This is a genomic window from Lysobacter sp. TAB13 (genome assembly GCF_052113885.1).
Classification (GTDB): domain Bacteria; phylum Pseudomonadota; class Gammaproteobacteria; order Xanthomonadales; family Xanthomonadaceae; genus Lysobacter; species Lysobacter gummosus.
Map to the genome: position 1 here is coordinate 1 of NZ_JBFRDR010000014.1, position 57,671 is coordinate 57,671.

45 protein-coding genes are annotated in these 57,671 nt (G+C 67.1%); 20 read left to right on the forward strand and 25 right to left on the reverse strand.

Annotation, left to right across the window (positions count from 1 at the left end; all coding sequences use genetic code 11):
- Positions 1–272, forward strand: a 272-nt coding sequence (locus AB4Y92_RS16790; protein ID WP_441820689.1) for a hypothetical protein, incomplete at its 5' end; no start/stop codon positions are given.
- Positions 273–410: 138 nt separating this feature from the next.
- Here AB4Y92_RS16790 and AB4Y92_RS16795 read toward each other — a convergent pair.
- Positions 411–3,851 carry a GH92 family glycosyl hydrolase gene (locus tag AB4Y92_RS16795; protein WP_441820690.1) on the reverse strand — a complete coding sequence of 1,147 codons (3,441 nt, stop codon included), beginning with the start codon at positions 3,849–3,851 and terminating at the stop codon, positions 411–413.
- Positions 3,852–4,166: 315 nt separating this feature from the next.
- Here AB4Y92_RS16795 and pgaA point away from each other — a divergent pair, with 315 nt between their 5' ends.
- The 4 genes from pgaA to pgaD all read left to right on the forward strand — a co-directional run bounded on the left by pgaA (position 4,167) and on the right by pgaD (position 10,809).
- Positions 4,167–6,257, forward strand: coding sequence for a poly-beta-1,6 N-acetyl-D-glucosamine export porin PgaA (pgaA, locus tag AB4Y92_RS16800; RefSeq protein ID WP_441820691.1), 2,091 nt, complete (start codon positions 4,167–4,169; stop codon positions 6,255–6,257).
- 32 nt (positions 6,258–6,289) lie between these two features.
- Positions 6,290–8,218, forward strand: a complete 1,929-nt coding sequence (gene pgaB / locus AB4Y92_RS16805) for a poly-beta-1,6-N-acetyl-D-glucosamine N-deacetylase PgaB (protein WP_441820776.1) — start codon at positions 6,290–6,292, stop codon at positions 8,216–8,218.
- 63 nt (positions 8,219–8,281) lie between these two features.
- Positions 8,282–9,541, forward strand: coding sequence for a poly-beta-1,6-N-acetyl-D-glucosamine synthase (pgaC, locus tag AB4Y92_RS16810; RefSeq protein ID WP_441820692.1), 1,260 nt, complete (start codon positions 8,282–8,284; stop codon positions 9,539–9,541).
- Positions 9,538–10,809: a poly-beta-1,6-N-acetyl-D-glucosamine biosynthesis protein PgaD gene (gene pgaD / locus AB4Y92_RS16815; protein WP_441820693.1), complete on the forward strand. Its 1,272-nt coding sequence runs from the start codon at positions 9,538–9,540 to the stop codon at positions 10,807–10,809. Before pgaC ends, pgaD begins: the two co-directional genes overlap by 4 nt.
- Positions 10,810–10,889: 80 nt before the next feature.
- Here pgaD and AB4Y92_RS16820 read toward each other — a convergent pair whose 3' ends face one another.
- Positions 10,890–13,166, reverse strand: coding sequence for a CocE/NonD family hydrolase (locus AB4Y92_RS16820; RefSeq protein WP_441820694.1), 2,277 nt, complete (start codon positions 13,164–13,166; stop codon positions 10,890–10,892).
- A 216-nt stretch (positions 13,167–13,382) separates the two neighbouring features.
- On the opposite strand from AB4Y92_RS16820, the gene AB4Y92_RS16825 reads away from it, so the two are divergent.
- From AB4Y92_RS16825 to AB4Y92_RS16835, 3 genes are all read left to right on the forward strand, one after another.
- Positions 13,383–14,867, forward strand: a complete 1,485-nt coding sequence (locus AB4Y92_RS16825) for an amidase (protein ID WP_441820695.1) — start codon at positions 13,383–13,385, stop codon at positions 14,865–14,867.
- 93 nt (positions 14,868–14,960) lie between these two features.
- The gene (locus tag AB4Y92_RS16830) at positions 14,961–15,350 is read left to right on the forward strand and encodes a hypothetical protein (protein WP_441820696.1); all 390 of its coding nucleotides are present in this window, start codon (positions 14,961–14,963) and stop codon (positions 15,348–15,350) included.
- The gene (locus AB4Y92_RS16835) at positions 15,325–16,869 is read left to right on the forward strand and encodes a YbjQ family protein (RefSeq protein WP_441820697.1); all 1,545 of its coding nucleotides are present in this window, start codon (positions 15,325–15,327) and stop codon (positions 16,867–16,869) included. The genes AB4Y92_RS16830 and AB4Y92_RS16835 overlap by 26 nt, the downstream gene beginning before the upstream one ends.
- Before the next feature lie 48 nt (positions 16,870–16,917).
- Here AB4Y92_RS16835 and AB4Y92_RS16840 read toward each other — a convergent pair whose 3' ends face one another.
- The 11 genes from AB4Y92_RS16840 to AB4Y92_RS16890 all read right to left on the reverse strand — a co-directional run bounded on the left by AB4Y92_RS16840 (position 16,918) and on the right by AB4Y92_RS16890 (position 29,662).
- Positions 16,918–18,204: a glutamate-5-semialdehyde dehydrogenase gene (locus tag AB4Y92_RS16840; protein WP_441820698.1), complete on the reverse strand. Its 1,287-nt coding sequence runs from the start codon at positions 18,202–18,204 to the stop codon at positions 16,918–16,920.
- Positions 18,201–19,442, reverse strand: a complete 1,242-nt coding sequence (gene proB / locus AB4Y92_RS16845) for a glutamate 5-kinase (protein WP_441820699.1) — start codon at positions 19,440–19,442, stop codon at positions 18,201–18,203. The genes AB4Y92_RS16840 and proB overlap by 4 nt, the downstream gene beginning before the upstream one ends.
- Entirely contained in the window at positions 19,439–20,728 is a 1,290-nt protein-coding gene (gene argH / locus AB4Y92_RS16850; protein ID WP_441820700.1) for an argininosuccinate lyase, read from the reverse strand. The genes proB and argH overlap by 4 nt, the downstream gene beginning before the upstream one ends.
- A gap of 18 nt (positions 20,729–20,746) precedes the next feature.
- Positions 20,747–22,099: a proline--tRNA ligase gene (proS, locus tag AB4Y92_RS16855; protein ID WP_441820701.1), complete on the reverse strand. Its 1,353-nt coding sequence runs from the start codon at positions 22,097–22,099 to the stop codon at positions 20,747–20,749.
- A gap of 234 nt (positions 22,100–22,333) precedes the next feature.
- Positions 22,334–23,299 (reverse strand): N-acetyl-gamma-glutamyl-phosphate reductase, encoded by a 966-nt coding sequence (argC, locus tag AB4Y92_RS16860; protein WP_441820702.1) that lies wholly within the window; start codon positions 23,297–23,299, stop codon positions 22,334–22,336.
- Positions 23,292–23,921 (reverse strand): GNAT family N-acetyltransferase, encoded by a 630-nt coding sequence (locus AB4Y92_RS16865; RefSeq protein ID WP_441820703.1) that lies wholly within the window; start codon positions 23,919–23,921, stop codon positions 23,292–23,294. The genes argC and AB4Y92_RS16865 overlap by 8 nt, the downstream gene beginning before the upstream one ends.
- Positions 23,922–23,924: 3 nt before the next feature.
- A complete protein-coding gene (locus AB4Y92_RS16870) occupies positions 23,925–25,253 on the reverse strand; it encodes an acetylglutamate kinase (protein WP_441820704.1) in 1,329 nt (442 codons plus the stop codon).
- Positions 25,253–26,344 carry an acetylornithine deacetylase gene (locus AB4Y92_RS16875; protein WP_441820705.1) on the reverse strand — a complete coding sequence of 364 codons (1,092 nt, stop codon included), beginning with the start codon at positions 26,342–26,344 and terminating at the stop codon, positions 25,253–25,255. The genes AB4Y92_RS16870 and AB4Y92_RS16875 overlap by 1 nt, the downstream gene beginning before the upstream one ends.
- A gap of 130 nt (positions 26,345–26,474) precedes the next feature.
- A complete protein-coding gene (locus AB4Y92_RS16880) occupies positions 26,475–27,674 on the reverse strand; it encodes an argininosuccinate synthase (protein ID WP_441820706.1) in 1,200 nt (399 codons plus the stop codon).
- Positions 27,675–27,791: 117 nt separating this feature from the next.
- Positions 27,792–28,790 carry an N-acetylornithine carbamoyltransferase gene (locus AB4Y92_RS16885; RefSeq protein WP_441820707.1) on the reverse strand — a complete coding sequence of 333 codons (999 nt, stop codon included), beginning with the start codon at positions 28,788–28,790 and terminating at the stop codon, positions 27,792–27,794.
- A gap of 401 nt (positions 28,791–29,191) precedes the next feature.
- Entirely contained in the window at positions 29,192–29,662 is a 471-nt protein-coding gene (locus AB4Y92_RS16890) for a hypothetical protein (protein WP_235109875.1), read from the reverse strand.
- A 300-nt stretch (positions 29,663–29,962) separates the two neighbouring features.
- On the opposite strand from AB4Y92_RS16890, the gene cysS reads away from it, so the two are divergent.
- The 3 genes from cysS to AB4Y92_RS16905 are packed head-to-tail and all read left to right on the forward strand — an operon-like array spanning position 29,963 to position 33,068.
- A complete protein-coding gene (cysS, locus tag AB4Y92_RS16895; protein ID WP_441820708.1) occupies positions 29,963–31,336 on the forward strand; it encodes a cysteine--tRNA ligase in 1,374 nt (457 codons plus the stop codon).
- Positions 31,333–31,782 (forward strand): SufE family protein, encoded by a 450-nt coding sequence (locus AB4Y92_RS16900; RefSeq protein ID WP_441820709.1) that lies wholly within the window; start codon positions 31,333–31,335, stop codon positions 31,780–31,782. The genes cysS and AB4Y92_RS16900 overlap by 4 nt, the downstream gene beginning before the upstream one ends.
- On the forward strand, positions 31,779–33,068 hold the full coding sequence (locus tag AB4Y92_RS16905) for an MFS transporter (protein WP_441820710.1): 1,290 nt from the start codon (positions 31,779–31,781) through the stop codon (positions 33,066–33,068). The genes AB4Y92_RS16900 and AB4Y92_RS16905 overlap by 4 nt, the downstream gene beginning before the upstream one ends.
- Before the next feature lie 84 nt (positions 33,069–33,152).
- Here the strand turns inward: AB4Y92_RS16905 and dksA are convergent, their stop codons facing one another.
- Positions 33,153–34,250 carry an RNA polymerase-binding protein DksA gene (gene dksA, locus AB4Y92_RS16910; protein WP_441820711.1) on the reverse strand — a complete coding sequence of 366 codons (1,098 nt, stop codon included), beginning with the start codon at positions 34,248–34,250 and terminating at the stop codon, positions 33,153–33,155.
- Between the two features lie 356 nt (positions 34,251–34,606).
- Between dksA and yidD the strand changes: the two genes are divergently transcribed.
- From yidD to AB4Y92_RS16925, 3 genes are read left to right on the forward strand one after another with little or no spacing between them, the layout of a single operon-like run.
- On the forward strand, positions 34,607–34,915 hold the full coding sequence (yidD, locus tag AB4Y92_RS16915) for a membrane protein insertion efficiency factor YidD (RefSeq protein WP_441820712.1): 309 nt from the start codon (positions 34,607–34,609) through the stop codon (positions 34,913–34,915).
- The gene (locus AB4Y92_RS16920) at positions 34,900–36,231 is read left to right on the forward strand and encodes a dihydroorotase (protein ID WP_441820713.1); all 1,332 of its coding nucleotides are present in this window, start codon (positions 34,900–34,902) and stop codon (positions 36,229–36,231) included. Before yidD ends, AB4Y92_RS16920 begins: the two co-directional genes overlap by 16 nt.
- Entirely contained in the window at positions 36,228–37,103 is an 876-nt protein-coding gene (locus tag AB4Y92_RS16925; RefSeq protein ID WP_441820714.1) for a M23 family metallopeptidase, read from the forward strand. The genes AB4Y92_RS16920 and AB4Y92_RS16925 overlap by 4 nt, the downstream gene beginning before the upstream one ends.
- 13 nt (positions 37,104–37,116) lie before the next feature.
- Here the strand turns inward: AB4Y92_RS16925 and AB4Y92_RS16930 are convergent, their stop codons facing one another.
- The 8 genes from AB4Y92_RS16930 to efp form a co-directional block, all read right to left on the reverse strand.
- Positions 37,117–37,980: a hypothetical protein gene (locus tag AB4Y92_RS16930; protein ID WP_441820715.1), complete on the reverse strand. Its 864-nt coding sequence runs from the start codon at positions 37,978–37,980 to the stop codon at positions 37,117–37,119.
- Complete coding sequence (locus AB4Y92_RS16935; protein ID WP_441820716.1) at positions 37,977–39,749, reverse strand: diguanylate cyclase; 1,773 nt, start codon at positions 39,747–39,749, stop codon at positions 37,977–37,979. Before AB4Y92_RS16935 ends, AB4Y92_RS16930 begins: the two co-directional genes overlap by 4 nt.
- 365 nt (positions 39,750–40,114) lie before the next feature.
- A complete protein-coding gene (gene folE2, locus AB4Y92_RS16940) occupies positions 40,115–41,050 on the reverse strand; it encodes a GTP cyclohydrolase FolE2 (protein ID WP_441820717.1) in 936 nt (311 codons plus the stop codon).
- A gap of 88 nt (positions 41,051–41,138) precedes the next feature.
- On the reverse strand, positions 41,139–41,924 hold the full coding sequence (locus AB4Y92_RS16945) for a phytoene/squalene synthase family protein (RefSeq protein WP_441820718.1): 786 nt from the start codon (positions 41,922–41,924) through the stop codon (positions 41,139–41,141).
- The gene (locus AB4Y92_RS16950; RefSeq protein WP_441820719.1) at positions 41,906–42,604 is read right to left on the reverse strand and encodes a phosphoglycolate phosphatase; all 699 of its coding nucleotides are present in this window, start codon (positions 42,602–42,604) and stop codon (positions 41,906–41,908) included. The genes AB4Y92_RS16945 and AB4Y92_RS16950 overlap by 19 nt, the downstream gene beginning before the upstream one ends.
- On the reverse strand, positions 42,601–43,380 hold the full coding sequence (gene ubiG / locus AB4Y92_RS16955; protein ID WP_441820720.1) for a bifunctional 2-polyprenyl-6-hydroxyphenol methylase/3-demethylubiquinol 3-O-methyltransferase UbiG: 780 nt from the start codon (positions 43,378–43,380) through the stop codon (positions 42,601–42,603). The genes AB4Y92_RS16950 and ubiG overlap by 4 nt, the downstream gene beginning before the upstream one ends.
- 136 nt (positions 43,381–43,516) lie before the next feature.
- Positions 43,517–44,857, reverse strand: a complete 1,341-nt coding sequence (locus AB4Y92_RS16960; RefSeq protein ID WP_441820721.1) for a TRZ/ATZ family hydrolase — start codon at positions 44,855–44,857, stop codon at positions 43,517–43,519.
- 283 nt (positions 44,858–45,140) lie between these two features.
- Positions 45,141–45,707, reverse strand: a complete 567-nt coding sequence (gene efp, locus AB4Y92_RS16965; RefSeq protein WP_215056239.1) for an elongation factor P — start codon at positions 45,705–45,707, stop codon at positions 45,141–45,143.
- 269 nt (positions 45,708–45,976) lie between these two features.
- Between efp and epmB the strand changes: the two genes are divergently transcribed.
- Positions 45,977–47,008: an EF-P beta-lysylation protein EpmB gene (gene epmB / locus AB4Y92_RS16970; protein ID WP_441820722.1), complete on the forward strand. Its 1,032-nt coding sequence runs from the start codon at positions 45,977–45,979 to the stop codon at positions 47,006–47,008.
- 177 nt (positions 47,009–47,185) lie between these two features.
- Positions 47,186–49,285: an EAL domain-containing response regulator gene (locus tag AB4Y92_RS16975; protein WP_441820723.1), complete on the forward strand. Its 2,100-nt coding sequence runs from the start codon at positions 47,186–47,188 to the stop codon at positions 49,283–49,285.
- 176 nt (positions 49,286–49,461) lie between these two features.
- Here the strand turns inward: AB4Y92_RS16975 and htpX are convergent, their stop codons facing one another.
- The gene (gene htpX, locus AB4Y92_RS16980; protein WP_441820724.1) at positions 49,462–50,373 is read right to left on the reverse strand and encodes a protease HtpX; all 912 of its coding nucleotides are present in this window, start codon (positions 50,371–50,373) and stop codon (positions 49,462–49,464) included.
- A 286-nt stretch (positions 50,374–50,659) separates the two neighbouring features.
- On the opposite strand from htpX, the gene gluQRS reads away from it, so the two are divergent.
- The 4 genes from gluQRS (at position 50,660) to phbB (AB4Y92_RS17000) (ending at position 54,045) form a co-directional block, all read left to right on the forward strand.
- On the forward strand, positions 50,660–51,529 hold the full coding sequence (gene gluQRS, locus AB4Y92_RS16985; RefSeq protein ID WP_441820777.1) for a tRNA glutamyl-Q(34) synthetase GluQRS: 870 nt from the start codon (positions 50,660–50,662) through the stop codon (positions 51,527–51,529).
- Positions 51,530–51,571: 42 nt separating this feature from the next.
- On the forward strand, positions 51,572–52,312 hold the full coding sequence (gene phbB / locus AB4Y92_RS16990; RefSeq protein WP_441820725.1) for an acetoacetyl-CoA reductase: 741 nt from the start codon (positions 51,572–51,574) through the stop codon (positions 52,310–52,312).
- A gap of 336 nt (positions 52,313–52,648) precedes the next feature.
- Positions 52,649–53,137 (forward strand): polyhydroxyalkanoate synthesis repressor PhaR, encoded by a 489-nt coding sequence (gene phaR, locus AB4Y92_RS16995; RefSeq protein WP_057942443.1) that lies wholly within the window; start codon positions 52,649–52,651, stop codon positions 53,135–53,137.
- A gap of 167 nt (positions 53,138–53,304) precedes the next feature.
- The gene (phbB, locus tag AB4Y92_RS17000) at positions 53,305–54,045 is read left to right on the forward strand and encodes an acetoacetyl-CoA reductase (protein WP_057945363.1); all 741 of its coding nucleotides are present in this window, start codon (positions 53,305–53,307) and stop codon (positions 54,043–54,045) included.
- A gap of 671 nt (positions 54,046–54,716) precedes the next feature.
- Here phbB (AB4Y92_RS17000) and AB4Y92_RS17005 read toward each other — a convergent pair.
- Together AB4Y92_RS17005 and AB4Y92_RS17010 are read right to left on the reverse strand one after the other, a co-directional pair.
- Entirely contained in the window at positions 54,717–55,640 is a 924-nt protein-coding gene (locus tag AB4Y92_RS17005; RefSeq protein WP_441820726.1) for a M48 family metallopeptidase, read from the reverse strand.
- Between the two features lie 147 nt (positions 55,641–55,787).
- Positions 55,788–57,608: an SUMF1/EgtB/PvdO family nonheme iron enzyme gene (locus AB4Y92_RS17010; protein ID WP_441820778.1), complete on the reverse strand. Its 1,821-nt coding sequence runs from the start codon at positions 57,606–57,608 to the stop codon at positions 55,788–55,790.
- Between the last annotated feature and the right edge of the window lie 63 nt (positions 57,609–57,671).

Genomic DNA, 57,671 nt, shown 5'->3' on the forward strand with positions numbered 1-57,671 from the left:
AACCAAAGAAAACGCTTTGGCTGTTTCGAGTCAAAAGCCACGAGTGCGATGCCGACGCAGGCAGGTGCCACATTGGGCATCCTGCCCAAGGTGGCACCCGGCGCACGTCCATGTGCGCCGCCCTTCGGGTGTCCTTCGGTCTCGCGAGTTACAAGCGGCGCCGGGCCAGAGCACAGCTACGGCAACAACAACCGCAGCAACAACAGCAACCGCAGCAACAACAACCGCAGCAACAACAACAACAGCAATGGCAATGGCAATGGCAACAATAGCCGCAGCCGCAGCCGTGGACGTAGCCGTAGCCGTAGCTACAGCCCCAGTCGCAGAAAATTATTGACAATCGCCGCAACAAGGCCCGCGACAACGCGGGCCTCAACATTTACCGAAGCAGCAAACCCAGAGGAATCCGCCTACTTGTCCTCACCCAACAACTCAACCTCAGCCAACTCGATCGCCCCCTGCCCATCCCCATCGTTCAACAGCCGCAACCGATAGCGCGAATACGCCGCCGGTTGCGCGATGGCAAAAGCGCGGGTCTGCCGCCGCCAGGCGAAACGCTGATCGCGACGCTCATCCAGCGTCGTCCATTGCGCCCCATCGTTCGACGCCTGCAACGCCCAGGCCTGAGCATCGCCGCGCTTGTTCGACGAAGTCAGCGTATACAACCGCGCCGTGGCCGGCGCCTTGAAGTTCCAGCTCAACGACGGCATCGGCCCGCTCAAGCGCGCGGACGTGCCCGAATCGTCGTCGAACAAAGCCGCCGCCTGCTTGGCGTTCAACCCGGCCACCGCGGTGTTGTCGCGACGGCTCAGATCCAGCAGCGGCGACGGCACTTCGCCTTCCTGGCTCAGCGACTCGGGCAAGGCCTGCGGCGAGCTCGCCCAGTTCGACGGCGACGGGCCCATGCGGAAATCCAGCACCGCGCCATGCGCCAGCAACTCGTGCGGCAAGGTCAGCCGGTCCCAAGGTTCGCCGTTGACCCGCAACGACTGCACGTAGCGATTGCGTTCGCTGACCTTCGGCGCGTTGATCTGCAACTGCTTGCCGTTGTCCAGGCGGATGTTCATGCGCTCGAAACGCGGCGCGCCGATCACGTATTCCGGCGAGCCCATGCGCAGCGGATAGAAACCGGCGGCGCTGAACAACCACCACGCCGACATCTCACCGTTGTCCTCATCGCCCGGATAGCCCTGGCCGATTTCGCCGCCGGAATACAGGCGGTCCATGATGTCGCGCACCTTCTCCTGGATTCGCCACGGCTGCCCGGCCGCGGCGTACATATACGGAATGTGGTGCGAAGGCTGGTTGCTGTGGCCGTACTGGCCCATGCGCACGTCGCGCGCTTCCAGCATCTCGTGAATCACCCCGCCGTAGCTGCCGACATCGAACGTGCCCGGGGTGGAGAAGAACAGATCCAGCTTGTTGCCCAGGGCGCTGCGGCCGCCGTACAGCGCGGCCAGGCCGGCGCCGTCCTGCGGCGCGTGGAAGGCCATGTTCCAGGCGTCGGTCTCGGTGTAGTCGTCGCCCCAGCGGGTCGGGTCGAACTCGGTCGCGGTGTAGCGCCAGCGGCCGTCGCGATGGCGGCCGACGAAGAAGCCCAGTTGCGGATGGAACAAGTTGGCGTAGCCGAGCGCACGATTGCGGTAATACGCCGCATCGTCGGCGTAGCTGCCGCGATACGGATCGTCGCCGCCGCTTTCGCGCGACAGCGCCGAGGCCAGACGCGCGATGGCGAAATCGTTGATGTAGCCGTCCATCGACCACGACAGGCCTTCATCGGTGCTGGTGTCGGTGTAGCCCTTGAAGATCGCGCGCTCGATGCCCTTGCGTCCGGCGCCGGGCACCGGGCTGACGGTGGAGGCGTTGCGGATCGCCGACTGATAGAACGAGCGCACATCGAAATTGCGCACGCCCTTGAGCCAGGCGTCGGCGAAAGCGACGTCGGAACTGGTGCCGACCATCAGATCGGCATAGCCCGGCGATGACCAGCGCGCGATCCAGCCGCCGTCGCGGTACTGCTGGACGAAGCCGTCGATCATCTCGCCGGCGTGCTTGGGCGTGAGCAGCACATAGGCCGGCCAGCTGGTGCGGTAAGTGTCCCAGAAGCCGTTGTTGACGTAGACCTGCCCGTCCATGATCACGGCGCCCGTGCGCGTCGCGCTGCTGGCGCCCGCGGCCGGCGAGAACGGGCTGGCGTACTGGTACAGCGGACGCTCGGCGGTGCCGGTGTTCTCGGAGCCGCTGTTGGGATACAGGAACAGGCGATACAGATTGGAGTACAGGGTCGCGCGTTCGTGCTCGGCCGCGCCCTCGACCTGGACGATGCTCAACTGCGCGTCCCAGGCCGCGCGCGCGCGTTCGCGCACGCTGTCGAAACTGTCGCTGTCGGCGATTTCCAGCTGCAGGTTGCGCTGCGCCTGCTCCACGCCGATCAGCGAGGTAGCGATGCGCATGCTGACCTGCCGCGCCGGATCGGCGGACAGATCGAAGCCGTACCAGGCCGAGACGCGGTTGCGATCCTTGGCGCGGTCCAGGCGCGCGCCGTCCTTGATCGGCCGGTCGAAGCGCGCATAGAAATACAGGCGGCCGGCGCCGGCGGACAGCTTGCTTTTGCTCTCGGTCCAGCCACTCAGGCCGCGGCCGTCGCGATCGAGCACGATATCGCCGTGCTCATCGCGCTGATCGAACAGCAACTGCGCGCGCCCGTCGGGATAGGTGAAGCGCAGCATCGCGGCGTGATCGGTCGGCGTCATCTCGGCCATCAGGCCGTTGTCGAAACGCACGCGGTAATAGTCGGCGCGCGCGGTTTCCTGATCGTGGCCGAAGCTCAGGCCGCGCTTGGCGCGATCGAACTGCGGCGCGCCCTCGCCCAGCGCCGGCAGGATGTGCAGAGTTTGCCGGTCGCCCATCCACGGGCTGGGCTCGTGCGACAGCGCGAGGGCTTCGATGCGCGGGCGATTGTCCTCGCCGTTGCGCTCCTGGTACTGGTACATCCAGTCCGAGCCGGCGTTAGTGGTCGGCGTCCAGAAATTGAACCCGTGCGGCAGCGCCACCGCCGGAAAGGTGTTGCCGCGCGAGTAGCGCGAGTTGGAGTTGCTGCCGCGGCGGGTGTCGACGTAATCGCTGGGATGCTCGGCCGCCAGCTTGTCCGGGTTTTTCTTCAACGGCGCCGGTTCGATCCGCACATCGTCCAGATAACCGCGATAGGCCTGCCCGCGTTCGCCTTCGTGCACCAGCACGATCTGGCGCACGCGACGTCCGGCGGCGACCTCGCCGATGCGGCTGGCCACCGCGTTCCACTGATCCGGATACAACAGCCGCGCCGCGCCCTGCCCGCGCGCGGTCAGCGGATTGCCGTAACGATCCAGCGGCTTGAGCTGCGACAGGCGGCTGCCGTCGTCGAACACCAGGTCGATGGCGACATAGGTCGAGGCATTGCGCAGATTGTCGAGCTGCGACACCGGCGCGGGCGCGGCGACGTTGGCCGGCGACAACGGAAACAGCCGGTACGACAGCTCGCTGTCCTTGCCGATGGCGATATCGACCTCGAACACCTGCGCCAGTTGTTCGACGCCGCTGCCGTCGCCTTCGAAGCGCAGCGAATGCACGCCGGTGAAGCCGGCCCCGGCCTTGGCGGTCAGGGCCGCGGCCGCGGGCGGGCCGCCGTCGAGGCTCACGCGCATGGCGTCGGCGGCCAGCGGCGCCGGCGCCGGATCGGCGGCTTCGAACGAACTCCAGAACTGGCGCGGCTTGGCCGCGGCGGCGGGCCCGGCGATCGCGCAGGCCAGGGCCCAAGTCAGCGCCGCCCTGCCCAGGACGGTGCCACGGCGGTTCTCTCTAAGTGCCGACATATCCGCTCCCCAGTGCCCTCGAACGGCATGCCGTTCTGCCGCCGCGCGCCGATGTGTGACGTCGCGGCCCCGTAAGAGACTGATTTAAATCGATCTAAATTCAGCTTGTCAAACCGCGTTGCAGCATCTTCGAACCCATTCATCGGTAAAAAACAATTTAAATAACAAACACTTAAGAGCAAACAGCCTGTCTACGTTCACAGCCCTTTGGCACAGCTCTTGCGTCAATACCCTAACAATGTGACTTGTTTCACATTTTTAATTGCACCAAGTCACGCTCTGCGACACTCCCCGCCCTTCGGAACTCGGTCTCCAATGCCGATACAGCATCGTCTTGCCCTGTCCATCGCTCTGGCGACCGCGACCGCAACCTGCCCATTTGCGTCAGTTATTGCCTCACCGAGTCAACTCGCCGCTGCCGACCCCCTGCCCGAGATCGAGCGCCTGCGCGCCGACCGGCAATGGCTGGCCGCGTTGGCGCGGATCGAAAGCGCCCAGGCCGCCCGGCCCGGCGACGATCGCCTGTACCGCCTGCAGGTGCTGACCCTGGCCGACCTGGGCGGCGCCGACCGCGCCTGGACCTTGTATCAGGCGCGCCCGCAATTGTTCAGCGCGGACGAACGTCAGCGCCTGGATTCCGATCGCCTCGCCCGCCGCGTGCTGTGGGGCACGCTGTTCCCCGAGAGCGAAACCGAGCGCCTGACCGAGATGCGCGAAGCCCGCGGCATGCTCGAACAGCACCGCGCCGCGCAGACGCCGCAGCAACAGCAAGCCGAGCTGCGCACGCGTTTCGACGAACTGGTGTTGCTCAACCATCTGGAGCGTCACGCCGAAGTCGTTGAGCGCTATCGCGCCCTGCAGGCCGAGAACGTGCAGTTGCCGATGTACGCGCTGGCCAAGGTCGGCGCCTCGCTACTGGCCGACAAGCATCCGGAAGAAGCCGCGACGGTGCTCGAACGCGTCGCCCGCGAATGGCCGGAAGACCAGGATTCGCAGCTGCAACTGGCCTATGCGTATTCCGAAGCCGAGCGTTTCGACGACGCCTACGCGCAACTGGAAAAGATCAAGGCCGCCGAGCCCGCGTTCGTGCGCGTCGCCGGCGCCAAGGAAAGCCATGAGAACTGGCGCCACTACGACGCCGACAGCCACCTGACCATGATCCGCCTCTACGGCGAGGACACGGTCGGCGCGCAGAAACATCTCGAAAGCCTCGCCGCGATCGGCCCCACCAACGCCGGCCTGCAGAGCGATCTGGGCGTGACCTATCAAAAGCGCGGCTGGACCGATCGCGCGCTGGAGCGCTTCCGCATCGCCAGCACGCTGGAGCCGACCAACGTAGGCGCGCGCGTCGGCCAGGTCGGCGCGCATCTGCAACACAACCGCGTGGATCTGGCCCGGCCGATTCACGACGAGCTGCTGGCCAATCGCGCGCGCGACGTGCAGGTCAAGCAGATGGCGCAATCCTGGGACAGCCGCATGGGCTGGCAATGGCTGGTCGGCAGCAGCTTCGGCCGCAGCGATGCGCGCGGCGGCGGCGCGACCGCATCGCCGCTGGGCAGCCGCGATGCCGAGCACCGCGTCGAAATCCAGAGCCCGCTGATCCACGACCGCTGGCGCCTGACCGCGCATGCGCGCGACGCCTGGGCCGACTATCCCGACGGCGCGTTCGGCAAGCAGCGCGTGCACGACCGCCGCACCGGCGTCGGCGCGCTGTACGTCTACGATCGTCTGAGCCTGGGTTTCGGCGTGGACCGGGCCAACGATCGCTGGCTCGACAGCGGCGATCGCACCGGTTACTACGCCGATGCCGGCTGGCGATTCGACGACGCCTGGTACGGCACCGCGTCGTGGTATCGCGGTACGCCGGAGGCTTCGCTGCAGGCGCGCCGCAGCGGCATCGACGCCGATGCGCTGAGCCTGGGCCTGCGCTACACGCCCAGCGAACGCACCAGCCTGGGCGCGACCGCGCAGCAGCTGCGCTACAGCGACGACAACACCCGCACCGCCTTCGGCCTCAACGGCGAACAACGCCTGTTTACCCGGCCGCATTTGCTGATCGATGGCCTCGCCGACGTGGCGACCAGCCGCGCCAGCCGCCGTGATGCGGAAGTGCCGTATTTCAATCCCAGCCGCGATTCGTCGCTGAACCTGGGCCTGCGCTTCGACCATCTCGCCTGGCGCCGTTATGAGCGCCACTTCCGCCAACGCCTGACCGTGCAAGCCGGCTCGTACTGGCAGCAGGGCTACGGCAGCTATTGGATTCCGCAATTGCGCTACGAACACGAATGGCGTTTCGCCACCGGCCGCACTTTGAACTACGGCGTCAACTGGTCGCGACCGATGTACGACGGCGTGCGCGAGGAACACCTCGGCTTCGATCTGACTTTCCGCTGGGGTGAACAATGAGCATGCAAGATTTCGCGACGCCGGCGGCGATGATGCGCGGCGCCTTCAAGCGTCTGTTGTTCACCGCCGCGCTGATGCTGGCGATGCCGCTCGCGGCCGCAGCGGCCGAACCGGCCGCTGCGATCGACCGCGGCGCCGCCGACGCGATCGCGCAGCAAACCAAGGCCGATCAGCTGCTGGTGCTGAGCTACCACGACATCCGCGACGATGTCGCGCGCAAGGGCGATCCCGATGCCTACGCGGTCAGCACGCAGAACTTCGCCGCGCATCTGGACTGGCTGTCCGGCCACGGTTACCGGCCGGTGGCGCTGAGCGACGTCATCAAGGCCTCGCGCGGCGAAAAGAAACTGCCGCCCAAGGCCGTGCTGCTGACCTTCGACGACGGCCTGCGCAGCATCTACACCCATGTGTTCCCGCTGCTGCGCGCGTATCGCTATCCCGCACTGATGGCGGTGGTGACCGGCTGGGTGGATCTGCCGCGCGAGCAGCAGGTCGATTACGGCCCGCGCATGTTCACCCACGACGATTTCGTCACCTGGGATCAGCTGCGCGAGATGCAGGCCTCGGGCCTGATCGAAATCGCTTCGCACAGCGACAATCTGCATCGCGGCGTGACCTCCAACCCGCAGGGCAACACCATGCCGGCGGCGATCACCCGCGAGTGGGACGCCAAGGCCCAGCGCTACGAGAGCGAAGCCGAGTATCTGGCGCGGGTGCGCAAGGACCTGTCCGCCAGCGCGGCCGCGATCAAGCGCGAGCTCGGCGTCTCGCCGCAATCGGTGGTGTGGCCGTACGCGGCCTACAACAGCCAGACCAACGCCATCGCCGATCAGCTCGGCATGAACGTGACCTTCGACCTGGAGGGCCGCCATCAGGCGATCGGCCGAGACCTGCACGGCCTGGCCCGTCTGCTGATGTTCGACAACCCGACCGTCAACGATCTGGCCTACGAACTGCGCCACGACGAAGAACTCGACGGCGTGCGCGCGCTGCAGGTCGATCTGGACTACGTCTACGATGCCGACCCGCAACAGCAGGCGCGCAATCTCGACAAGCTGATCGAGCGGGTCAAGCAGATCGCGCCCAGCCACGTGTTCCTGCAGGCCTTCGCCGATCCCGACGGCAACGGCTCGGCCGATGCGATGTACTTCCCCAACCGCCATCTGCCGATGCGCGCGGACCTGTACAACCGCGTCGCCTGGCAGCTCAAGACCCGCGCCCACGTCAAGGTGTTCGCATGGTTGCCGGTGCTGGGTTTCGAACTGCCGGACAAGGCCTTGAACGCGCAGTTGGAGATCAAGGCCAGCAACCCGGCCGAGACCCATCGCCTGAATCCGTTCGAACCGCGCACGCGCAAGATCGTCGCCGACCTGTACGAAGACCTCGCCGTCAGCGGCTACACCGAAGGCCTGCTGTTCCACGACGACGCGCTGCTGCGCGACGACGAGTTGCGCGGGCAGGCGCCGGCCGATCCGGCCGCGCGCACTCAGGCCTTGATCGAGTTCACGCAGGAGCTGGCGCGCGCCGCCGGCAAGTGGCGGCCGAAGCTGATCACCGTGCGCAACCTGTTCGCCAGCCCCGTGCTCAATCCTGAAAGCGAGGCCTGGTTCGCGCAGAACCTGGCCGCGTTCAACCAGGCCTACGACTACACCGCGGTGATGGCGATGCCGTGGATGGAAAACAGCCGCGATCCGCAGCGCTGGATGGACGTGCTGATGACCAAGGTCAAGCAGTCGCCGCGCGGGCTGGCACGCACCATCTTCGAACTGCAGACCGTGGACTGGCGTCACCAGGATCGGCCGATCCCGGCCGCGCAACTCAAGGCGATGGCGCACCGGCTGCAAGCCGCGGGCGCGCGCCACCTGGCCTGGTATCCGGACAACTTCATCGACGACCGCCCTTCCACCGCCGACGCCCGCGAAATCATGTCCGCGCGCGGCTTTCCCTACATCGAACGCTGAGCCAGCGACGGCCGCTTGCGCGGCCACGACGCAAGCCCGCCACCGGACCGCCACGAGAACGCCATGAATCCTGCCGTAAGCCCATTGCTCACTGCGCTGTTTCAGTTCGCGTTCTTCTATCCGATCGTGATGTCGTTCTTCTGGATATCCGGTGGGCTGTACTACTACTTCCGCCGCGAACGCCACGCGCGGCCGCGCACCGATCCGCCGCCGATAACCGAGGCGCCGTTCGTGTCGATCCTAATTCCGTGCCACAACGAAGGCGACCACGTCCACGAAACCATCGGCGCGGCGCTGGCGCAGCGTTATCCGGACTTCGAGGTGATCGCGATCAACGACGGCAGCCGCGACGACACCGGCGCCAAGCTCAACCGTCTGGCCGCGCAGCACAATCGCCTGCGCGTGGTGCATCTGGATCGCAACCTGGGCAAGGCCAACGCCATGCGCATGGGCGCGCTGGCGGCGCGATCGGAGTATCTGGTGTGCATCGATGGCGATGCGCTGCTGGACGAATACGCCACCCACTGGATGGTCTGGCATCTGTGCGAAGGCGCGCGCGTCGGCGCGGTCACCGGCAATCCGCGCATCCGCAATCGCTCGACCCTGCTCGGACGGCTGCAGGTCGGCGAGTTCTCTTCGATCATCGGCATGATCAAGCGCGCCCAGCGCGTTTACGGCCGCATCTTCACCGTGTCCGGAGTGATCTGCGCGTTCCGCCGCAGCGCCCTGCACCGGATCGGCTACTGGTCCGACAGCATGGTCACCGAAGACATCGACATCAGCTGGCGCCTGCAGATGGACCACTGGGACATCCGCTACGAGCCCAACGCGATGTGCTTCATCCTCATGCCCGAAACGCTGAAGGGCCTGTGGAAGCAGCGCCTGCGCTGGGCCCAGGGCGGCGTGGAAGTGTTGCTGCGCCATACCCGCGACCTGTTCTCATGGCGCAAGCGGCGCATGTGGGTGGTGCTGGCCGAATACGTGATGAGCGTGGGCTGGGCCTACATCATGGCGTTCATCATCGCGCTGTGGGCGCTGGGGCTGTTCGTCGAACTGCCCGAGCAACTGCGCGTGACCACCTTGCTGCCGTCGTGGCACGGCGTGATCCTGGCCTTGATCTGCCTGCTGCAGTTCGCCGCCAGCATCATCATCGACCGCCGTTATGAAACCGGCGTCGGCCGCAACTACTACTGGATGATCTGGTACCCGATGGCGTACTGGCTGCTGAGCTTCGCGACCACGGTCACCGCGGTGCCCAAGGCCCTGCTCAAACGCCGCGGCACGCGTGCGACCTGGGTCAGTCCGGATCGGGGACTGCGATGAGCAACGAGCACACCACGCCCGGCACGGGGCCGGGCACCGGCCGCGCGGCGGCGACGTTTTCGCGGCCGGCGCATGCAGTGCTGCATCCGGGCCGCCCGGCGAAAGCGGACAGGAAAGACGCAGCCAACCCGGCGCCGCACAAGCACGATTCGCGCCTGATCCAGAAACCCGGCTCGCAACCGGCGCTGCCGCGCACGCTGTGGGGCATGGTCACCGGCGCGTTCTGGCTGATCTACCTGTATCTGTGGACACCGGTGCTGACCCTGGTGCTGTGGCTGCTGGGCATCCGCAACGTCGCCTCCGAGTTGTACCTGCGCAAGCACGAAGTCGATCCGTTCCTGATGCTGGCCTTGCCCGCGACCGCGGGCGTGGTAGTGGCGCTGCTGCTGATCTGGGCCGAATACAACCGCTGGCGTTTCGCCGCGGCCAGCAGCGAACGCCGCGGCACCCAGCGCAGCGTCGCCCTTGAAGAAGTCGCGCGCGCGTTGGGCGCCAGCAGCGAGGTCGCCGCCGCGCTCAACGCCGGCCGCGTCAGCGTGTTGCACATGGACCCGAACCATGCCGTGCCTGTTTCGGTCAGCGCGGTCGAGCCGAGCCCGCCGGCGCAACCGTTCCCGCCGGTTGCGATGCCGAAGTTCGCGCGCCCGGCCGAGGCGCCCAACAATTCGTGGCTGCTGGCGCTGGCCTTGAGCGCGATCGCGCTGGTGATCGCCGTGCTGATCGTGATCTCGCACGGTTACCGGCAGATCGAAAGCTCGGCGCCGATGCAGGCGATCGAAGGCACGCCGGGCATGGATCGTCCCGGGTTGGAAGCCGCGCCGGAGTTGATCGAACAAACCACGGCGCGCTTGACGCAAATCGATCGCCTCGCCACCGCGACGATCGCGGCAACCGCGAAGGCGACCGCCGCGGCAGCCGCCGCGGAGAAGGCCCGCCTCGCCCAGGCCCGCGCCGCGAATGCACGCAGCGCCCGCGCGGCCGACGCCGCCAGCGCCAAACCGCGCCCGCTGCCGGGCTTCAGCCCCAAGCCGCCGTATCCGGTCGAAGCGCTGCGCCACAGCGAAGGCGGACTGGTGACGCTGCGCGTGCAAGTCTCGGCCGACGGCCGACCGCTGAAGGTCGACGTCAGCAAGCGCAGCGGCAACCGCATCCTCGATCGCTCGGCGATCAACACCGTGCGTCGCTGGCGTTTCGCTCCAGCGATGCGCAAGGGCAAGGCGATCGCCGCGGTGGTGATCGTGCCGATCGAGTTCACGCCAAGGAACTGAACATAAACCCAACTACGAAAATTCCGTAGAAATCGCAGCACTCACACTTTTTTTAAAAAAACATCCAGCCCGCCCGCGCATCACCTCGCGAACGGAACCTCCAAATAACTCCGCCCCAACCACTCGATCCGCAACGGCTCCCCCGCATCGGCGATGGTCTCGTCGCTGACATCCTTGCCGCTGCCGTAATTGATCTGATCCTGCGGCCCCTTGCCCGGCCCGACCACGGCAACCAAGCGGCTGCCGGGCTGGAATGCCCGGCTGGTGGCGCGCCCTGCGATAAAATCGAAACGCTGGCGCTTGCCCGGCTGCAACAGCTGCCGCTGCTCCGGATGGCCTTGATAGCTCAGGCGCGACTGATAACGCGACAGCTCGAAATACTCGTTCTGCGCGGTCAACTCATACAAGCCGATGTGCAGATCGACATCGCGCTTGTTCGTGACCAGCTCCAGATGCCCTGAAAACAGCCCGCTGAACTCGACCGCGGCGGCGAAGGGCTCACTGACGAAAACCACGCTGCCTTCGGTATCGAGCACCTTATCGACGATATCGCCGCCGGGGACGATACGGTCGGCATCGCGGCGATCGGCCAGATCCAGCGTCTGCACCGCCGACGGCCGCTTCGACGCTGCGTCCTGCAAACGCCAAGTGCCGTCCTCGCGAGCCGCACCGAAGTACAAGCGCGTGCGCCGCGGCCCCATCGCCGCCAGCGACGGCGCGTGTTTCCACACGTTTCCGCCCATCACCTGATAGTTGATCCGATCCTGCAGCAAGGCCGGCTTGGACGCGCCCTTGAAGACGTAGTCGAACCACTGATAACGCAACTGACCGATGTCGATGCCCGCGACCGGGTCCACCGTGTAACCGCGCACCGTGTTCCCGGCCACCACCGTTCCGCGCTGGCCGCTGAAGTGGTCGTAGGGGCCGATCACCAGGTAATGCTCGGCCTGCGGCCGATAGCGATAGTGCTCGCGCAGATGATGCAGCGCGCCGATCTGCGCGCCGTCGAAATAACCGGTGGTGGTCAACACCGGAATATCGATCGCACCGTATTCCTGGCGATACGGGGTGATGCTCTGCCAATAGGCGTCGTAATCCGGATGATCGAGCCAGCGCCGATACAAGGTGTTGGTGGTTCCGTCGAGCCTATCGCGCTCGCGATACGCCCCACCCTGCACATACCACTGCCGGAACATGCGCTGCCAGCGCGCATCGTCTTCATACGCCGCGTAATCCAGGGTCTTGTTGTTGGCGACATAGAACGGCCAGTAGTGCTGGAAACCGAAGAAAATTCCGCCTTCCATCGGCACATCAGTCCCGGGCGCGCCGGTCACCGACGGCATCATCGCCTTGAGCGCCTTCGGCCGATGCTTGGCCGTGGCCCACTGAGTGAAGCCCTCGTAACTGCCGCCGAACATGCCGACCCGCCCGTCGCTCCACTCTTGTGCGGCGATCCAGTCGATCAACGCCGCCGCATCGGCGCCGTCGTGTTCGTAGGGCACCGGCGTGTCGGGGCTGCAGCCCTTGCCGCGGCTGAGCCCGGTCACGCCGGCATACCCGTTCGACGCACTGCGCCGCGCTTCGTTGAGCATCGTCGCCGGATCGGCATAGATGGTGAAATTGAGCAATGTAGTCAGCTTGGCCGGCGCCGCACGCTGGCGCACGATCAACGCGCACACGGTCGCGCCCTCGGGCGTGCGCACCGCGACATCGCGCTGGATCAGATAACGCCGGGCATCGTCGGCGGCCAGCAAGTCGGCGGCCTGGGCACTGAAGTCGCGATAGACCGTGGCGACCAGATAGGCGCGAACCAGCGCCAACGCGGAGGCCTGATCGATACGCGACTTACCCTTCTGCCCGGCCAGCGCAGCATCTAGCGCCCGCTGCTCCCCCGACGAATTGAACTGATCGCTGCCGAACCCACGCATCGCGATGGCCGCGGCGCGATCGTCCATCGACCCAAACGCGGTTTCAAAAGTGCGCCGGAACGCACCATCGAACTCGCTGCGCTCGCGCGCCTGCAACTGCTTGCTCGCCGCGTAGATCTCGTACTGCGCCATCGTCGCGCGCCGCTGCGGCGCCCCGCCCAGCGGCGACACCCGGCGCAGCTCCTCGATCGAAGCCAGCGCCTGCGGGTACTGCCCGGCGACGATCTGCAGCCTCGCCGCCGTGCCCAGGTAACGCGCGCGATCGCTGTCCGCGTAATCGGCGACGACTTGCGCGGCCAGCGTCGGCATGGCCCGATCGAGTTCGGCGCGGCTGCCGACCGCAGCGGCGGGAAACGGATAGTCCGTGGCGGCGAACGCCGGGCACGACAGCAGCAACCACAGACAGCACACGACAACGGCGCGAAGCATCCCTTTCTCCCCAGGCCGCGAAGGGCGGCTGCTATGTCATGGATGAGCGAATGGGCGAAAGGGTCGCATGGGTGCGAACCGGATGCACGGGTCCAGGCATGGGATCGGGGCTTTCAGCCCGAGCGGCCATTTGCAACGACCGCTACCGCCCCGTTCCGGTCACTTGTGTTTCCGCTAGAATTCCGGCAATGCAGCGCAAACCGGTAAGGCTTCCCCTTGACTGAAGACCGCCGACCTACAGACAGGTCAATAGAGCTGGCTTTTTCGTCAGCAACCCACCTTGCGCAACTGATTCAGCGAAAACAAGTCAGCTCGTTCGAACTCACTCAGCACTACATCGAGCGCATCGAACAGTTCGATAAAGCCTTGAATGCCGTGGTGGTGCGGGATTTCGAACGCGCACTGGAAGCGGCGAAGCTGTCCGATGAGTCTCTTGCCCGGGGACACCGATCGGGACCGCTGCACGGCGTCCCGATGACGATCAAGGAAGCCTTCGACGTTTCCGGATTGCCGACTACGTGGGGCGTGCCGGAGCAACGGGACAACCTCTCCCGGAACGACGCAACGGTTGTCGAGCACCTGAAGGCGGCCGGTGCCCATTTCATGGGGAAGACGAACGTCCCGCTGCGGCTCGCGGACTGGCAGAGCTACAACGACATTTACGGAACAACCAACAACCCCTGGGATACGCAGAGATCGCCGGGCGGATCTTCCGGCGGATCGGCCGCCGCGCTGGCGGCGGGTTTGACCGGCCTGGAATTCGCCTCGGACATCGGTGGGTCGATCCGAAATCCATCGCACTTCTGTGGCGTGTATGGACACAAGCCCACTTATGGAATCGTGCCAACGCTGGGCCACAATCCGTTTGGCGTCGTATCTGCGCCGGATCTGAATGTCGTCGGGCCCATGGCGCGAAGTGCGGAAGATTTGCAACTGGCTCTGGATGTCGTAGCCGGCCCCGACCGGTTCCGGTCATCGGGCTGGAGGCTGGAGCTTCCACCGTCGAGGGCGCGCACTTTACCAGGCTTGCGCGTTGCGATTTGGCCGACGGAGGATTTCGTTCCTACCTCGGCCGAGATATCGGACCGCGTGCAGGAAGTCGGGGAAGTTCTTGCTCGGGCAGGCGCGATAGTCAGCGATCTGGCGCGCCCTGAAATCTCTCCAAGGCAATCGCACAACACCTATCTGAACCTGTTGGCATCGTCAGGACTTGCCAACCTTCCCGATGAATACTATTCCGCTATCACCGGAATGGCCGCAGAGCTCGATGCGAACGACGAGTCGCCGTTAGCGGTGCTTACCCGTGCCCGCGTACTGGATCATCGAAGCTGGTCCGATCACGATGAAGCGCGCACCGACTACCGTCTGCGGTGGCGCGCCTTCTTCAACGATTGGGATGTGGTGATATGCCCGATTTCCGCGACAACGGCCTACGAACATGATCATCGGCCCAGGCCCGAGAGAGTTCTCGCCGTCGACGCGGCACGGACTTCGCATTACGAGCATTACTTCTGGGTAGGTCTTGCGACCGTCGCATATTTGCCGAGCACCGCTTTTCCCAGCGGATTGTCGCGCGATGGGCTTCCAATCGGCCTGCAGATCATCGGCCCGGAATATGGTGATCGCACCACCATTGAAGTAGCCCGACTGATCGCCCAAGAGCTTGGCGGTTTTCAGGCTCCGCCTGGTTTTTTGGCTTAACGACCTCAGCAACGCTGCAGAGGCCTAACAATTAATTCAAGCAGAACTTTCTTCGTGGGTCGGCTTAATTCAGGCATCAGGCAGCGGAACAGAATGATCGCAAGTCTCCCAGAAGCGCTGAAGCAAGGCCCCAATCAGGGAGCGTTGACCTACTTAAACGGAAGGTCTGCGCATTCGGACATCGCTATTCCACTCTGTCAGGCCATCAAAGAGCTTCCGAACGCTCACCTGTACTGCTCCGACACACAAAACTTCGGATATGTCCTGGCGTTCGCACACGGCGTAGTCTTCGGTTTTGCTGAAGGCATGGAAGGGGTGACACTGCGCCTTCCACCAGCACTCGTGGAGCCGCTAATTGCTCAGGGCGCGAAGCGCAGACCTGCCATCGGCCCCGAGTGGGTCTTTCTTCGACTCTTCGGAGACGGGGGTTTCGGGGCTCAGCTAGATGCATTGGCGGATGCGGCGTTTCGTACGACGCTCTAAAAATAGTCCTCGACGGCGAGCGCCGGACCGGACCGGAACAACCACATGCAGCGCACGACGACGGCGCGAAGCATCCCTTTCTGCCTTGGCCGCCAAAGGCGGCTGCCATGACATGGCATTTCATGTCACGTCTATGAGCGAACAGGCGGAACAATCGCAGGTGTGCGCAGCGAACGCACTGGCCGCGATGCCGGCATCGGGCGCGAGCCGAAATCAGCACGGCCGCGGCTCGCACCGCTCCGACAGCCGGCAGATGCGGACGCCGGAACATATGGCATCCTCGCGCCACGCGAACCTTGTCCAATCCGTCTCGCCGTGGGCGCATGGCAATGAAAATGCGCATTTCAAGCCACCTCATGAATCCCAGCGAGCGAATCTAATGGCTAAAGTAACCGGTCTTTCGGGCAACGAAATCTATTGCCTGGCACTGAAGAACTACGCCGCCGGCGAAATCGTCGTCGGCAACAGCGTGAACTCGATGGGTTTTCTCGGCGGCATCGGCGCCGGCTTGCAGAACATCCTCGGCGGCGAAGTGGCGCAGGTCACTTCCGCCATCCACGACGGCCGCGCCAACGCGTTCCAGCGCATGGCCGACGAAGCCCGCCAGCATGGCGCGTCCGGCGTCGCCGGCGTCACCAGCGAACTGCGCTCTTTCAGCGGCAGCACCGAATTCCTCTTCGTCGGCTCGTGCATCCACGCGGGCACACATGGCCAAAGCGCGAACGGCGATCGGTTGTTCACCACCGCCGGCGATGCGCAGGAACTGTATTGCCATATCGATGCGGGCTATCGGCCGTTGCAGCATGCCTTCGGCAACATCGCTTATTCGGTCGGAATCGGGCGCGGCCTCATCGGCGCGTTCAAGACGCTGGGCCGCGGCGAAATCTCCGAATACAGCGACATCTTCAACAAGACCCGCCATCAGGCGCTCGACCGTCTGGTCACGCAGGCCAAGGCCGCCGGCGCGAACGCGGTGGTCGGCATCCGCACCACGATCCTGCCGTGGATGGGCATCCACGAAATGTTGATGACCGGCACCGCTTCACGCAACGACGCCCTGCCCATCAGCGCCAGCACCGCGCCGGTCACCAGCGACCTGACCGGCGAAGAACTCTGGGCCATGACCAGCCTGGGCTACGCACCGATCAAGCTGCTGATGTCGACCTCGATCTATTCGCTGGGCGTGGTCGGCGGCTTCATGGCCGCGTTCAAATCGTTCTCGCGCGGAGAAATCAGCGACCTAACCAGCCTGATCCACGACGCGCGCGAAATCGTCATCGCCCGGCTCAAGCGTGAAGCCGATGCGCTGGGCGCGGAAGAAGTGGTCGGGGTCAAGACCTATATCGCCGAAATCGGCAGCGGGCTGGTCGAGTTCATGGCGATCGGCACAGCGGTGCGCAAGACGACCGGGGTAAAGGTCAGCACGCCGGCGCTGCCGGCGCAGGCGATCATCCGCGACCGCGATACCTGGATCGACGGCGACTTCGGCTTCTCGCTGGATCGTGGCGAAAGCCGCTAGCGCGGGACCACGCAGCCTAAATCGCCGCGCGGATCCAGGGCCAATGGTTCAACCCCCGCCGGGCAACGATTCCACATGCCGCACCTGCCCTTCCCCGCGCACCACAAACCGCTCGATCGTCAACGACTCAACCCCCATCGGCCCATACGCGTGCAGGCGCGTGGTCGAGATGCCGATCTCCGCACCCAGGCCGAGCTGACCGCCGTCGTTGAAACGCGAGGAGGCGTTGACCATCACCGCCGAGCTGCGCGTGCGGCGCACGAAGGCGTCGGCCGTGGCCGCGTCTTCGGTGGCGATGACTTCGGTGTGATCGGAGCCGAAACGGGCGATATGCGCCAGGGCTTCGTCGAGGTCATCGACCACGCGCGCGGCGATAATCAAGTCCAGGTATTCGGCGGCGTAGTCGCTGTCGTCGGCGGCAGGGATCGCGGCTGAGTGCTCGCCGGCCAGCGCACGCGTGCGCTCGCAGCCGCGCACTTGCACGCCGCGCGCGGCCAGCGCGGCGAGTGCGTCCGGCAGGAAGCGTTCGGCGATGTCGCGATGCACTAGCAGCGTTTCCAGGGCGTTGCATACGCCCGGGCGCGAGGCTTTGCCGTCGACCAGCAGGTTCAGCGCCAGGGCCGGATCGGCGGCGCGGTCCACGTACAGATGGCATACGCCTTTGTAGTGCTTGATCACCGGCACGCGTGCGTGCTCGGCGACGAAACGGATCAGGCCTTCGCCGCCGCGCGGGATCGCCAGGTCGATCAGGTCCGACAGCTGCAACAGCTCCAGCACGTGTTCGCGCGCCGGGTCTTCGATCAGCGACACCGCCGCTTCCGGCAGCCCTTGCGCGCGCAAGGCTGCGTGCAGGCAAGCGGCGATCGCGGCGTTGCTGGCGCGCGCTTCCGAGCCGCCGCGCAGCAACACGGCGTTGCCGGCCTTCAGGCACAGCGCCGCGGCGTCGGCGGTGACGTTGGGGCGGGCTTCGTAAATCATCGCGATCAGGCCCAGCGGCACGCGCTGGCGTTCGATCACCAATCCGTTCGGACGGGTTTCGCTGCGGGTGATCGCGCCGAGCGGATCGGCCTGCCGCGCCACTTCGCGCAAGGCATCGGCGATCGCCGCCAGCCGCGCGGGATCGAGCTTGAGCCGGTCGATCATGGCCGCACTCAGGTTCGCCGCAGCGGCGCGTTGCAGGTCCTCGGCGTTGGCGGCGAGGATCGCATCGCGTTGCGCGTCCAGCTGCGCCGCCATCGCTTCGATCAAGGCCTGCCGCGCCGCGCCGTCGAGTGCGGCGAGCACGCTGGACGCGGCGCGCGCTTGTTCGGCCAGATTCCGGACGTAACCGCTCATGGCAACACCTCGTTCGATTGCGATTGCGGCGACGCGCCGATGGCGTCGGCCGCGGTGTCGGCGGCCGCTTGCGCCGGAGACGGCGCGGCGTCGTTGCCGACCAGTACCAGATCGTCGCGATGCACGACCGATTCGCCGTAGCCGAACCCGATCAGCGCTTCGATCTCGCGACTGTGGCGGCCTTTGATGCGCCCGACTTCGACCGAGTTGTATTGCACCAACCCACGGCCGAGCACTTCATCGCCCTCGCCCACCGCGCGCAGTTCGACCACGTCGCCGCGGCGGAATTCGCCTTCGACCGCGACCACGCCGCCGGGCAGCAGCGAAGCGCCGCGCTGATGCAGCGCCGCCGCGGCACCGGCGTCGATGCGCAGACAGCCGCTGGCCGGTGCGTGGCGCAGCCATTGCTTGCGCGCGCGCAGGCGATCGCTGCGCGCGGCGACCAGGGTGCCGTGCAAGGTGCCGGTGGCGAGCGCGGCGACTACGTCGGCATCGCGGCCGCAGAACAGCGCGGTCGCCACGCCGGCCGTCGCGGCTTTCGCCGCGGCTTCCAGCTTGGTGCGCATGCCGCCGGTGCCTAGCGCGCCGGCGCCGCCGCTGGCCGCCTGCAGCAATTCGGGGGTCACCACGGCGACCTTGGCGATGGGTTTGGCATTCGGATCGCGCTGTGGATGGCCGCTGTAGAGGCCGCCGATGTCGGTCGCGATCAACAGCAAATCGGCGTCGACCAGCGAGGCCACCGCCGCGGCCAAGTTATCGTTGTCGCCGAGCTTGAGTTCATCGACGGCGACGGTGTCGTTCTCGTTGATCACCGGCAAGGCGCCCAGCCGCAACAGCTCGCGCAAGGAGGCGCGCGCATTGAGATAACGGCGGCGGTTGCGCAGATCGTCGTGGGTCAGCAGCACTTGCGCCACCGGCACGTTCGACAGCTGTTGCCAGAACGCGATCAGCGAGGCTTGGCCTAACGCCGCCAACGCCTGACGCAACACCAGTCCGTTGCCGCCGGCATCGATGCGGCTGCGCCCGGCGGCGACCGCGCCGGACGACACCAGCACCACTTCGCGCTGCTGCGCGCGCGCTTGTTCGATGAAACGCGCCAGACCCGCGGCGTAGCGCGGATCGAGTCCGCCGCCGCTCTGGTCGGCGAAACCGGCGAGCAGGCTGCTGCCCACCTTGAGTACGGCGCGGCGCCAGGGCGGCAAAGGCTGCGCTGCGAAATCCTTTGCCGGCGCGGTCATGTGAGCGCCTGCAAACGTTGCTTGAGTGTGTCCAGGCGCAGGTCGGCGGCGGCGCCGGGCGACACGCGCGCGGCCAGACTGGCTTCGGGATCGCCTTGCGCCCAGCGCGCCGGGTCGGCGGCTTGTTTATAGGCTTCGCGGAACGGCAGGCCCTGGCGCGCCAGATCGACGGCGAGATCGGTCGAATACATCGACGGATCGAGCGCGGCGCGGATCTTCTCCGGCTTCCATTCCAGATTGCGCAGCAGGTCGGGCAACAATTCCAGCGCGCCCAGGCCGCGGCCGAAGGCGTGGAAGATCGCGCCCTTGGAGAACTGCAGATCGCGGTGATAGCCCGACGGCAGCGACAGCAGGTGTTCGATCTCGGCGCGGCCGGCGGCGATGCTGGCGTAGCTGGCGCGCATGAGTTCGATCACGTCCGGGTTGCGCTTGTTCGGCATGATCGAACTGCCGGTGGTGTATTCGGCCGGCAGCGCGACGAAACCGAATTCGGCGCTGGTGAACAGACTCAGGTCCCAGGCCAGACGGCGCAGGTCGAGCACGGCGGTGGACAGCGCATCGATGGCGCCCAGTTCGAACTTACCGCGCGAGAGCTGCGCATACGCGGCCGACACCTGCAGGCGGCCGAAGCCGAGCGCGGCGGTGGTGTGATCGCGCGCCAGCGGCAGATTGACGCCGTAACCGGCGGCGCTGCCGAGCGGATTGGCGTCGACCCACTCCAGCGTTTGCTTCGCGCGCAGGGCGTTGTCGATGAAGCCTTCGGCCCAGGCGCCCCACCACATGCCGGCGCTGGACACCACCGCGCGCTGCAGGTGGGTGTAGCCCGGCAGCGGCAGCGCGCTTTCGGCTTGCGCGCGCGCGAGCGCGACCTCGGCGGTTTCGCGGCACAGCGCGTACAGGCGGCTGAGGCGATCTTTCAACCACAGGCGCGTGGCGACCAGAATCTGATCGTTGCGGCTGCGGCCGGTGTGGATCTTGCGGCCGGCGTCGCCGAGGCGTTCGATCAGGCGGCCTTCGATCGCCGAATGGCCGTCCTCGAAACGATCATCGAGCACGAAGCGGCCGGCCTTGAAATCCTCCGCCAGCACATCGAGCTCGCGCGACAGCCCGTCGAGCTCATCGGTGCTGAGGATGCCGATCTGCTGCAGACCCTGCGCGTGCGCGGCGCTGGCCTGGATATCGAACAGAAAGAATTCGCGATCGAGAATCACGTCCTCGCCGGCGAGGAAGTTCTGGATGCGCGCGTCGACCTTGACGCCGGGTTTTTGCCAAAGCAGATCGGACATGGGGGCGCTCGAAGTCGGTCAGGTCAAGGAAACGGGATGCAGCGGATTGAGGTGCGAGGCGATGTGCCGTACCGCTTCGGCCGGCGACAGTTCGACGCGTTCGCCGTCGGCGCGGCGCTTGAGCTCGACCACGCCGCGGGCGAGGCCGCGCCGGCCGACCACGATCTGCCACGGCAGGCCCAGCAGGTCCATGCGCGCGAATTTCACCCCGGCGCGGTCGTCGGTGTCGTCGTGCAGCGCATCGACGCCGAGCAGTTCCAGGCCGGTCTGCAGATTGGCGCAGACCTCGTCGATCTGCGCGTCGCCGGGGTCCAGATTGACCAGGCCGACATTGAACGGCGCCACCGCGTCGGGCCAGATAATGCCTGCATCGTCATGGCTGGCTTCGATGATCGCGCCCAGCAGGCGCGACACGCCGATGCCATAGGAGCCGCCGTGGATGGGGCGCTCTTCGCCTTCGGGCGTGGTCACCAGCGCTTTCATCGGCGCGGAGTATTTGGTGCCGAAGTAGAACACCTGCCCGACTTCGATGCCGCGCGTTTGTACGCGCTGATCGGCCGGTACTTCGCGTTCGAAACGCTCGATGTCGTGCACGTCCTCGGTGGCGGCGTAGCGGCTGGTCCATTGCCGGACGATGCCGCTCAGGTCGCCGTCGTAATCGGTGTCGTCGGCGGGAATCGGCAGGTCGAGCACGGCGCGGTCGCAATACACCGCCGATTCGCCGGTCTGCGCCAGCACCAGGAACTCGTGCGACAGGTCACCGCCGATCGGGCCGGTCTCGGCGCGCATCGGAATCGCGCGGATGCCCATGCGCGCGAAGGTGCGCAGGTAGGCGACGAACATGCGCTGGTAGGAACGGCGCGCGGCGGCTTCGTCTATGTCGAAGGAGTACGCGTCCTTCATCAGAAACTCGCGGCCGCGCATCACGCCGAAGCGCGGGCGTTGTTCGTCGCGGAATTTCCATTGCACGTGGTACAGATTCATCGGCAGCGCGCGGTACGACTTGACGTTGGCGCGGAAGATCGCCGTGATCATGTCTTCGTTGGTGGGGCCGTACAGCAGCTCGCGCTCGTGGCGGTCCTTGATGCGCAGCATCTCCGGGCCGTAGGCGTCGTAGCGGCCGCTTTCGCGCCACAGGTCGGCCAGCTGCAGGGTCGGCATCAGCAGTTCCAGCGCGCCGGCGCGGTTCATTTCATCGCGGACGATGGCTTCGATCTTGCGCAGCACGCGCAGACCCGCCGGCAGCCATGAATAGATGCCGGCCGCTTCCTGGCGGATCAGGCCGGCGCGCAGCATGAGCCGGTGCGAGGCGATCTGCGCGTCGGCGGGGTTTTCTTTCAAGGTCGGCAACAGATAACGCGACAAACGCATAACGACTCCAGATTCTTGCAAGCGGCGACGCACCACCCCGACCGCCGCACCGCAGTTCCCCCCTTTGAAAAAGGGGGGTTAGGGGGGATTTGCTTTTGCTTTTGCTTCACCGCAACAGCAAAAGCAACAGCAAATCCCCCGCGTCCGCTTCGCGGTCGTCCGCCCCCTTTTTCAAAGGGGGCAACAGCACGGGCGGCCGTCCCTCTTTAGAGGGGCCATCGCACCAGCGGCCGCTCAGACGACGGGCTCGACCTCTATCCCAAGCAATTCCTCAAACCCGAACGCCAGATTCAAATTCTGCAAAGCCTGCGTCGCCGCGCCCTTGAGCAGATTGTCCAAGGTCGAAACCACCACCACCCGGCGACCGTCTTCGGCCATGGTGAAGCCGCCGATATCCACATGATGCTTACCGGCGATCTTGCTGACCCACGGCGCCTCTTCCTGCACCCGCACCATCGGTTCGCCGTCGTAGTGGCGGTGATAGTGCTCAACCAGCTCCTCGCGATCGAAACGCCGCGACAGATGCAGGTTCGAGGTGATAGTGAGCCCACGAAAATGCGCGGCCACATGCGGCATGAATTCGACCGGATGGCCCAGATGCCGGGTCACTTCGCGCTCATGCATGTGCCCGGTCAGCGCATACGGCATCAGGTTGTCGCGCAGCTTGTCGGGATCGTTCTTGTCAGACGGCGTGGTGCCGGCGCCGGAATAACCCGACACTCCGAAACACTGCACCGGGCCTTCCAGCACATTGAGCAGCGGCGCGATCGCCAGCTGCATGGCGCTGGCGTAGCAGCCCGGGTTGCTGATGCGGCGCTGGCCGTGATAACCGGCGCGGGTGAGTTCGGGCAGGCCGTAGTACCAGTGATCGTCGAAGCGGTAATCGGCCGACAGGTCGATGATCACCGGCTCGGCGCCGACCGCGTCGAACGCGGCCACGCAGTCGGCGGCCTTGCCGTTGGGCAGCGCCAGCACCACCGCGTCGGCGCCCAGGCCGGGCAGTTCTTCGTGGCTGGGCGAGCTGTAGCGCAGATCGGAATTCTTCGCCGCGTATTCTGGAATGTGGTCGGCCAGAGGCTGCCCGACCAGTTCGCGCGAGGACACGAAGGCCAGCTCGAAGCGCGGGTGCGCGGCGATCAGGCGGATCAGGTCGGCGCCGACATGGCCGCGCGCGCCTACGATGCCTACGGTCTTAGCCATGCGTGCTCGCTCCATTGCCGTGCCGGTCCAGTTTGTACTGCAGATTACGCTTCACCGCCGGCCATTCGTTGTCGATGATCGAAAACGCGACCGTATCGCGGGCGCTGCCGTCGGCGTGACGGCGATGGTTGCGCAGCACACCGTCCTGCTTGGCGCCAAGACGCGCGATGGCGGTGCGCGAGGCCAGATTGAACCAGCTGGTCTCGAAACCAACCGCGATGCAGCCCATCTTCTCGAAGGCGTGGCCCAGCAGCAACCACTTGGCCTGGGTGTTCAAACCGGTGCGCTGAACGCGCGGCGCGTAAAAGGTATAGCCGATCTGCACGCGCGGCACCGCCGGGTCCATATCGTAGTAACGCGTGCTGCCGACCACCTCGCCGGCCGCGTCGAGCACGGCGAAGGCCCAGGCCACGCCCTTGGCCTGCATCGCCAGCGCGCTGTCGATGTAGGCATCCACGCCCTCCGGCGCGGGCACGTTGGTATACCAGGCCTGCGCCAGTTCGCCGCCGGCCAGCGCCACGCGCAGGCCGTCGGCGTGGGCGCGGCTCAACGGCTCCAGGGTCACGTGCTCGCCGCTCAGGCGCGGTTGCGCGCTCCACCCGGCATGGACCTGATCGCTCATCGCTCAGTCCTCCAGGGTGGGCGCGCGGCGGCTGGAGTAATCGACGCAAGCGGCGATTTCGTCGAAGCCGTTCATGCCGTACCAGAACACCTTCCACTTCTCCTGTTTGAGGCAGCCATCGGACTCGGAGTAATAGAACGGGTTGACCGCATTGCCGTGGCGCGAACGCCAGAACACGCTCGGATTCTGTTCGCGCATGACCTGCCACACCGCGCGGCCGAGGCCTTCGCCCTGGGCGTCGTCGAGGACGGCGAACTTGTCCAGATAAGTGCGGCCTTCGGCTTCGATCAGGATCACCGCGGCGCGGTAGTTCTCGCTGACGTAGGCCTGCTTGAGCGTGGTGCGCTCGAAATAGTCATCGACCAGCTTGCGCCCGAACGCGGATTCGATCAGCGAGCGCAAGCGCACCAGATCGAGTTGATCCCAGGACTGCGCCTGCTGCACGCGCTCGCCGCGCCGCACCAGCGTGCCCGAGCCCTTGTGAGTGAACAATTCCTTCGCCAACTCGGCCGGCTTGGTGATCGACACCGACGAGGTCAGCGGCAGCTTGTCCAGCAAATCCTTGATCTGCTCGATCTTGACCCGCATGCCGCCGTTGATCCACGGCTGCTGGATCAGGTGTTCGTACTCGGTGGACAGGTTGATCGAATCGATGACCTTGCCGCTGTCGTCGAGCAGGCCGCCGGTGCCGGTCAGGAACACGATCTTGTACGGCTGCAGCACCTGCACCAGTTCGTTCGCGGCGAAGTCAGCGTTGACGTTGAGGATCTGGCCGCCGGCGGTTTCGCCGAGGCTGGCGATCACCGGGATCGACCCGGCCTGCAGGCTGGCTTCGATCGGCGCCAGGTTGACCTTCTTCACCTCGCCGACCAGGCCGTAGGTGTCGCGGTCGAGGTAATCGGCTTCGAACACGCCGGAGATGATCGAGGTGGCGCGGCCGTCGCCGGACTGCAGCGCTTCGACCAGCTTGAGGTTCTGCGCCTGGAACACGCGGCGCACGATCGCCAGCGCCTCCGGCGAAGTCACGCGCAGGCCGTTGACGGTCTGCTTGACGATGCCGGCGGCCGACAGTTCTTCGTCGAGCTGCGGGCCGGCGCCGTGGATCACGATCGGGGTCAGGCCCACGTCCTGCAGGAACGCCAGCGAGGAAGTCAGCGCGGCCAGATCGTCGCGCAGCACCGCGCCGCCGACCTTGACCACGGCGAAGCGCTTGGAGTCGAGCTGCGAGAACCTCTTGAGGTATTGCGAGATTTCCTTCGCGCTGGCCATGCTCGACAGCAACCGCACGATGGTCTGTCGCGTTTGCAGATGATTGTCCATCGACACGCTCATTACGCGTTGCTCCCCATGATCCGCGCGACGGAGTCGGCGTAGCGTTGCAATTGTTCCAGCGCGACCCATTCGTCGGCGGTGTGCGCCTGGGCGATGTCGCCCGGACCGTACACGATCGAAGTCAAACCGCCGGCCGAGAACAGCGAGGCCTCGGTCCAGAAATCCACCGCGTTGCCGATCGGCAGGTTCAGCGCGTCGGCCAGATCGCGCGCTTCCAGGCGGCGATCTTCGGCGGCGGCGACATCGCCGGCTGGCAGCGGTGGGCCGCGGAAGGTTTCTTCGTAGCGCTCGATCGCACCGGCGTCGATCAGCGTGCCGAACACTTCGTGCAGGCTGTCGATGGACTGCGAGGGCAGCGGGCGGAAACCGAAGCGCAGATCGGCGCTGGAGGCGATCATGTTCGCCTTGATGCCGCCTTCGACGCGGCCGATGTTGAAACGCAGGCCGGTGAGCCCGCCGAAGCGCTGGTGCGACTGCGCTTCGACGTGATCGAGCGCCTTGCCGCCCCAGCGGATCGCCTGATGCAGCGCGCTGGCCTGCATGGCGTTGGCGCCGGAGGCGTGGCCGGCGACGCCGCGGAAACGCAGCTGCACCGAGCTGATGCCGCGATGGGCCAACACCGCTTCGCACATCGTCGGCTCGGCGACGATGGCTTCCGCGAAGCCGTGATCGGTGCCGAGAAAACCGGCGATGCAGCGCGCGTCGTTGGCTTCTTCGTCGGTGCTGAACAAGAACGCGGCATCGCCGGTGGTGACCGCGGCCGCGGCCAGCAAGCCGGCGGCGGCGCCCTTGATGTCGCACGCGCCCAGCCCGATCGCGCGCTCGTCGGTGACCCGCAGCGTGTGCGGATCGGCGCTCCAGGCTTCCGAAGACGGCACGGTGTCCAGATGGACGTTGAACAAGCGGCGCGGCGTGCCGCGCACGGCGAACAGCGACACCGCGCCGGCGCCGTAGTCGATCACATCGACATTGAAGCCGCTCAGCTGGCTGCGCAGGTAATCGAAGATGCCGTCGGTGCCGATATCGCGCGGCGGATTGCGGGTGTCGTAGGACACCAGGGCCTGCAGGTGCTTGAGGACGTCGGGGAGCATGGGGGCCGTTGGTAGGAATGAGTGAAGAGGAGTGAGGAGTGAGTAGGAGCAGGAGTGGAGAGGCTGGAGGAGTGGGAAGTTGCTTTACTGACTCCTCACTCCTATCCACTCACTCCTGATCGCAAGAGCCTCAGCTCTTGCGATTGATCTCGGCCCACAGCGTGCTGCTCATTCCGAACAATTTGATGAAACCCTCGGCCTCGGCCACGCCCCAGTCGGCCGCCTGGGCGTAGGTCGCGCCCTTGGCGTTGAGGATGTGCGGCGAATTCACCGCGACCGCGTTGACCACGCCGCCGCTGGTTTCCAGCACCACCTCGCCGTTGACGGTGGACTGCGAGCTGGCCAGGAACGCTTCCAGATCGGTCTTGAGCGGATCGTGGAAGAAACCTTCGTACACCAGCTCGACCCACTTGCGCGCTACTTCGGGCTTGAAGCGGTTCTGCTGCTTGGTCAGCACCGCTTCTTCCAACGCGCGGTGCGCGGTCAGCAGCGCGATCAGGCCCGGCGCTTCGAAGATGATGCGGCCCTTCAGGCCGATGGTGGTGTCGCCGGTGTACAGGCCCCTGCCAACGCCGTACTGCGCGAACAGGCCGTTGAGCTTGGCCAGCATGGTGTGGCCGGCGATCTTCTCGCCGTTGAGCGCAACCGCTTCGCCGTTCTCGAACGTGATCGCGACCTTGAGCGCTTCGCTCGGCCACTGCGCACGCGGCTTGCACCAGCCCACCGCACCCTCGCCCGGCGCCTGCCAGCGGTCGATCTCGCCGCCGGACATGGTCAGGCCCAGCAGGTTCTCGTTGATGGTGTAGGCCTTCTGTTTGGCGCGCACGCCGAAGCCGCGGTCTTCGAGGTACTTCTGTTCGTAGGCGCGCACTTCGGTGTGCTCTTTCTGGATTTCGCGGATCGGCGCGACGATCTCGTAATCGCCCAGCGCCTTCACCGCCAGGTCGAAACGCACCTGGTCGTTGCCCATGCCGGTGCAGCCGTGGGCGATGACCTTGCAGCCCAGTTCGTCGGCGCGCTTGAGCGCGGCTTCGACGATGAGGTAACGGTCCGACACCAGCAGTGGGTACTGGCCCTGATAGCCCTCGCCGGCCCAGACGAAGGGTTTGACGAAGCCCGACCAGATCGCCGGGCCGCCGTCGATGGTGACGTGGCTGGCGACGCCCAGCTCGGCCGCGCGCTGCTCGATGAAAGCGCGCTCTTCCGCGTCCACGCCGCCGGTGTCGGCGAACACGGTGTGCACGGCCCAGCCGCGCTCTTGCAGGTAGGGCACGCAGAAGCTGGTGTCGAGGCCGCCGGAGAAGGCGAGGACGATGTTACGATCGGTCATGGGGAGGTCCGAGAGGAATGAGTAGAGAGGAGTGAGGAATGAGTGGGAGCGCAAGCGCGGAGAGGCTGAGAGAGCAAGCAGTCGATCTACTCACTCCTCACTCCTCTCCACTCACTCCTAGATCAAAGCGGCCATGATCGCCTTCTGCACATGCAGACGGTTCTCGGCTTCGTCGATGGCGATGCACTGCTTTGAGTCCATCACCCCGTCGGTGGCCTTGACGTTGCGGCGCAGCGGCAGGCAATGGCTGAAGACGCCGTTGTTGGTCAGCGCCATCTTGGCTTCGTCGACGATGAAGTGCTTGTACTGGTCGCGGATCGGCTTTTCCGGGCCCCAGTTGCCGAAATACGGCAACGCGCCCCAGCTCTTGGCGTAGACCACATCGGCGCCGGTGTAGGCGCTTTCGATGTCGTGGCTGATCTTGAGCGAGCCGCCGCTCTCGGCGACGTTCTGCTCGGCCCAGCCCATGTAGCGCTCATCGAGCACGTATTCCGGCGTCGGGCACAGCAAGGTCACGTCCATCCCCAGGCGCGTGGCGATGGTCAGCGCCGAATTGGCGACCGCGGTGTTGAGCGGCTTGGGGTGATAGGTCCAGGTCAGCACGTACTTCTTGCCGCGCAGATCGCTGGTGCCGAAGTGCTCCTGCAGCGCCAGCGCATGCGCCAGCTCCTGGCAGGGATGGGTGATGGTCTCCATGTTGATGACCGGCACCGGCGAATACTTGGCGAAGCTGGCCAGCACCTTGTCCTGGCGGTCGTTGGCCCAATCGACGAACTTCGGGAACGCGCGCACGCCGATCAGATCGACGTAACGGCCCAGCACCTTGGCCACTTCGGCGATGTGCTCTTCGGTATCGCCGTCCATCACCGTGCCCAGATCGAATTCGATCGGCCACGCGTCCTTGCCCGGCTGCAACACCACCGCGTGGCCGCCGAGCTGGAACGCGCCCAGTTCGAAACTGGTGCGGGTGCGCATCGACGGATTGAAGAACACCAACGCGATCGATTTGCCCTTGAGCTCATCGCCGAGCTTGCTGCGCTTGAACACAGCGGCCTGCGCGAGCAGCGCGTCGAGGTCGGCGCGCGACCAGTCCTGGGTGTTGAGAAAGTGCTTCATCGTGGCTTGAGTCCGAGAATCGGGAATCGGGAATGGAGAATCGGTACAGCGGTGACGCGATGGCCGGCAATCGCTGGGAGGAGTGGATAACGGCGCTGTTGCCTCGCCGATTCCCTATTCCCCATTCCCGATTCCCGGGCCGAAAAACAAAAAAGCCCAGCGCTAGGCTGGGCTTCTCGTGTGTGCAGCTTGTTACACGAACGACGGCGAGCGCCGTCACCCAGCGGATTGGCAGGGCAACGGTCGGCGCGCGCGCGAGGTCATGCCCGCCGCCATGTAGGCGGAGGTCAGGATATCGGCGTCGGCGTAGTTCGGGTTCATGAGGCCGCGAATGCTCGCATGCACGGGGCCGGGGCGCAAGCCGCGAGGGGCGGAAACGCGAACCCCGCGGCAGGCGGCGCTCAGCGCGAGGTGCTGGTCGGGGCGATGACCGGGGTCACCGCGACCCGGACCTTAAGCTTGTTGCCCGGGTCTTCGGGCAGGCGCGAGCGGAACCGGCTGCCCTTGTAGACGTAATCCACGTCGTAGGCGATCGGGCGGCGGAATTCGCGTTCCACCGGCACCGGGCGGCAGTTCTCGCCGGTGCTGGGCTTGGGGTCGCGCTCGCGGCCCAGGGCCTCGCGCACCGCGCCGACCACGCGCGACAGGCGCGAATCGGCCTTGCCGGTGGGCTCGGGATCGCACTGTTGTTCCACCGTGGTCGCACGCAAAGTCTGGTAGACCGGGGTCACTCGCAGCACCTGGGCGTAGTCGAAACGCACGTTCTCGGCCTGGATCACCGTGTGCTGCTGCGCCGCCGCCGGCTTCGTCCACAGGACCGCCACAGCGCCGGTCAGCACCAGGATCGAGACCTGCAGGGCGATTCGGTTCATCGGGCTCGCGAGTGGGAACTGTGAATAAAGTGTAAGAGCAGTGTCCGCTCACGGCCTGAATCCCGCCTTTAGGCCCCGTCCTTGCTGGCGATGGCGCCGCCGTCCGACCCCGATCGCGGGCCCGGTCCGCGCCGGTCTGCGCGGTCGCGGCGGCCGCTCCGCGCCCGGGCCGGCGGCGATAACGCGGCAAGGGCCGCCGGGTTTCGTCCAATTGCCGCGTCCGGGCGGAATATTCGCCCGTCGCCGCGCTTGCGAACACATACGACCGCTAGAATGAACCCGACCCCAAGCCTTCTATCCATGAGCCTGCATCTCTACAACAGCCTGTCGCGACAGGTCGAACCCTTCCAGCCGCTGGATCCCTCGCGCCCGACGATGTATGTCTGCGGCCCCACGGTCTACAACTACGTCCATATCGGCAACGCGCGCGGCCCGGTGGTGTTCGGCGTGCTCGCCGATCTGCTGCGCCGGCGCTACGGCGCGCTGGCCTATGCGCGCAACATCACCGACGTAGACGACAAGATCAACGCCGCCGCGGCCGAGCAAGGCGTGCCGATCTCGGCCATCACCGACCGCTTCGCCGCCGCCTACCGCGAGGACATGGCCGCGCTGGGCGTGCAGCCGCCGGACCTGGAGCCGGCCGCGACCGCGCATATCGGCGAAATCGTGGCGATGATCCAGCGCCTGATCGAAAGCGGCCACGCCTACGAGGCCGAGCAGCACGTGCTGTTCTCGATCGCCAGTTTCGACGGCTACGGCAAGCTTTCGCGCCGCGACATCGAAGACATGCGCGCCGGCGCGCGGGTCGAAGTGGCGCCCTACAAGCGCGATGCGGGCGACTTCGTGTTGTGGAAGCCCTCCAGCGACGACCTGCCCGGCTGGGAATCGCCCTGGGGCCGCGGCCGTCCGGGCTGGCACATCGAATGCTCAGCGATGGCCGCCGCGCACCTGGGCGAGACCATCGACATCCATGCCGGCGGCGTCGATCTGCAGTTCCCGCACCACGAGAACGAGATCGCGCAAAGCGAATGCGCCCACGGCGGCAAGGTGTTCGCGCGCTGGTGGCTGCACAATGGCATGCTCAATTTCGACGGCGGCAAAATGTCGAAGTCGGTCGGCAACATCCAGAAGATCCACGATCTGATCGCGCAATATCCTCCCGAAGTGCTGCGCTACGCCCTGCTGTCGGCGCATTACCGGCAGCCGCTGGAGTGGTCGGACGGCTTGATCGAGCAATGCACGCGCACGCTCGAACGCCTGTACGGCACGTTGCGCGATCTGGCCGGCGTCGATGCCGGCGCTGTCGCCATTCCCGACAGCGTGGAAACCGCGCTCGAAGACGACCTCAACACGCCGCGCGCGCTGGCCGAGCTGGCGCGCATCGCCGGCGAGGCGCGCAAGGCCACCGATCCGGCCGAACAATCGCGGCTCAAGCGCGACCTGCTCGGCGCCGGCCTGGCCATGGGCCTGCTGCAGCAAGACCCGGCCGCCTGGTTCTCCGGCGCCACGGTGGAAGGCGACGACGCGCGCATCCAGACCCTGGTCGATGAGCGCAACGCGGCCAAGAAGGCGCGTGATTTCGCCCGCGCCGACGCCATCCGCCAGCAGCTCGCCGACGAAGGCATCCTGCTGGAAGACACGCCGGCCGGCGTGCGCTGGAAGCGTTCGCGATGAACGTCGCCGTCCTCGCCTCGCCGTTCCCGATCGAAGCCAGCGCCGCCGACGCGCAGGCGGCGATCCGTGACGAGTTCGCGTTCTTCGGCGACTGGTCCGAGCGCTATCAGTACCTGATCGACCTGGGCCGCAAGCTGCCGGACCTGCCGGCGGAGTGGAAGACGGAAGAACACCGCCTGCTGGGTTGCCAGTCGATGGTGTGGATCGTGGTCGAAGGCGACGCCAGCCACCTTACCTTCCATGCGATCAGCGATTCGGCCATCGTCTCTGGCCTGATCTATCTGGCCCTGCGCGTGTATTCGGGCCGCAGCGCGGTCGAAATCGTCGCCACCCAGGCCGATTACATCGCCGACATCGGCCTGGCCAAGCACCTCTCGCCGACCCGCAACAACGGCCTGGCCTCGTTGCTGGCCTTCATTCGCGAACAGGCGCAGCGCCGGCTGTGAGCGAGGACGCCGTCCGCGCCGAGTCCGGCACCGCGAGCGGCCCTACCCCGATCAGCGCCTCGCGCCTGCTGCGCAATCCCGGGTTCGCGGGGCTGCTGGTCTATCGCCTGCTGGCGATGCTGTCGTACCAGATCGTCGCGGTCACGGTCGGCTGGCACGTTTACGAGATCACCCGCGATCCGTTCGCGCTCGGCCTGATCGGGCTCACCGAAGTCATTCCCTACTTCTGCTTCGCCCTGTTCGCCGGCTACGCGGTCGATCACCTGCCGCGGCGCAAGCTGGGCATGTTCGCCTGCCTGGGCCTGCTGCTAACCACGCTGATGCTGGCCGGCGTCGCCAGCGGCGTGCTGCCCACCGGCGGCTTCGGCTTCGCCACCCTGACCATCTATGCGGCGATCGCCATCAACGGCGTGGTCCGCGCGTTCCTGTCGCCGGTGTACATGTCTTTGTTCGCGCGTGTGCTCAAGCGCGAGCACTTCGCGCGCGGCTCGGGCATCAGCAGCGTGGTCATGCAGACCGGGCTGGTGCTGGGCCCGGCGCTGGGCGGCGCGCTGGTGGCCTGGGGCGGCAAGACCTCGGCCTATCTGGTCGCCGCCGGCTTCGCCCTGGCCGGCGCGATCGCGATCATCACCCTGCGCGTGACCGAACCGCCGCCGCAGGCCGAGCGCGCGCCGGTGTTCAAGAGCATCGGCGAAGGCCTGCGTTTCGTCTTCAACAATCAGGTCGTGCTCGGCGCGCAGGCGCTGGACATGTTCTCGGTGCTGTTCGGCGGCGCGGTGGCGCTGCTGCCGGCGTTCATCCACGACGTCCTGCACTACGGCCCGGAGGCGCTGGGCGTGCTGCGCGCGGCGCCGGCCGCCGGCGCGGTGCTGATGGGGCTGTGGCTGGCCCGGCACCCGCCGCAGAAGAACGCCGGGCGCCTGTTGTTGTATGCCGTGGCCGGGTTCGGCCTGTGCATCATCGGCTTCGCCTTGTCGCGCAGCTTCTGGCTGTCGGCGGCGATGCTGATGCTGTCGGGCATGTGCGACGGGGTGTCGGTGGTGCTGCGCTCGACCATCCTGCAGTTGTCCACGCCGGATGAAATGCGCGGGCGGGTGTCGTCGATCAACGGCATCTTCATCGGCTCGTCCAACGAGCTGGGCGCGTTCGAATCGGGCCTGGCGGCCAAGCTGATGGGCCTGGTGCCGTCGGTGATCTTCGGCGGCTGCATGACCCTGGCCGTGGTCGGGGCGACGGCGAAACTGGCGCCGAAGCTGCGGCGGCTGGATTTGCGCGAATTGCAGTAAGCCGCGCCTTCGGCCGGTCGCAGCCACAAAAAAGCCCCGCTTGCGCGGGGCTTTTTCTGGATAGAACGGCGTGCGAAGCGCCGATCAGTCGCCCATCTGCTTCTGCAGATGTTCCCAGCGCTCCTGCGCGTCGATGGTGCGCTCGGCGGTCAGGCGCGCCTCCAGGCGCTCCAGGCCGATTTCTTCGCCGGTATCGACGCAGAAGCCGTAGTCGCCCGAATCCACCCGCTTGAGCGTGCTGTCGATCTTGCTGATCAGCTTGCGATAACGGTCACGGGTGCGCAGTTCGAGCGAGTTCTCCGTCTCACGCGTCGCGCGTTCGGCTTCGTCGCCGACGTCGCGCACTTCGTCCTTGAGGTTCTCGATGGTCTGCTTGGACTCCTCGACCAGATCCGTGCGCCACTGCAGCAGGCGCTGACGGAAGTACTCGAGTTGCAACGGGCTCATGTATTCCTCGTCCGAGGCGGGCTTGTAGCCCTCCGGGACGATCGGGCGGCCGGTGGCGGGATCGTTCTTGTAAGCCACGACCTTGACCTTGGTCTTGGGGGCCGGCGCAGTCGGTTGCTTGGCCGTGACGGCCACGGCCACCTTGCCGGCCGGACGCGGGGCCGCGGCGGCGGTCGTCGTCGCGGGTTTACCCGCGGGTGTCTTGCTGGATGCTGTCTGGGTCACTGTGTTCTTGTTTTGGTCGGAGATACGGTCGGCCTGTGCCGCAGCGGCCGCCTCCGGGGCGGGGGGCTGCGATGCGGGCGGTTTGGCGGCAGGCGCAGGTTTGTGCTTCACAGCTTCGGGCTTTTTAGCTTCAACTTTTTTAAGCTCCGGCGTCTTTGTTGCTACGTTCTTGCCTGCCGCGGAGGGTGCGGTCGCGGATTTGGCCGGCGCGGGCGCCGCTTTCTTCACCGCTGCCGCCGGCTTGGCGGCCGGTGGGGCGACGGTCTTCTTCGCCGGTGCCGGCTTGGCCGGCGCCGCTTTCTTGGTCACAACGGCCTGCTTGGCCGCCGGTTTACTCGCCGTGGGCTTTTTCGCCGCCGCCTTGGCCGGGGCCTTCTTGACCGCCGCCTTCTTGGCGACCGTTTTCTTCGGCGCGGGCTTGGCCGCAGGTTTGGCCGCCTTCTTCGCAGCCGGCTTGACGGTCTTCTTGACCGCCTTGGCGGCCTTCTTCGCAGGTTTTTTCACTGCCACGAGCGGCTTGTCCTTCTATTCCCTGAGGGCGCCTCCGAACGCGGTCCGGAGACATCGCGGGCCAAGCATGACCCACCCGGCCATCAAATGCACATGCGCTCGATGACCGCAAGTGAAATCCGGCGACAAGCCGGTTTTCGCCCGGTCCGACCAGCACGGCAACAGCGATTCCACGCTGCGGCGGACCTTCGTCTTGCACTTGCCTTGTTTGGGGAAAGCGCGCTGTTATACCCTGCTGCGGCACCCGCGGCAACCGCGCTGTGCGAGGCCGATCGCGGCGTAAAATAGCGTCCTGCGCGGGGCTTTGCGACACGCCTCCCCGCTCCCGTCACTACCGTTGCCGGCATTAAGGAAACGTGATCGACCGCCTGCTCATCGCCCTGCTACGTGGCTATAAACGTTGGATAAGCCCATTACTCGGCCAACGTTGCCGCTTTCATCCCAGCTGTTCGTCGTATTCGATGACGGCGATCGGGCACTACGGCGCACTTAAAGGCAGCTGGCTCACGGTCAAGCGACTGGCGCGCTGCCATCCTCTCAATCCCGGCGGCTACGACCCGGTGCCCGGCACCGGGGACGATTCCGCCCCGCCGGATCCGCAACTTCGCGAATCCGCCGCCTCCTCCGCGCCCCCTTCCGGAAACTGCTCATGCCATCGACCCTGATCGTCAACGCCCGCCTGGTCAACGAAGGACGCGAGTACGACGGCGACCTGCGCATAGAAGACGGCCGCATCGCCCAGATCGGCGCCGGCCTGTCCGGGCGCGGCGGCGAGACCGTAATCGACGCGCGCGGCCGGCGCCTGCTGCCGGGCATGATCGACGACCAGGTTCATTTCCGTGAACCCGGACTGGAATACAAAGCCGACATGGCGACCGAATCGGCCGCCGCGGTGGCCGGCGGGCTGACCACCTTCATGGACATGCCCAACACCAACCCGCCCACCCTCGACGCCGCCGCGCTGGAGGACAAGTACCGGCGCGCGGCCGGACGGGCCCGGGCCAACTACGGGTTCTACCTGGGCGCCAGCAACGACAACCTCGCCGCGATCCAGTCGCTGGACCCGCGCACCGCGCCGGGGGTGAAGGTGTTCATGGGCGCCTCGACCGGCAACATGCTGGTGGACGATCCGGTCACCCTCGACGCGATCTTCCGCGACGTGCCCACGCCGATCATCACCCACTGCGAAGACACGCCGATGATCGACGCCGAACTCGCCGTCTACAAGGCGAAGTACGGCGACGACATTCCGGCGCAGTTCCATCCCGACATCCGCTCGCGCCAGGCCTGCAAGAAATCCACCGAGCTGGCGATCTCGCTGGCGCGCAAGCACAACACCCGCCTGCACGTGCTGCACATCAGCACCGCCGACGAACTGGCGCTGTTCCAGGCCGGCCCGATCGAGGGCAAGCGCATCACCGCCGAGACCTGCATCCACTTCCTGCGTTTCGATCGCGACGACTACGCCAAGCTCGGCCATCTGATCAAATGCAATCCGGCGATCAAGGACCCGGCCGATCGCGAGGCGCTGATCCGCGCGGTCGCCGAGGACGTGATCGACGTGCTCGCCACCGACCACGCGCCGCACACGCTGGAAGAAAAGGCCCGCCCCTACACCTCCGCGCCCAGCGGCCTGCCGCTGGTGCAGTTCGCCCTCAACGCCGCGCTGGAACTGGTCCACGAAGGCCGCCTGAGCACCGCCCAGGTGGTGGACAAGTTCGCGCACGCGCCGGCCAAGCTGTTCGATGTCGAACACCGCGGCTTCCTGCGCGAGGGTTACTTCGCCGATCTGGTGCTGATCGACGACCTGCCCTACACCGTGCAGCGCGAGGACGTGCTGTCCAAGTGCGGCTGGTCGCCGTTCGAAGGCCACACCTTCCACTCGCGCATCGCCTCGACCTGGGTCAACGGCGTGCTGGCCTGGGACGGCACTTCGCTGGTCGGCGCGCCGAACGGGCAGCGCCTGGCGTTCGCTCGATGAGGTTTGGCGTCATCGCTTTGGTGCTGGCTTTGCTGGCGCCCTGCCCCGCGTTGATGGCGCAAGCGCAAACGGCGGCGACGGCTCCGGCGGATGCGCGGATCGTTTTCCCCGCGCAGGTTTCGCAGGGCGGGTTGGTCATCGGCAAGGTCCCGCCCGGCAGCAAGGTGCGCTACGGCGAACGCCAGTTGCGCACCACCGCCTACGGCACGGTGGTGTTCGGCGTCGGCCGCGACGCGAGCGGGCCGCTGACGGTGCAGATCGAAGTCGCGCCCGGCCGGATCGAAACGGCCAGCATCGCGGTCGCCGCGCGCGAGTTCCCGACCGAATACATCCAGGGCGTTCCGCCCAAGACGGTCAATCCGCCGCCGGAGATCGCCGCGCGCATCGAGCGCGAACAGGCGCAGGTGGTGGCCGCGCGCGCGCGCGACGACGACCGCGCCGATTTCGCCCAGGCCTTCATCTGGCCGGTGCAGGGCCGCATCAGCGGACGCTTCGGCAACCAGCGCGTGTACAACGGCCAGAAAGGCTCCGGCCATTCGGGCATGGACATCGCCGCGCCCAGCGGCACCGCGATCAAGGCGCCGGCCGCGGGCGTGATCACCTTCGCCGGGCCGGATCTGTACCTGACCGGCGGCACCGTGCTGCTCGATCACGGCCACGGCGTGAGTTCGAATTTCCTGCACATGTCGCGCATCGACGTGAAGGTCGGCGACCGGGTGACGCAGGGCCAGATCATCGGCGCGGTCGGCGCGACCGGACGCGCGACCGGTCCGCATCTGCACTGGGGCATGAACTGGTTCGATGTGCGCATCGATCCGCTGCTGGTGCTCGAACGCGCCCAGGCGATGCAGGCGGGCAAGAGCGCGCCCTGAGCCGGCGCGCCGCTCAAGGCTTCAGCAGCGACCCCAATACTTCGAACGAAGGCGACTGCTCCAACTCGCGCAGGCGCACGCATTTGGGATTCGGCAGACGCGGCCCGGCCATCGCCAACAAGGCGTTGCCGCGCTCCATCAGGCCCAGGCGCTGGCGCGTGTCGGCGACCGCGGCGGCGAATTCGTCCTCGCCGACTTCCTGCGCCGAACCGGGCTGGCCGTGTTCGTCCAGGCGCAGGGCATCGCGCCGCGCCGGGCGCAGGCAGGGCGCGATGTCGCGCCACAAAGATTCCCAATCCAGCGACGGAAACGCCAGCGCCGAGGGCGCGGCGACCGGCAGGCTCGGGGCGAGACGGCCGCGCGGCTGCGCGGTGTTTTCCGCGAAGCAGCGATAGACGAATTCGCTCGAACTCATCGCTTTCGCGTTGTCGAAGGCGGCGTGATGCAGCGCTTCGCGCAGCACCGCGCGCAACTGCGGCGACGGCGGCAGGTTGCGATCGCGCAGGGCCGCGGCGCGGCCGAGCGCGGCCAGCGCGTCGCCGGAGAAGGTCGGCCGGCGCAGCGACAAAGCATGCGCGAGCACGGCGATGCGGTCGTTGTCCTGCGGGTCGGCGCTGGCGCCGAGCGGGCGGCGCGCGTCCACCGCGACCAGCGCCGGATCGGTCAGGCGCTGCGACAGCGACAGTTCGATCACGCCGCCCACGCCGACTTCGATCAGATAGCCGGCGCGTCCCAGCAAAGCCACGTGGCTGTAGCTGCTTTCGTTGAACCAGGCGATCAGCGCGGCCAGCGAGCCGCGCGCGCGCATCAGCAGCACGTCGCCGGTACGCAGTTGCGCGGCCTGGATCGCGCCGGGGCCTCCGCCGTCCGGGGTCACGACACCACCTCGCGCTCGGGCTCGACGCTGTGGCCGGTGACGCGGTCGCGGCCTGCGGATTTGCTTGCGTACAGCGCCGCGTCGGCGCGTTCGAGCAACTGCTCCGGGGTTTCATCCGGCATCAGTTCGGCCACGCCCAGGCTCAGGCTGACCGGCAGCAGGCGGCCGTCGATCGACAGCGGGCTGCCGCTGACCGATTCGCGCAGATGCTCGGCGACGCGGACCGCGTCGCGCAGATGGGTGTCGGCCAGCACCACCAGCACCTCGTCGCCGCCGTAACGGCCGAACAGGTCGTAGGCGCGCAGGCGGTTGCGGGTGCGCAGCGAGACGATGCGCAGGGTTTCGTCGCCGACGCGATGGCCGTGTTCGTCGTTGATGCGCTTGAAGTGGTCGATGTCGAAGAACACCACCGACAGCGGCCGGTGCGAACGGTGCGCGCTGTCCACCGCTTTGCGCAGGCTTTGCGAGATCGCCGCGCGGGTCATCGCGCCGGTCAGGCTGTCGTAGGTCGCCAGGCGGTTGGCGGTGTCGCGGTCGCGGCGCAGTTGCTGCAGCTTGGAAGTCAGACCCAGCAGCAGGCCCAGGCCGCCGAAAGCCAGGCCGACCGGGAAGGTGTATTCGAGCCAGCTGAATTCCGGCCACCACTGGTGATTGGCGCCGACCAGGGCGACCAGCAACAGCATCAGGGGCAGCCACGCCAGCAACAGGAAATAGGCTTCGCGCTGGCGGCGCCAGACCGCGACCACGGTGCAGTACAGCACCAGCGCCACCACCACCAAAAGATTGAGGTTGCCGAACAGCGCGCTGTACTTCCAGGTCCGGAACAAGGACACCAGCAGCAGGCCGCCGAGCGAGATACTGCACCAGTCCAGCAGGCGCGCGGCCTTGGGCTGGGTGGTGCGCAGGCCGAGGAAGAAGATCAGAAAGCGGATACTGGCCAATACCGCGGCGGTATTGAGCACGATGTTGGTGCGGCTGTCGGGCGCGATCTCGTTGAGCCACGGCACCACCCGCATCTCGCCGCCGTCGGAGGTCAGGGTGAGGATCTGCAGCACCAGGGTCAGGCCCAGATAGGCGTAGCCGCGTTCGCGCAGCCCGACCCAGAAACCGAACGCGAGCACCGCGATCACGCCCATCGCGGTCAGCACCACGCTGCGCAGGCCGACGTGCATCATGTCCTCGCGCTGCACCCGCGCCAGCGGCTGGATCTCGGCGCGCGAGCTCATCACGTCGGCGGCGAGCATGCGCAGGTACAGGCGATCGCCCTTGCGCAGGCCGCGCGGCAGCGGAAACACGATCATCCGCGTGGAGTGGTTCAAGTCGGTGTCGGGGCCGTAGATCGAGCGACGCAGCGGCAGGTCGTCGCCGGGACGCCACAGTTCGATTTCGCGGCGCGACGGGCGGTCGATGGTGAGCTGCGGCGCGTCGGCTTCGGCGACGTCCTGATTGACGACGATGCGCCACCACGTCGCCTGGCCCTTGTGCGCCCACAGCATGTCGCCGGAGACCGCTTCGAAGCGGCGTTCGAACTCGCCGGCCAGCACCCGCGCCGGCACCGGATCCTGTTCGAGCCGGGACAGGCTCAGGGACGGCGCGCGGTAGTTCGTGGGGTCGTAAGGTTCGCGATCCGAGCTCGGGGCCGCCGCCGAAGGCGCGGAGGGGCCGGGCTGGGGCAGGCTTACGTCCTGCGCCGACGCGATCGCCGCCACCGCCCACATCCCCAGCAGAACCAACAGGGCCTGCCAGCCACGACGCCAGGGTTTCCCCATGCCCCTTCCGGTCACTAGTCTGGTGGCCTGAGCATAGCCCAAGGCCCCTGTATTCCGGGGGTGGGGACCATCACGGTTTGCGACTTGTAGTGTGCTCGCGCACACGCCTGCATGCATTGCCGCACCGCTGAGGTCTATCGGCCGGTGATCCTACACCCGGGCGCGCATGCGCAGCCGCCGGTAAACCCGACAGTTCGCGGCGTTTTCCGGCGATGAGCGCAGGCGCGCGGCGGGCGTTTGCCAGGCGTTGTTCGGCGGCGTCGGCCGATCGGCGAGCGATGCCGGGCACGCCGGCGTTTCACGCGCGAATCGCGAGGTTCAAGGCGCCAGACTCCGCACACAGCGGCGGCGCAACGGCGGCGCGACTACTCGCGCGCGCCCTGCCCGGTGACGCGGGCGACCGCGTCGTGCGCGTGCAGGCTTTCGAAGTGCGCGACTTCGGCGTCGAAGCGCTCGATGCGCGCATCGGCCGACAGCGCCGCGGCGACCCGGCGCGCGGCGTCTTCGCAGAACATCAGGTTCTCGGCGTTGAGGCGGGCGAAGGCTTGCTCGTCCTCGCGCTTGACCGCGGTCTGCACCGGCGTTGCCAGCGCGCGTTCGAGCGCGTCGATCAACGCCACCAGCGGCAGTTCGTCGAAGGCCGGGCGCAGCTCCGCGCGCACGTCGGCGCGGCTGCGCTGCGCGTGCGGGGTCGCGGCCATGCCGCGTTCGGAGGCGAGCCAGTCGCTGACCACCGCGGTGGACAGCGGATGGGCGGCGGCGAAATCGGCGGCGAAGCGTTCGGCGTTGAGCTGGCGCGACAGCGCCGCCGAGGCCGGACAGGTGCTGGAGTATTCGACCGCGAAGCGCAGGCCCAGGTGCAGGTGGCCGTCGATCAGGCGCGCGTCGATCTCGACCGGATAGCGCTTCCAGCCGGCGTTGTGGCTGGCCAGGGCCGGACGCAGCAGCAGTTGCTCGTAGCGCAGCACCAGCCGCGCGGCGTTGGAGATGCCGCCCTGGCCGTCGATCAGGCTCTGCAACGCGCGGCGCAGGCCGGCCGGGGTCACCGTCTCGCTGGCGAAGGCGTTCTGCAGATGCAGGTACATGCGCGACATGTGGATGCCGCGGGCGTTGGCGTCGCGCAGGTTGACCGAGACATCGACCGAGGCGGCGACCTGGATCGGGGTGCCGTCGCTGCCGGTGATGCGCAGCGGCAGGGCGATGTTGGACATGCCAACCCAGTCCAGCGCGCGCGCCGCGGCGGCGGCATCGAAGGCGACATCGGGCAAGGCGGAACGCGAGGGGGTCTGGGGAATAGTCACGACGAAATCAGTGGGGGCGCGTGGGGGAAACGCAACGGCGCCATTCTACCGGCCCCGGCCCGCTCGCCCCGGCCCGGGCCTGCAACGCTCAGTTGCGGGCGCCGCGCCAGGCCGCCAGCAGGGCCGTCCACGGCGACAACGGCCGCGCCGCGTCGCCGCGCTGCAGCCGGGTATGCGCCAGCGCGGTCCACAGCCGCCGCGGCACGGTCGCGCCGAAGCGCGCCGGCCATTGCGCCAGCAGCTCGCGGCTCCATTCCACCGCCGCGCCCTCGCCCGGGCGCGCCATCGCCCGTGCGACCACGCTCAGCGGCACCGACGCGTCGCCCTGCAGCACCAGCCGCGATTCCAGCAGGCTCGACTGGATCGCCGGCACCGCGGCCTCGGCCAACTGGCCGGGCACGGGCTCGAACAGGGCCATGTCGATGGCGCCGATGGCGGTGGCGACCGGAATCAGGCTGTCGAAGGCTTCGTTGCGGTCGCCGGGGCGCTCGCGGCTGTCGCGCAGCGCCGGCAGGGCCAGGGCCAGGTCGCCCCAGGGCGCGGCCTGCCGCTGCAGCGCCAGCCCCAGCGGGTGGCGCCGGCGGTTCATGCGCCAGCCCTGCAGTTCTTCCATCCACCAGCCCAGCTTGGCCTCGCCGGGCAGCGCGTCGCTGCCGCCCCAGGCCGCATCGGTGAGTTCCTGTTGCAGCGCCGCCCAGGCCACCGCGACGCCGCGCTGCGCGCGCGGCACGAAGACTTCGGCCACCGACCATTCCGGCCAGCGCGCCCGCCATTTGCCGGCGAAGTCCTGCAGCGCCTGCTCCTGCGAGGATTGCTCCTGCGAGGCGGCCTCGACTTCGGCGGCGACCTGCGGCTTCATCGCGTCGCCGGCCATGCGCCCGCCCCGATCAGTTGCGCGGGCGATTCGATCATCACATCGCCCTGCCAGGCGAACGGATCGTCGTGATCCAGGCGGTAGCCCCACAGCGCCACCACCGAAGGCATGCCGGCGGCGCGCGCGGCGATGATGTCGCGCTCGTCGTCGCCGACATAGATGCAATGCGCCGGCTCCACGCCGATCCGCCGCGCGGCGGTGGTCAGCGGCAGCGGATCGGGTTTGCGCGCGCTCAGCGTGTCGCCGCCGATCAGCACCGCGCAGCGGGTTTCCCAGCCCAGCAGCGGCATCAGCTTGCGCGCCAGATATTCGGGTTTGTTCGTGACGATGCCCCAGGGCGAACCGGCGGCCTCCAGCGCGGCCAGCATCGCCTCCACGCCGTCGAACGGCGCTCCGTGCAGGCCGAGCTCGGCTTCGTACAGGTCCAGGAACTCCTGCACCCAGCCGTCGCGCTGGGCCGGATCGACATCGGGAAAGGCCGCGCCGAGCATCGCCCGCGAGCCCTTCGACACCTGCGCACGCAGCGGCGCCATCGGCATCGGCGGCAGGCCGCGGTCGGCGCGCATGCGATTGGCAACGGCGAGCATGTCCGGCGCGCTGTCGAGCAAGGTGCCGTCCAGGTCGAACAACACCGCCTGCGGATACGCCGCGCCGCTCAGCGCGGGAGCGGCCGCGCTCATGCGGCCGACACCTGCGCGGCGGGCTTGTACGCGCAGGCCAGATAGTTGATGTCGGTGCGCGAGGTGATCCGCGCGCCGTTGCGCCAGGGCTCGTACATCAGGCCGCTGACGTCTTCCAGCTCCAGGCCGGCTTCGCGCAGCCAGCGCGCCAGCTCGGAGGGCTTGATGAAATCGCGGTACTGATGGGTGCCCCTGGGCAGCAGCCGGGCCAGGTACTCGGCGCCGACGATGGCCAGCGCGAACGCGGCCGGGGTGCGGTTGAGCGTGGACAGGAACAGGCGCCCGCCGGGCTTGAGCAGGCTGGCGCAGGCGCGAACGATCGCGCCCGGGTCGGGCACGTGTTCGAGCATTTCCATGCAGGTGATGGTGTCGAAACTCTCCGGCCGCTCCTGCGCCAAGGACTCGACCGACTGCAAGCGGTAATCCACCGCCACGCCGGTTTCCAGCCGATGCAGCTTGGCGACCTTGATCAGTTCCGGCGCCAGATCGATCGCGGTGACCTGCGCGCCCGCGGCGGCCAGGGCCTCGCTGAGCAGACCGCCGCCGCAGCCGACGTCGAGCGCCTGCGCCTGCGACAAGGGCGCGCGCTGGGCGACGTAGTCCAGGCGCACCGGATTGAGCGCGTGCAGCGGCTTCTGCGGACCCAGCGGGTCCCACCAGCGATTGGCCAGGGCGCCGAACTTGTCGAGCTCGGCCTGGCTGAAGTTGTCGTGGCCGCCGGCGGCGTGTTGCGAATCGCTGCCCTGAGGATCGGATGCCTTGCTTGCTGCGCTCATGCCTGCCTGCTCACTGCGGTCGGTGCCTCGCGCGGCCGCCGGGCGGCGCGCGTGGCTAGTTTGAATCAAGCCCGAGGCTACGGGTGTGAACGCGACGCGACGACGCGGCTGCCGCGCACGTGCGCGGGGCCCGGCGTCAGCGTTTGATCGTCGCGATGCGCGCGCGCCACTGCCGCGCATTCGCGACCAGCGCCGCAGTATCCATATCGACCAGCGCACGTTCGCGCAGCTTGGCGCGGCCGGCGATCCACACGTCGCCGACCTGATGGCGACCGGTGGCGTAGATCAATTGCGAGACCACGTGATGCACCGGCTGGGTCTCCAATTGGCCCAGATCGACGCAGACCAGATCGGCCTGCTTGCCAACCTGGATCGAACCGATCTTGTCCTCGAAGCCCATCGCCTTGGCGCCGCCCAGGGTCGCCGCGCGCAGCGCGCTGAACGCGTCCAGGGCCTTGGCATCAATGGCCACGCCCTTGGCCAGCAGCGCGGCGGTGCGGGTTTCGCCGAACATGTCCAGATCGTTGTTGCTGGCGCAGCCGTCGGTGCCGATGGCCAGATTGACGCCGGCCTGCTGCAGCTTGCACACCGGGCAGAAGCCCGAGGCCAGCTTGAGATTGGACTCGGGGCAATGCACCACGCTGACGCCGCGCTCGGCGCACAAGGCGATCTCGGCGTCGGTGAGCTGGGTCATGTGCACCGCGATCAGGCGGTCGGTGACCAACCCCAGGCGGTCCAGGCGCGCCAGCGGGCGCTGGCCGTGCAGCTTGATCGAATCGGCCACTTCCTGCGCGGTTTCGTGCGTGTGCAGATGGATCGGCAGATCCAACTGGTCGGCCAGCATGCGGATGCGTTCGAAGTTGGCGTCGCTGACCGTGTACGGCGCATGCGGCGCGAACGCGGTCGCGACCAGCGCGTCGTCGCGCCACAGGTCGTGGACTTCGCCGGCGCGGTCGAAGTATTCGTCCGAACTCTTGGCCCAGGCGGTGGGGAAATCGATCACCGGCAGGCCGACCCGGGCGCGGAAGCCGTAGCGCTTGTAGACCGCGGCCTGCACGTCGGGGAAGAAATAGTTTTCGTTGGCGCAGGTGGTGCCGCCGCGCAGCATCTCGGCGATCGCCAGGGTGATGCCGTCCTCGACGAACTGCGGCCCGATCACCGCGCCCTCGACCGGCCAGATGTGGCCTTGCAGCCATTCCATCAGCGGCAGATCGTCGGCGATGCCGCGCAGCAGGGTCATCGGGTTGTGGGTGTGGGCGTTGACCAGGCCCGGGATCAGCGCCGACTCGGGCCGGCTGATCGTTTCGGCCGCGACGTAGCGCGCGCGGGCCTCGGCGATCGGCAGGATATCGACGATCACCCCGCCCTTGACGGCGACGGCGTGGTCGTCCAGCACGACGGCATGCGGCTCGACCGGCACCACCCAGCCCGCTTCGATCAACAGGTCGCAGGGGATGGCGGAAGTCTCGGTCGTCATTCGCGTCTCACGTGCTGGTTGAAGTGCGTGTCGCTGTCGTGCGGCAGCGCCGGCGAGGACTATGGCATTCGCCGGCTACCGCTGTGCGACGCCCTGGGCCGTGCGGCCCGGGGCTCGCAATGGATCTTGCGTTCGGATCGCCCGAATCGTCGCGGCGGGATCGCTAGGTGGATCTGCTGACGGGACGGGAATCCGCGGCAGCTTGCGAAAGCGTCGAACCGCCTTCGCGGGAATCGCGCATCGGCAAAGCCGTGGCCGCCTCAGGCGGCCACGGGCCGATGGGTCACTTCACCCGGCTGACGTACTCGCCCGAGCGGGTATCGACCTTGATGGTTTCTTCCTGGCCGACGAACAGCGGCACGCGCACCACCGCGCCGGTTTCCAGGGTCGCCGGCTTGCCGCCGCCGCCGGAGGTATCGCCGCGCACGCCCGGGTCGGTCTCGGTGATCTTGAGCTCGACGAAGTTCGGCGGCTGGACCGCGATCGGCACGCCGTTCCACAGCGTCACCACGCACTCTTCCTCGCCCTTGAGCCACTTCTCCGCGCCGCCCATGCCGGCCTTGTCGGACTGCACCTGCTCGAAGGATTCCTGGTTCATGAAATGCCAGTACTCGCCGTCGGAGTACAGGTACTGCATGTCGGTATCGACCACGTCGGCCTGCTCGACGTTGTCGGTGGCCTTCATGGTCATTTCCACCACGCGCCCGGACTTGATGCTGCGGTACTTGATGCGGGTGAAGGCCTGGCCCTTGCCCGGCTTGACGTACTCGGTCTCGGTGATGATGCACGGGTCGTTATTGACCAGGATCTTCTGTCCGGTCTTGACGTCGTTCATGCCTAGGCTGGCCATGCTGGAACTCCTAACAAATGAATAATGTGGCGGTGATTGGGGTCCGGCCGCCCCCGCCTTGGGCCGGGGCCGTCGTCTGCCGTCGTGGCGGCGCCGTCCCGGGCCGGCCCGGGTCGCGGGCGGGGTCCAAGGGGCGCCAAAGGCGCGTACGGACCGCCATGCCGGCGATGCAAGGCTAGAATGTCGGGCTGCGCCGGCTCCGTCCGCAGCGGTTTTCCGCGTGGACCGAGCCCGGGCGCCGTGATCGGAACCCTGAAGGCTAGCCCCACATGATACCTGCTGCGCAACCCGTCCCGCATCCAGCCGCTCCCCAGGGCGCCGCCGCGCCGCCGCGCTGGCAGGCCCTGTGGCGCGACGCGGTGCGCGATCCGCGCGAGCTGCTGGCCCTGCTCGGCCTGTCGCAGGCCGCCCTGGCCGTGTCCGAAGCGGCCGCGGCGCAGTTTCCGCTGCGGGTGCCGCGCGGCTTTCTCGCCCGCATGCGCCACGCCGACCCGGCCGACCCGCTGCTGCGCCAGGTGCTGCCGCTGGACGATGAAATGCGGCCGATGCCGGGCTTCAGCCTGGACGCGGTCGGCGACGGCGCGGCCAAGGCCGGCCACGGCGTCATCCGCAAATACAACGGCCGCGCCTTGCTGATCGCCACCGGCAGCTGCGCGATCAATTGCCGCTACTGCTTCCGCCGCCACTTCCCCTACGCGCAGGAAACCGCGGCCGCGGCCGGCTGGGGCGAGGCGGTCGCGGCGATCGCCGCCGACCCGACCATCGACGAGGTGATCCTGTCCGGCGGAGACCCGTGGTCGCTGGCCACGCCCAAGCTGGCCGAACTCACCGACGCGCTGGCGCCGATCGCCCACCTCAAGCGCCTGCGCATCCACACCCGCCTGCCGGTGGTACTGCCCGAGCGCGTCGATGCCGCGCTGACCCAGTGGCTGCAAGGCCTGCCGTGGCCGGTGGCGGTGGTGCTGCACGCCAATCACGCGAACGAATTCGACGCCGAGGTGGACGCGGCCATGCGGCGCCTGCGCGGCGCCGGCGCCACCTTGCTCAATCAGGCGGTTCTGCTGCGCGGGGTCAACGACGACGTCGAGGCCCTGGCCGCGCTGAGCGAGCGCAGCTATGCCGCCGGCGTGCTGCCCTACTACCTGCACCAGCTCGACCGGGTCCAGGGATCGGCCCATTTCGAGATCTCCGACGAGGCCGCGCGTGCGCTGCATCGCGCCCTGGCCGCGCGCATCTCCGGCTACCTGGTGCCCAAGCTGGTGCGAGAAGTGGCAGGCGACCCGGGCAAGCGTCCGTTGTAAGGTTGTAATCTGGATGGGGTTTGATCGGGGAACGCAGCGATAGCACGCGGCGCAAGCACAAGAGCGTTAGCGATGCACTCTTTGCGTGATCGAACCCTACAACGGGTCACAGATTCTCGTCCTTACGTGGACGAGGCCGGCGCTTCGTGTCATAAAACCGGCCCACGGAGGTGGTCAATGCAATTCGGCAAAGACATGGTGTTGCGCTTGCTGATCGTCGACGACAGCGTCGAGGCGGCCGAAGCCATCGTCAGCGCGCTGCGCAACAGCGGTATCGCGGTGCGGCCCACCCGCCCCGAGAACGAGCAGGAACTGTCGGCGCTGATTTTGCAGCATCCGCCGGATCTGGTGCTGGCCGCGCGCAATTCGCGCAACATCTCCCTGCTCAAGCTGATGCAGAGCGTGGACGCCAGCGGCAAGGACCTGCCGGTGCTGGTGCTGATGGAGGCCGTGGACGAGGCCGCCGTGCTCGGAGTGATGGAGATCGGCGCGCGCGGCATCGTGCTGCGCTCCAACATCAGCCACCTGCAGAACGTGGTCCGCGCCGAATGGGCCGACCTGGAAGGCCGCCGCTCGCTGCGCCGCCTGGAAGCGCAGGTGCGCGAGACCGAGCGCCGCTGCGATGCGCTGATCGATTCCTCGCGCGACCCCATCGCCTACATCCACGAAGGCATGCACATCCGTGCCAATGCCGCGTACCTGGAAATTTTCGGCTTCGAGTCCTTCGAGGACATCGAGGGCATGTCCCTGCTCGATCTGGTCGCGCCCGGCCAGGTCGATGGCTTCAAGCAATTGCTCAAGCAGCTCAGCAAGGGTGAAACCCCGCCGCCGAGCTACGAAACCCAGGCCCGCGCGCTGGACGGCAACGCTTTCCCGGCGGTGATGGAATTCACCGCGGCCACCTACGAAGGCGAGCAATGCCTGCAGGTGGTGCTGCGCCGGCAGGAGGTCGATCCGGAACTGGCGCGCGAGGTCGAAGCCCTGCGCCAGCGCGACCAGGTCACCGGCCTGCTCAACCGCGCGACCTTCCTGCGCTCGCTCGAAGACGCGGTCGCCGACGCGGCGCAGAACTCCGCGCATCACGGCCTGCTGCTGATCGAGCCGGACCACTACAACCAGTTGCTGCAGGAAATCGGCCTGGACCAGGCCGACCAGTTGATCAAGGCCTGCGGCGAGCGCCTGCGCGAAGCGATCGGCCCGGACGACATCGCCGCGCGCTTCGGCGAACACCAGTTCGCGGTGCTGACCCTGCACAGCGACCATTCGCACACCTCCAGCCTGGGCGACAAATTGCGCGAAGCGTTCTCGGCGCGGGTGCTGGAAACCGATCACCTCTCGCTCAGCGCCACCGCCAGCGTCGGCGGCGTGCAGATCGGCGAGAAGATCGCCAGCGTCACCGCGGTGCTGGGCAAGGCCGCGCAGTGCCTGCAATCGGCCAGCGACATCGGCGGCAACCGCATCGAGCTGTTCGACCCCGGCGCGGCCGACCGCGCCGAGGAAGAACGCATCGCCGCCTGGGTCGCGCGCATCCGCGACGCGCTCGACGCCGATCGCTTCGTGATGAACTACCAGCCGCTGATCAACCTGCACGGCGAGCCGATCGAGATGTACGAGGCCTATCTGCGCATGCAGAACCTGGGCCCGGGCATCGACGAAGGCGGCGGCGAACTGATACAGCCGCTGTCGTTCCTGCAGGTGGCGGAAGAACACGGCCTGCTGTGGGAAATCGACCGCTGGGTGGTGGGCCGCGCGATCCAGGTGATCGGCGAGCGCATGCGCCAAGGCCGGCGCACCACCTTGCTGGTCAAGATCACCCAGGCCTCGCTGCAGGACGAAAGCCTGCAGCAGCACATCGTCGAACTGCTGGCCAAGCACGGCGCCGACGGCAAGCTGCTGGTGCTGCAACTGCCCGAGTCGAAAGTCTTCACCAACCTGCGCGCGGCGCAGGAGTTCCAGTCGCGCATCTACCACTACGGCGTGCGCGTGGGCCTGGAGCAATTCGGCGCCGGCCTAAACTCGTTCCAGTTGCTGACCCACTTCGACGCGGCCTTCCTCAAGATCGACCGCAGCTACATGGAAGACCTCACCTCCAACCCCGACCACCAGCAACGCGTGCGCGAAATCGCCGAAAAGGCGCGCGAACTGGGCCGGCAGACCATCGCCGAATTCGTCCAGGACGCGGCCAGCATGAGCCTGCTGTTCGCCGCCGGCATCGACTACGCCCAGGGCCACTTCCTGGCCGCGGCGGGGCCTGATATGGATTACGACTTCCAGTAAGGCTGGGAATCGGGAATCGGGAATCGGGAATCGGGAATCGGGAATCGGGAAAGGCTACAAATCCCGCACAGCAAAAAGCCCGCCTTCCGGCGGGCTTTTTTGCTTTGTGCTTCTGCCTTTGCAGTTCCCCCCTTTGAAAAAGGAGGGCTGGGGGGATTCGCTCTTGCTGTTGCTCCTCAGCGAGCAACAACGCCCCCCACCTGCTCCTGCGGCGCACTACGCAACGCCGCGATGCGCTCCTCCAGCGGCGGATGGCTGCGCATCAACTTCGACAAACCATGACCGACCGCGCCGCTGATGCCGAACGCCTGCACCTGCTTGGGCAGCGTGCTCTCGCCGTAAGTCTGCGACAAACGCTGCAGCGCCGCGATCATCTTCTGCCGCCCGGCCAGACGCGCACCACCCGCGTCGGCGCGGAACTCGCGATACCGCGAAAACGCCATCGCGATCATGCTCGCCAGAATGCCGAACACGATATCCAGCACGAACACCGTCACGAAATAAAACAAGCCCGGCCCGCGCGACTCGCGTCCGCCGCTCATCATCGCGTCGATCCAGCCGCCGACCACGCGCGCGGCCACCAGCACGAAGGTGTTGAGCACGCCCTGGATCAGCGCCATCGTGACCATGTCGCCGTTGGCGACGTGGCTGACTTCATGCGCGAGCACCGCCTCGGCCTCGTCGCGGGTCATCGCCCGCAGCAAGCCGGTCGACACCGCGACCAGCGCGTTGTTGCGATTGGCGCCGGTAGCGAAGGCGTTGATTTCCGGCGCCTCATAGATCGCGACCTCGGGCGCGCCGATGCCGGCCGCTTCGGCCTGGCGGCGCACGGTCGCCACCAGCCACTGCTCGTCGGCATTGCGCGGCTGCTCGATGACGTAGGCGCCGGTGGTGCGCTTGGCGATCCACTTGGACATCAGCAGCGAAATCAGCGAACCGCCGAAACCGAACACCGCCGCCATCACCAGGATCGCGCCGTTATTGCCCAGGCGGATGCCGAAGACGTTCTGCAGCACCGACATCACGATGCCGAGCAGCACCAGCACGGCCAGGTTGGTGGCGAGGAAAAGCGCTATGCGTTTGAACATGGTCGTAGGGCGTATCGTGCCGCGCACCATGCGCGGCTTCAGGGCGACGGTCCCTGTCGTTGTTTGTCCGCGGCGCAACGCCGCGATGGTTGAAATGTGGCAAAGCGGCGGTTAATTCAACGAGAATCGGCGGCAAACCCACCGCCGCGCGAGCCTTCGTTCATTGTCCGGACATCCTGCCGACGCCCAGTCGCCCGCCGATCCGCCGGCCCGTCCAACGGCCGAGCGGCCGGCCGCGGCGCGCGCCCGCTATCGCGGCCGCTTCGCGCCCTCGCCCACCGGCGAACTGCACGCCGGCTCACTGCTGGCGGCGTTCGGCAGCTGGCTGCTGGCGCGCCATCACGGCGGCGCCTGGCTGATACGTATCGAAGACCTCGATCCGCCGCGTGAAGTTCCCGGCGCCGCCCAGCGCCAGTTGCAGGCGCTGGCCGCGTTCGGCCTGGACAGCGACGAAGCGGTGGTCCGGCAAAGCAATCGCCATGGGCTCTATCAGGCCGCGCTGGATCGCCTGCTCGACGCCGGCCTCGCCTTCGCCTGCCATTGCAGCCGCAGCGACCTCGCCGCCGACGGCGGCATCCACCGACGCTGCGTGGCCGCCACGCCGCGTCCGGGACACGGCGCGCCGCAGCCGGCGATCCGTTTGCGCGTGGCCGACGGCGCCGCGGTCGATTTCGTCGATACGATCCTCGGCCCGCAGCATCAGGATGTCGCCCGCGAGGTCGGCGACTTCGTCCTGCGCCGCGCCGACGGCTACTGGGCCTATCAACTGGCGGTGGTCGTGGACGATGCCGACCAGGGCATCACCGAAGTGGTCCGCGGCGCCGACCTGCTCGATTCCACCGCGCGCCAGATCCTGCTGCAGCGCGCGCTCGGCCTAGCCACGCCGGACTACGCGCACCTGCCGCTGCTGCTCGACGCGAACGGCCGCAAGCTGTCCAAATCCGATGCCGCCCATCCGCTCGATCCCGCCGATCCGCTGCCGGCGCTGCGCGCCGCATGGCAGGCGCTGGGCCAGGATCCGCACGCCCTGGATGAGGTGGCGACTGTCACGCAATTGCTCGCCTTGGCACGGGTTTCGTTCAGTCCGGCACAGATTCCGCAGACCGTCGCCAGTCTCGCCGCGATGCACAACGATCCTTGCACGAATGCTGTCTAGAATCGGGACGAGACCGCCCTTCGCGGTCAAGGAGAGCTCAGCATGCAGTCCCGTGTTGCACTCGTCACCGGCGGTACCGGTGGCATCGGCACCTCGATCGTCCAACGCCTCGCCAAGATGGGGCACAAGGTCGCGACCAATTACCGAGACGAAGCCAAAGGGCGCGCCTGGCAGGCGCAGTTGAAGGAACAGGGCATCGACGTGACCATCGCGCACGGCGACGTGGCCTCGCCGGAACACGCCGAAGCGCTGATCCGCGATGTCGAACGCCAGCTCGGCCCGGTCGACATCCTGGTCAACAACGCCGGCATCACCCGCGATTCGACCTTCCACCGCATGACCTCGCAGCAGTGGACCGACGTCATCTCCACCAACCTCAACTCCTGCTTCAACGTCACCCGTCCGGTGATCGAGGGCATGCGCGAGCGCAAGTGGGGACGGATCGTGCAGATCAGCTCGATCAACGGCCAGAAGGGCCAGTACGGCCAGGCCAACTACGCCGCGGCCAAGGCCGGCATGCACGGCTTCACCATTTCGCTGGCACAGGAAAACGCGAAGTTCGGCATTACCGTGAACACGGTCTCGCCCGGCTACATCGGCACCGACATGGTCATGGCCGTGCCCGAGGACGTGCGCAACAAGATCGTCGCGCAGATCCCGACCGGGCGCCTGGGCACGCCGGAAGAAATCGCCTACGCGGTGAGCTTCTTCATCCCCGACGAAGCCAGCTGGATCACCGGCGCCAACCTGTCCGCCAACGGCGGCCAGTACATGGGCTGGTAAGCCCGGCGCGAGTTCGGGCCGGAGGCCTGTTCAGGTCTCCGGCTCCGCGCATCGGCCGCGCGCAAGTGTTGCTTTGACGAAAATCTCGAACCCTCCGGTTCACTGACCCGGCACGCTCCCGGCCCGGCCGGCGGCCTTGACGATTGCGCGCTTGAGGGCTGATTCGAAGGGTTTTTTGCCGCTTGTACTGGCCCGGCGGCGGATCGGGCGCGGGCGCGGCGAATACCCCGCGCGGCTGTCGCAGGCCGCTGCGCGCAGCCTCCCGCACGCCCCTGTTGCAAGCCCCTGCGCCCTGCGCCATGCTGCAAGGCACCACGTTTTTAGAGCCAAAGCTCAATGGCCTCGACCCGCATCATCAAGAAGTATCCGAACCGTCGTCTTTACGACACCGAGATCTCCAGCTACATCACCATCGAGGACGTGCGACAGCTCATCGTCGATGGCGAAGAGTTCGAAGTGCGCGACGCTCGCTCCGGCGACGACCTCACCCGGCAAGTGCTGCTGCAGATCATCGCCGAGCACGAACAAGACGGCGAACCGGTGCTCTCCACGCAGTTGCTGAGCCAGATCATCCGCTTCTACGGCGACTCGCTGCAGGGCTTCATGGGCAACTACCTGGAGCGATCGATGCAGGTGTTCCTCGATCAGCAACAGACCTTCCGCAACCAGATGGGCGGCATGCTCGGGCAGACGCCGTGGGCGATGATGAATCAGCTCACCGAGCGCAACCTGACCTTGTGGAAAGAGTTCCAGCAAAATCTTTCCGGAAGCGTAGGCCAGCCGGTCACGCCGAAGCAGAAGACCGATACCAAGCGCGAGCGTTGAGCCGCGCTTTTTTCTTGCGCGCCGCGCATCGGCGCGGATGATCGTTCGCGGACCGTGGGGACGGTGCCGGGACGCGTGAATCCTCCGCGTCCGCTCGCTTGGCGGCCGCTATCCGTGAATTCAAGGCTCGCCGGCATGCGGCGCGTCTTTCGTTGTGGGGAACCGACATGAACAAACGCATCGCCGTGGTCAGCGGCGGCATCGGCGGCCTGGGCACCGAAATCTGTCTGTCGCTGGCGCGCGCCGGACGCCGCGTGATCGCGCTGGACCTGGGCGCGCGCGAAGAACGCATCGCCCAATTCGCCGCGCTCACCGACGGCTTCGACATCCGCTTCGAAGCGGCCAACGTCGCCGACTACGACGATTGCGGCGCGGCGATCGAACGCATCGTGGGCGAGGACGGCGCGATCGACATCCTGGTCAACGCCGCCGGCATCACCCGCGACGGAAGCCTGCGCAAGATGGAAAAGCGCGCCTGGGACGACGTGCTCAGCGTCAATCTCGACGGCGTGTTCAACCTGTGCCGGCATGCGGTCGACGGCATGGCCGAGCGCGGCTTCGGCCGCATCGTCAACATCAGTTCGGTCAACGGCCAGACCGGTCAGTTCGGCCAGACGAATTACTCCGCGGCCAAGGCCGGCATGCACGGCTTCACGATGGCGCTGGCGCGCGAGGTCGCGCGCAAGGGCGTGACGGTGAACTCGGTATCGCCGGGATACTGCGAAACCGCGATGGTGATGGCGATCGCCGAGGACATCCGCGGCAAGATCATCGACAGCGTCCCGGTCGGCCGCCTGGGCAAGCCCAGCGAGATCGCGCGCACGGTGGAATTCTTGACGGCCGAGGAGGCGGGGTTCATTACCGGGGCGAATATTCCGGTGAATGGTGGGTTGTTTATGAGTTTTTGAGGGGCTGGGATTCGAAGTCGAAGTCGAAGTCGAAGTCGAAGTCGGATTGTGGCTGCCCACGCCCTCTCACGTCCGTCATTCCCGCGAACGCGGGCTCCGCTTTACTTCGGCGGAGCCGAACATCCAGTGTCTTTCGCGATCCGGCAGAAAAGTCGCTGGATTCCCGCGTTCGCGGGAATGACGAGCAAAAGCAGGCGCGCACGCCCTACCCGTGCGTCATCCTCGCGAAGGCGGGGATCCAGGCCCTATCGCGACATGACTCTGAAGTCTCTGGATTCCCGCCTTCGCGGGAATGACGAGCAAGAGCAAAAGCAGACGCGCGCGTCCTCTACCCGTGCGTCATCCCCGCGCAGGCGGGGATCCAGGGCTTTATCGCGACACAACTCTGAAGTCTCTGGATGTTCGGCTCCGCCGAAGTAAAGCGGAGCCCGCCTTCGCGGGAATGACGAGCAAGAGCAAAAGCAGACGCGCGCGTCCTCTACCCGTTCGTCATCCCCGCGAAGGCGGGGATCCAGGGCTTTATCGCGACACGGCTCTGAAGTCTCTGGATGTTCGGCTCCGCCGAAGTAAAGCGGAGCCCGCCTTCGCCGGAATGACGAGCAAGAGTAAATGCGCGCGCCCTACCTCGAATGACAAGCGCACAGCGCCGCAAGCGAACCTCCGCGGCCAACTCACCTGGCCAGCGGCTTCCCCGCGCAATTGGCCTCATAGAACTTCATCGCCGTAGGCATCAGCGCCTCCAGCGTCTGGATGCGGTTGGCCGGGTCCGGGTGGGTCGAGGCGAATTCCGGCGGGCGCTGGCCGCCGCCGAGCTGCGACATGCGCTGCCACAACGGAATCGCCTGGCGCGGGTCGTAACACGCCGCCGCGGCCAGCATCAAACCGACCTTGTCGGCCTGGGTCTCGTGATTGCGCCCATACGGCAACACCAGGCCGTACTGCGCGCCTGCGCCGAGCGCGCCCATGATCATCTGCTGCTGTTGCGGGTCCATGCCGCCCACCGCCATGCCGGCGGCCATCTGCCCCATCTGCACCAGCTTCTGCTGGGCCATGCGCTGCGAACCGTGGCGCAACAGCGCGTGGGCGATTTCATGGCCCATCACCACCGCCAGCGCGTCGTCGTTCTGGGTCACCGGCAGCAGGCCGGTGTACACCGCCATCTTGCCGCCGGGCAGGCAGAAGGCGTTGGCCTCCTGCGAGTTGATGACCGCCACGCTCCACTTGAAGTTCTTGTAGTCCTCCGGCGCGGCCTGGTTGTTCTGCTGCGCCAGCGCCTGGGTCACCTGCGGCACCTTGTTGATCAGGCGCTGGGCGATCTCGCTGACGTCCTGGCTCTGCGGCGAGGCCGACGGCAACAGCGCGCGCTGCGCGGTGGCGTCGTTGAGCACCTGCACGAAGGCCTGTTCGCCGAGCTGCACTTCCTCGTCGGCACTGGCGCCGTAATGCGCCTTCTCGCCGGTGTAGGGATCGGTCTTGGCGCTGCCGAACCACGACCACGCCGCGTACAAGCCGAACAGCAACAAGATCCACCAGCGAAAACCGCCGAATCCGCGCCGTCCGCCCTGCGCCTGATTGCCGAGGGGATCGATCCTCATCTGCACACTCCCGAAACCTGCCTGCGAGCGCTGAACGCCCTACCCTGCGATCGCGCCGCGCCGCCTTCGCGAACGCCGCATCGACCCGCTCGACTCCTGCCGCCGACCGGCCGCAGGCGCCCCATCATGGACCGCCGCCGGCCGAACTCAAATATCCCGCACGACCCGGAAACCCAGGCGTCCGTTGGTGGTGTCCGCGCTGGTGCCCTGGCGCCACGCCGCGCGCGTCTGCGCCGGCGAGCTCGACCACGAACCGCCACGAAACACCCGCGTGCGGCAGCCCGGATTGAACCAGGCCGCGCCGTCGCGCGGTGCGCGCCGGTAGTTGTCGTGCCAGCAATCGGCCACCCACTCGCTGACATTGCCGCCCATGTCGTGAAGACCGAATGCATTGGGTGCGTAACTGCCGACCGGCGCCGGCCCCCAGGCGCCGTCGCCGTAGCCTTGGAAGGCGTTGCGCCAGCGCCGGCCGCTGGGCGATGCGTCCAGGCTGCCGGTCAGATTGCCGGTCTTGGCCGGCGGCGCGCCGTCACCCCAGGGATAACGGCCCTGGCTGCCGGCGCGCAGCGCGTATTCGTACTCGGCCTCGCTGGGCAGGCGGTAGCGCTGGCCGGTGATCGCCGACAGCCACTCCACGTAGGCCGCCGCGTCCTTGGCGCTGACGTGCACCACCGGCAGATTGTCCGCGGCCGGCTGGCCGGCGTAGTCCGAACGCCAGTCCACCCCGCCGCGCCGCACCAGATTGCCGCTGCGCTCGTCGTAGGCGATGGAATAGCCGCGGCGGGTGGCGCGCGCGCGATGCTTGGTCGAATTCATGAAGCGGCGGAATTCGCCGACGGTGATTTCGTAGCGCGACATCGCCAGCCCGCGTTCGAAACGGATATTGCGCAGCGGCCGCTCGGCATCGCTGGAGTCGGCTTCGCTCACGTCCGCGCCCATGCGGAACGCGCCGTGCGGAATCACCACCATCGCCGGGCCGCGGCCGCCGAGATTCATCGCGTCGGTGAACACCTGGCCCGGACGGAACAGGCCGTAATGGGTGGCCAGTTCGATGCGTTCGCGCAGCTCGGCCGCGGCCGGATCGCCGGTCGGCGCGATCCGCAGCAAGGTGGCCAGATAGCCGCGCGCCTCATCGATGCCGCGGAACTTCGGCAGCGCGGCGATGCCCTGATCGCGCAGGCTGCCGATCCGCGCCTGCCGCTGCGCGGCGATCCGTCCTTGCGCATCCGACGCCGTGCTCATCTTCGGCCGCACCAGCGCGGCCTTGGCCAGCCAGCGCTCGGCGTTGGCGTAATCGTCCTTGTCGGCGGCGACCTCGGCGCGGCGGATCAGCGCGCTTTCGGCCGCGGCGATGCCTTGCTTGGCGCGCACGTCGCCCGGACGCAGCTCCAGCGCCTCGCCGAAGCGCGCCAGCGCGCCGCCCTTGCCGTCTTCGCCGATGCGGCCAGCGTTGAGGTCCACTTCGCCCAGGCGGTCGGCTTCCTGCGCCTGATCGGCGCGATCCACCCGCTCCAGGTACGCCTCGACCTTGCGATGTTCCGGCGCGACCGCGCGCGCCACCGCGGCGGCCTCATGCGCGGCGCGCAGCGACAGCGGGTCTTCGTCGATCTTCTTCAGCGCGGCGTCGCCTTCGACCAGCAGCAGCGCGATCGCGCGGTCCAGGCCGGCGGCGGCGACGCGGTCGTTCGGGGCGAAGCCGCGCAAGGCCAGGTACAGCGGGATCGCCGAATCGGCATTGGCGTGCAGATCGCCGGACTTGAGCGCGGCCTGCGCGCGCTTGTGCAACTCGCGCGCATTGTGCTCGCTGACCGCGATCGCCGGCGCTTGCCACGGCGGCACCGGCGAAACCGCCTGATCGGCGCTGACGGTCACGATCGGCGTGCGCGCAGCCGCGTCCTGCGAGGCGCTCTTGCCGGCCCGGTCGGTGCAACCGGCCAACAGCCCCAAGGCGACGATGCTGGTCCACATCAGTGCGCGCAAACTTCGACCTCTCCCGGATGGCGCGAGCGACCGGCGCAGCATATCGCTTCA

Bases quoted from the DNA above. Each gene is read 5' to 3' on its own strand.
- AB4Y92_RS16795 (WP_441820690.1), bottom strand. From the start codon at position 3,851: ATGTCGGCACTTAGAGAGAACCGCCGTGGCACCGTCCTGGGCAGGGCG.
- pgaA (WP_441820691.1), top strand. From the start codon at position 4,167: ATGCCGATACAGCATCGTCTTGCCCTGTCCATCGCTCTGGCGACCGCG.
- pgaB (WP_441820776.1), top strand. From the start codon at position 6,290: ATGCGCGGCGCCTTCAAGCGTCTGTTGTTCACCGCCGCGCTGATGCTG.
- pgaC (WP_441820692.1), top strand. From the start codon at position 8,282: ATGAATCCTGCCGTAAGCCCATTGCTCACTGCGCTGTTTCAGTTCGCG.
- pgaD (WP_441820693.1), top strand. From the start codon at position 9,538: ATGAGCAACGAGCACACCACGCCCGGCACGGGGCCGGGCACCGGCCGC.
- AB4Y92_RS16820 (WP_441820694.1), bottom strand. From the start codon at position 13,166: ATGCTTCGCGCCGTTGTCGTGTGCTGTCTGTGGTTGCTGCTGTCGTGC.
- AB4Y92_RS16830 (WP_441820696.1), top strand. From the start codon at position 14,961: ATGATCGCAAGTCTCCCAGAAGCGCTGAAGCAAGGCCCCAATCAGGGA.
- AB4Y92_RS16835 (WP_441820697.1), top strand. From the start codon at position 15,325: ATGCGGCGTTTCGTACGACGCTCTAAAAATAGTCCTCGACGGCGAGCG.
- AB4Y92_RS16840 (WP_441820698.1), bottom strand. From the start codon at position 18,204: ATGAGCGGTTACGTCCGGAATCTGGCCGAACAAGCGCGCGCCGCGTCC.
- proB (WP_441820699.1), bottom strand. From the start codon at position 19,442: ATGACCGCGCCGGCAAAGGATTTCGCAGCGCAGCCTTTGCCGCCCTGG.
- argH (WP_441820700.1), bottom strand. From the start codon at position 20,728: ATGTCCGATCTGCTTTGGCAAAAACCCGGCGTCAAGGTCGACGCGCGC.
- proS (WP_441820701.1), bottom strand. From the start codon at position 22,099: ATGCGTTTGTCGCGTTATCTGTTGCCGACCTTGAAAGAAAACCCCGCC.
- argC (WP_441820702.1), bottom strand. From the start codon at position 23,299: ATGGCTAAGACCGTAGGCATCGTAGGCGCGCGCGGCCATGTCGGCGCC.
- AB4Y92_RS16865 (WP_441820703.1), bottom strand. From the start codon at position 23,921: ATGAGCGATCAGGTCCATGCCGGGTGGAGCGCGCAACCGCGCCTGAGC.
- AB4Y92_RS16870 (WP_441820704.1), bottom strand. From the start codon at position 25,253: ATGAGCGTGTCGATGGACAATCATCTGCAAACGCGACAGACCATCGTG.
- AB4Y92_RS16875 (WP_441820705.1), bottom strand. From the start codon at position 26,344: ATGCTCCCCGACGTCCTCAAGCACCTGCAGGCCCTGGTGTCCTACGAC.
- AB4Y92_RS16880 (WP_441820706.1), bottom strand. From the start codon at position 27,674: ATGACCGATCGTAACATCGTCCTCGCCTTCTCCGGCGGCCTCGACACC.
- AB4Y92_RS16885 (WP_441820707.1), bottom strand. From the start codon at position 28,790: ATGAAGCACTTTCTCAACACCCAGGACTGGTCGCGCGCCGACCTCGAC.
- AB4Y92_RS16890 (WP_235109875.1), bottom strand. From the start codon at position 29,662: ATGAACCGAATCGCCCTGCAGGTCTCGATCCTGGTGCTGACCGGCGCT.
- cysS (WP_441820708.1), top strand. From the start codon at position 29,963: ATGAGCCTGCATCTCTACAACAGCCTGTCGCGACAGGTCGAACCCTTC.
- AB4Y92_RS16900 (WP_441820709.1), top strand. From the start codon at position 31,333: ATGAACGTCGCCGTCCTCGCCTCGCCGTTCCCGATCGAAGCCAGCGCC.
- AB4Y92_RS16920 (WP_441820713.1), top strand. From the start codon at position 34,900: ATGCCATCGACCCTGATCGTCAACGCCCGCCTGGTCAACGAAGGACGC.
- AB4Y92_RS16925 (WP_441820714.1), top strand. From the start codon at position 36,228: ATGAGGTTTGGCGTCATCGCTTTGGTGCTGGCTTTGCTGGCGCCCTGC.
- AB4Y92_RS16935 (WP_441820716.1), bottom strand. From the start codon at position 39,749: ATGGGGAAACCCTGGCGTCGTGGCTGGCAGGCCCTGTTGGTTCTGCTG.
- AB4Y92_RS16945 (WP_441820718.1), bottom strand. From the start codon at position 41,924: ATGGCCGGCGACGCGATGAAGCCGCAGGTCGCCGCCGAAGTCGAGGCC.
- AB4Y92_RS16950 (WP_441820719.1), bottom strand. From the start codon at position 42,604: ATGAGCGCGGCCGCTCCCGCGCTGAGCGGCGCGGCGTATCCGCAGGCG.
- ubiG (WP_441820720.1), bottom strand. From the start codon at position 43,380: ATGAGCGCAGCAAGCAAGGCATCCGATCCTCAGGGCAGCGATTCGCAA.
- AB4Y92_RS16960 (WP_441820721.1), bottom strand. From the start codon at position 44,857: ATGACGACCGAGACTTCCGCCATCCCCTGCGACCTGTTGATCGAAGCG.
- efp (WP_215056239.1), bottom strand. From the start codon at position 45,707: ATGGCCAGCCTAGGCATGAACGACGTCAAGACCGGACAGAAGATCCTG.
- epmB (WP_441820722.1), top strand. From the start codon at position 45,977: ATGATACCTGCTGCGCAACCCGTCCCGCATCCAGCCGCTCCCCAGGGC.
- AB4Y92_RS16975 (WP_441820723.1), top strand. From the start codon at position 47,186: ATGCAATTCGGCAAAGACATGGTGTTGCGCTTGCTGATCGTCGACGAC.
- htpX (WP_441820724.1), bottom strand. From the start codon at position 50,373: ATGTTCAAACGCATAGCGCTTTTCCTCGCCACCAACCTGGCCGTGCTG.
- phbB (WP_441820725.1), top strand. From the start codon at position 51,572: ATGCAGTCCCGTGTTGCACTCGTCACCGGCGGTACCGGTGGCATCGGC.
- phaR (WP_057942443.1), top strand. From the start codon at position 52,649: ATGGCCTCGACCCGCATCATCAAGAAGTATCCGAACCGTCGTCTTTAC.
- phbB (WP_057945363.1), top strand. From the start codon at position 53,305: ATGAACAAACGCATCGCCGTGGTCAGCGGCGGCATCGGCGGCCTGGGC.
- AB4Y92_RS17005 (WP_441820726.1), bottom strand. From the start codon at position 55,640: ATGAGGATCGATCCCCTCGGCAATCAGGCGCAGGGCGGACGGCGCGGA.
- AB4Y92_RS17010 (WP_441820778.1), bottom strand. From the start codon at position 57,608: ATGTGGACCAGCATCGTCGCCTTGGGGCTGTTGGCCGGTTGCACCGAC.